Source organism: Faecalitalea cylindroides, assembly GCF_028321995.1.
Taxonomy (GTDB): domain Bacteria; phylum Bacillota_I; class Bacilli_A; order Erysipelotrichales; family Erysipelotrichaceae; genus Faecalitalea; species Faecalitalea cylindroides.
In genome coordinates, this window is the sequence record NZ_JAQLXG010000005.1 from 57672 (window position 1) to 115342 (window position 57671).

General features: G+C 34.5%; 59 protein-coding genes and 1 other annotated feature (2 of these 60 cut by a window edge). Of the genes, 49 read left to right on the forward strand and 10 right to left on the reverse strand.

The features are described 5' to 3' along the window. The 3 genes from PND65_RS04285 to PND65_RS04295 form a co-directional block, all read left to right on the forward strand. Nucleotides 1-360, forward strand: partial view of a PTS sugar transporter subunit IIC gene (locus PND65_RS04285; protein WP_271990720.1) — the 3' end only. The gene continues 450 nt to the left of window position 1, outside the view; 360 of the gene's 810 nt are visible here — the last part of the coding sequence; its start codon lies beyond the left edge, outside the window; the stop codon is at nt 358-360. Then, nucleotides 350-1297: a PTS system mannose/fructose/sorbose family transporter subunit IID gene (locus tag PND65_RS04290; RefSeq protein WP_035402287.1), complete on the forward strand. Its 948-nt coding sequence runs from the start codon at nt 350-352 to the stop codon at nt 1295-1297. The genes PND65_RS04285 and PND65_RS04290 overlap by 11 nt, the downstream gene beginning before the upstream one ends. 137 nt (nt 1298-1434) lie before the next feature. Then, nucleotides 1435-1965, forward strand: coding sequence for a hypothetical protein (locus tag PND65_RS04295; protein WP_022355238.1), 531 nt, complete (start codon nt 1435-1437; stop codon nt 1963-1965). Nucleotides 1966-2404: 439 nt separating this feature from the next. Here PND65_RS04295 and PND65_RS04300 read toward each other — a convergent pair whose 3' ends face one another. Further along, complete coding sequence (locus PND65_RS04300) at nt 2405-2983, reverse strand: hypothetical protein (protein ID WP_271990717.1); 579 nt, start codon at nt 2981-2983, stop codon at nt 2405-2407. Further along, a complete protein-coding gene (locus PND65_RS04305; RefSeq protein ID WP_035402292.1) occupies nt 2980-3504 on the reverse strand; it encodes a DUF1836 domain-containing protein in 525 nt (174 codons plus the stop codon). Before PND65_RS04305 ends, PND65_RS04300 begins: the two co-directional genes overlap by 4 nt. A gap of 113 nt (nt 3505-3617) precedes the next feature. Between PND65_RS04305 and PND65_RS04310 the strand changes: the two genes are divergently transcribed. Beyond that, nucleotides 3618-4463: a DegV family protein gene (locus PND65_RS04310; RefSeq protein ID WP_022355235.1), complete on the forward strand. Its 846-nt coding sequence runs from the start codon at nt 3618-3620 to the stop codon at nt 4461-4463. Nucleotides 4464-4477: 14 nt separating this feature from the next. Here the strand turns inward: PND65_RS04310 and PND65_RS04315 are convergent, their stop codons facing one another. Both PND65_RS04315 and PND65_RS04320 read right to left on the reverse strand, forming a co-directional pair. Then, nucleotides 4478-6412 (reverse strand): NAD(+) synthase, encoded by a 1935-nt coding sequence (locus PND65_RS04315; protein ID WP_271990715.1) that lies wholly within the window; start codon nt 6410-6412, stop codon nt 4478-4480. 58 nt (nt 6413-6470) lie between these two features. Next, entirely contained in the window at nt 6471-7988 is a 1518-nt protein-coding gene (locus PND65_RS04320; protein WP_035402296.1) for a 4Fe-4S dicluster domain-containing protein, read from the reverse strand. 191 nt (nt 7989-8179) lie between these two features. Between PND65_RS04320 and PND65_RS04325 the strand changes: the two genes are divergently transcribed. The 4 genes from PND65_RS04325 (at nt 8180) to PND65_RS04340 (ending at nt 12767) form a co-directional block, all read left to right on the forward strand. Further along, a complete protein-coding gene (locus PND65_RS04325; RefSeq protein WP_022356373.1) occupies nt 8180-8821 on the forward strand; it encodes an HAD family hydrolase in 642 nt (213 codons plus the stop codon). Next, nucleotides 8808-9692, forward strand: coding sequence for an RluA family pseudouridine synthase (locus PND65_RS04330; RefSeq protein WP_035402298.1), 885 nt, complete (start codon nt 8808-8810; stop codon nt 9690-9692). Before PND65_RS04325 ends, PND65_RS04330 begins: the two co-directional genes overlap by 14 nt. Before the next feature lie 16 nt (nt 9693-9708). Further along, nucleotides 9709-10896 (forward strand): cation:proton antiporter, encoded by a 1188-nt coding sequence (locus tag PND65_RS04335; protein WP_204714588.1) that lies wholly within the window; start codon nt 9709-9711, stop codon nt 10894-10896. Nucleotides 10897-11465: 569 nt separating this feature from the next. Further along, nucleotides 11466-12767 (forward strand): patatin-like phospholipase family protein, encoded by a 1302-nt coding sequence (locus PND65_RS04340; protein WP_271990713.1) that lies wholly within the window; start codon nt 11466-11468, stop codon nt 12765-12767. Here the strand turns inward: PND65_RS04340 and PND65_RS04345 are convergent. Beyond that, nucleotides 12697-13611 carry an RluA family pseudouridine synthase gene (locus PND65_RS04345; RefSeq protein ID WP_195191731.1) on the reverse strand — a complete coding sequence of 305 codons (915 nt, stop codon included), beginning with the start codon at nt 13609-13611 and terminating at the stop codon, nt 12697-12699. The genes PND65_RS04340 and PND65_RS04345 overlap by 71 nt on opposite strands. 54 nt (nt 13612-13665) lie before the next feature. Between PND65_RS04345 and PND65_RS04350 the strand changes: the two genes are divergently transcribed. From PND65_RS04350 to PND65_RS04425, 16 genes are all read left to right on the forward strand, one after another. Beyond that, on the forward strand, nt 13666-14058 hold the full coding sequence (locus PND65_RS04350) for a desulfoferrodoxin family protein (protein ID WP_195376347.1): 393 nt from the start codon (nt 13666-13668) through the stop codon (nt 14056-14058). 69 nt (nt 14059-14127) lie between these two features. Next, nucleotides 14128-15279 carry a chloride channel protein gene (locus PND65_RS04355; protein ID WP_195376346.1) on the forward strand — a complete coding sequence of 384 codons (1152 nt, stop codon included), beginning with the start codon at nt 14128-14130 and terminating at the stop codon, nt 15277-15279. A 290-nt stretch (nt 15280-15569) separates the two neighbouring features. After that, nucleotides 15570-16550: a mannose/fructose/sorbose PTS transporter subunit IIA gene (locus PND65_RS04360; protein WP_271990711.1), complete on the forward strand. Its 981-nt coding sequence runs from the start codon at nt 15570-15572 to the stop codon at nt 16548-16550. Nucleotides 16551-16565: 15 nt separating this feature from the next. After that, nucleotides 16566-17372, forward strand: a complete 807-nt coding sequence (locus tag PND65_RS04365; RefSeq protein WP_271990709.1) for a PTS mannose/fructose/sorbose transporter subunit IIC — start codon at nt 16566-16568, stop codon at nt 17370-17372. Nucleotides 17373-17396: 24 nt separating this feature from the next. Further along, nucleotides 17397-18314 carry a PTS system mannose/fructose/sorbose family transporter subunit IID gene (locus PND65_RS04370; RefSeq protein ID WP_271990707.1) on the forward strand — a complete coding sequence of 306 codons (918 nt, stop codon included), beginning with the start codon at nt 17397-17399 and terminating at the stop codon, nt 18312-18314. Nucleotides 18315-18376: 62 nt separating this feature from the next. After that, the gene (locus tag PND65_RS04375) at nt 18377-18748 is read left to right on the forward strand and encodes a DUF956 family protein (protein ID WP_271990705.1); all 372 of its coding nucleotides are present in this window, start codon (nt 18377-18379) and stop codon (nt 18746-18748) included. Nucleotides 18749-18874: 126 nt separating this feature from the next. Then, on the forward strand, nt 18875-21802 hold the full coding sequence (locus PND65_RS04380; RefSeq protein ID WP_271990703.1) for an acyl-CoA dehydratase activase: 2928 nt from the start codon (nt 18875-18877) through the stop codon (nt 21800-21802). Next, nucleotides 21795-23045: a 2-hydroxyacyl-CoA dehydratase gene (locus PND65_RS04385; RefSeq protein WP_271990701.1), complete on the forward strand. Its 1251-nt coding sequence runs from the start codon at nt 21795-21797 to the stop codon at nt 23043-23045. The genes PND65_RS04380 and PND65_RS04385 overlap by 8 nt, the downstream gene beginning before the upstream one ends. Nucleotide 23046: 1 nt before the next feature. Next, entirely contained in the window at nt 23047-23811 is a 765-nt protein-coding gene (locus PND65_RS04390; RefSeq protein ID WP_015535713.1) for a putative ABC transporter permease, read from the forward strand. 104 nt (nt 23812-23915) lie between these two features. Continuing rightward, nucleotides 23916-26501, forward strand: coding sequence for an ABC transporter ATP-binding protein/permease (locus PND65_RS04395; protein ID WP_087159124.1), 2586 nt, complete (start codon nt 23916-23918; stop codon nt 26499-26501). 143 nt (nt 26502-26644) lie between these two features. Then, on the forward strand, nt 26645-27784 hold the full coding sequence (locus PND65_RS04400) for a glucose-1-phosphate adenylyltransferase (protein ID WP_271990699.1): 1140 nt from the start codon (nt 26645-26647) through the stop codon (nt 27782-27784). Between the two features lie 4 nt (nt 27785-27788). Continuing rightward, the gene (glgD, locus tag PND65_RS04405; protein WP_035402316.1) at nt 27789-28910 is read left to right on the forward strand and encodes a glucose-1-phosphate adenylyltransferase subunit GlgD; all 1122 of its coding nucleotides are present in this window, start codon (nt 27789-27791) and stop codon (nt 28908-28910) included. Continuing rightward, nucleotides 28910-30352, forward strand: a complete 1443-nt coding sequence (gene glgA / locus PND65_RS04410; protein ID WP_022356391.1) for a glycogen synthase GlgA — start codon at nt 28910-28912, stop codon at nt 30350-30352. Before glgD ends, glgA begins: the two co-directional genes overlap by 1 nt. Then, a complete protein-coding gene (locus tag PND65_RS04415; RefSeq protein ID WP_087159122.1) occupies nt 30353-30760 on the forward strand; it encodes a DUF523 domain-containing protein in 408 nt (135 codons plus the stop codon). A 78-nt stretch (nt 30761-30838) separates the two neighbouring features. Then, a complete protein-coding gene (locus tag PND65_RS04420) occupies nt 30839-31105 on the forward strand; it encodes a phosphocarrier protein HPr (RefSeq protein ID WP_015535716.1) in 267 nt (88 codons plus the stop codon). Nucleotides 31106-31289: 184 nt separating this feature from the next. Continuing rightward, nucleotides 31290-32990 carry a phospho-sugar mutase gene (locus tag PND65_RS04425; protein ID WP_195294070.1) on the forward strand — a complete coding sequence of 567 codons (1701 nt, stop codon included), beginning with the start codon at nt 31290-31292 and terminating at the stop codon, nt 32988-32990. 64 nt (nt 32991-33054) lie between these two features. Here the strand turns inward: PND65_RS04425 and PND65_RS04430 are convergent, their stop codons facing one another. Both PND65_RS04430 and PND65_RS04435 read right to left on the reverse strand, forming a co-directional pair. Then, nucleotides 33055-34215 carry a pyridoxal phosphate-dependent aminotransferase gene (locus PND65_RS04430; RefSeq protein ID WP_271990696.1) on the reverse strand — a complete coding sequence of 387 codons (1161 nt, stop codon included), beginning with the start codon at nt 34213-34215 and terminating at the stop codon, nt 33055-33057. Beyond that, a complete protein-coding gene (locus PND65_RS04435) occupies nt 34212-34706 on the reverse strand; it encodes an Lrp/AsnC family transcriptional regulator (RefSeq protein WP_022356395.1) in 495 nt (164 codons plus the stop codon). The genes PND65_RS04430 and PND65_RS04435 overlap by 4 nt, the downstream gene beginning before the upstream one ends. 184 nt (nt 34707-34890) lie before the next feature. Between PND65_RS04435 and gap the strand changes: the two genes are divergently transcribed. From gap to rnr, 12 genes are all read left to right on the forward strand, one after another. Then, complete coding sequence (gap, locus tag PND65_RS04440; RefSeq protein WP_022355960.1) at nt 34891-35904, forward strand: type I glyceraldehyde-3-phosphate dehydrogenase; 1014 nt, start codon at nt 34891-34893, stop codon at nt 35902-35904. 115 nt (nt 35905-36019) lie between these two features. Next, entirely contained in the window at nt 36020-36193 is a 174-nt protein-coding gene (locus tag PND65_RS04445) for a hypothetical protein (RefSeq protein ID WP_015535722.1), read from the forward strand. Nucleotides 36194-36270: 77 nt separating this feature from the next. Next, on the forward strand, nt 36271-37620 hold the full coding sequence (gene cysS, locus PND65_RS04450; protein WP_271990694.1) for a cysteine--tRNA ligase: 1350 nt from the start codon (nt 36271-36273) through the stop codon (nt 37618-37620). After that, entirely contained in the window at nt 37620-38006 is a 387-nt protein-coding gene (locus PND65_RS04455; RefSeq protein WP_271990691.1) for a Mini-ribonuclease 3, read from the forward strand. The genes cysS and PND65_RS04455 overlap by 1 nt, the downstream gene beginning before the upstream one ends. Continuing rightward, a complete protein-coding gene (gene rlmB, locus PND65_RS04460; RefSeq protein WP_271990688.1) occupies nt 38003-38707 on the forward strand; it encodes a 23S rRNA (guanosine(2251)-2'-O)-methyltransferase RlmB in 705 nt (234 codons plus the stop codon). The genes PND65_RS04455 and rlmB overlap by 4 nt, the downstream gene beginning before the upstream one ends. Before the next feature lie 31 nt (nt 38708-38738). Further along, nucleotides 38739-39335: a hypothetical protein gene (locus PND65_RS04465; RefSeq protein WP_035402332.1), complete on the forward strand. Its 597-nt coding sequence runs from the start codon at nt 38739-38741 to the stop codon at nt 39333-39335. Nucleotides 39336-39389: 54 nt separating this feature from the next. After that, nucleotides 39390-39539, forward strand: coding sequence for a 50S ribosomal protein L33 (gene rpmG, locus PND65_RS04470; protein ID WP_022355955.1), 150 nt, complete (start codon nt 39390-39392; stop codon nt 39537-39539). An 8-nt stretch (nt 39540-39547) separates the two neighbouring features. Further along, a complete protein-coding gene (gene secE, locus PND65_RS04475; protein WP_087158811.1) occupies nt 39548-39745 on the forward strand; it encodes a preprotein translocase subunit SecE in 198 nt (65 codons plus the stop codon). 14 nt (nt 39746-39759) lie between these two features. Next, nucleotides 39760-40305, forward strand: a complete 546-nt coding sequence (gene nusG / locus PND65_RS04480) for a transcription termination/antitermination protein NusG (RefSeq protein WP_015535723.1) — start codon at nt 39760-39762, stop codon at nt 40303-40305. Between the two features lie 23 nt (nt 40306-40328). Continuing rightward, the gene (locus PND65_RS04485) at nt 40329-41117 is read left to right on the forward strand and encodes an HAD-IIA family hydrolase (RefSeq protein ID WP_022355952.1); all 789 of its coding nucleotides are present in this window, start codon (nt 40329-40331) and stop codon (nt 41115-41117) included. 22 nt (nt 41118-41139) lie between these two features. Continuing rightward, on the forward strand, nt 41140-41370 hold the full coding sequence (gene secG, locus PND65_RS04490) for a preprotein translocase subunit SecG (RefSeq protein ID WP_022355951.1): 231 nt from the start codon (nt 41140-41142) through the stop codon (nt 41368-41370). A 42-nt stretch (nt 41371-41412) separates the two neighbouring features. Then, on the forward strand, nt 41413-43464 hold the full coding sequence (gene rnr, locus PND65_RS04495) for a ribonuclease R (RefSeq protein WP_271990685.1): 2052 nt from the start codon (nt 41413-41415) through the stop codon (nt 43462-43464). Here the strand turns inward: rnr and PND65_RS04500 are convergent. Then, on the reverse strand, nt 43461-44234 hold the full coding sequence (locus PND65_RS04500) for a Cof-type HAD-IIB family hydrolase (RefSeq protein ID WP_035402339.1): 774 nt from the start codon (nt 44232-44234) through the stop codon (nt 43461-43463). The genes rnr and PND65_RS04500 overlap by 4 nt on opposite strands. 186 nt (nt 44235-44420) lie before the next feature. On the opposite strand from PND65_RS04500, the gene PND65_RS04505 reads away from it, so the two are divergent. The 5 genes from PND65_RS04505 to PND65_RS04525 all read left to right on the forward strand — a co-directional run bounded on the left by PND65_RS04505 (nt 44421) and on the right by PND65_RS04525 (nt 49898). Next, nucleotides 44421-44858, forward strand: coding sequence for a cell division protein SepF (locus tag PND65_RS04505; RefSeq protein ID WP_035402341.1), 438 nt, complete (start codon nt 44421-44423; stop codon nt 44856-44858). Between the two features lie 7 nt (nt 44859-44865). Beyond that, the gene (locus PND65_RS04510) at nt 44866-45606 is read left to right on the forward strand and encodes a YlmH family RNA-binding protein (protein WP_195190928.1); all 741 of its coding nucleotides are present in this window, start codon (nt 44866-44868) and stop codon (nt 45604-45606) included. Next, nucleotides 45601-45822, forward strand: a binding site (T-box leader). (Overlaps the previous gene by 6 nt.) Before the next feature lie 34 nt (nt 45823-45856). Further along, a complete protein-coding gene (gene ileS / locus PND65_RS04515) occupies nt 45857-48583 on the forward strand; it encodes an isoleucine--tRNA ligase (protein ID WP_195190929.1) in 2727 nt (908 codons plus the stop codon). Nucleotides 48584-48655: 72 nt separating this feature from the next. Continuing rightward, on the forward strand, nt 48656-49027 hold the full coding sequence (locus tag PND65_RS04520) for a hypothetical protein (protein ID WP_035402346.1): 372 nt from the start codon (nt 48656-48658) through the stop codon (nt 49025-49027). Between the two features lie 46 nt (nt 49028-49073). Beyond that, on the forward strand, nt 49074-49898 hold the full coding sequence (locus tag PND65_RS04525) for a Cof-type HAD-IIB family hydrolase (protein WP_035402347.1): 825 nt from the start codon (nt 49074-49076) through the stop codon (nt 49896-49898). Between the two features lie 7 nt (nt 49899-49905). Here PND65_RS04525 and PND65_RS04530 read toward each other — a convergent pair whose 3' ends face one another. Further along, complete coding sequence (locus PND65_RS04530) at nt 49906-51018, reverse strand: FAD:protein FMN transferase (protein ID WP_271990683.1); 1113 nt, start codon at nt 51016-51018, stop codon at nt 49906-49908. A 109-nt stretch (nt 51019-51127) separates the two neighbouring features. Between PND65_RS04530 and PND65_RS04535 the strand changes: the two genes are divergently transcribed. Genes PND65_RS04535 through PND65_RS04565 form a run of 7 tightly spaced genes read left to right on the forward strand, consistent with a single transcriptional unit; the run spans nt 51128 to nt 55846 of the window. Further along, nucleotides 51128-52423, forward strand: coding sequence for an RnfABCDGE type electron transport complex subunit C (locus tag PND65_RS04535; RefSeq protein ID WP_022355942.1), 1296 nt, complete (start codon nt 51128-51130; stop codon nt 52421-52423). Between the two features lie 12 nt (nt 52424-52435). Continuing rightward, nucleotides 52436-53605: an RnfABCDGE type electron transport complex subunit D gene (locus PND65_RS04540; protein WP_271990681.1), complete on the forward strand. Its 1170-nt coding sequence runs from the start codon at nt 52436-52438 to the stop codon at nt 53603-53605. Continuing rightward, on the forward strand, nt 53602-54111 hold the full coding sequence (locus tag PND65_RS04545; protein ID WP_087319197.1) for an FMN-binding protein: 510 nt from the start codon (nt 53602-53604) through the stop codon (nt 54109-54111). Before PND65_RS04540 ends, PND65_RS04545 begins: the two co-directional genes overlap by 4 nt. Before the next feature lie 14 nt (nt 54112-54125). Next, a complete protein-coding gene (rsxE, locus tag PND65_RS04550) occupies nt 54126-54779 on the forward strand; it encodes an electron transport complex subunit RsxE (protein ID WP_087158821.1) in 654 nt (217 codons plus the stop codon). Between the two features lies 1 nt (nt 54780). Then, entirely contained in the window at nt 54781-55356 is a 576-nt protein-coding gene (locus PND65_RS04555) for an electron transport complex protein RnfA (RefSeq protein ID WP_015535217.1), read from the forward strand. Next, a complete protein-coding gene (locus PND65_RS04560; RefSeq protein ID WP_022355938.1) occupies nt 55356-55535 on the forward strand; it encodes a hypothetical protein in 180 nt (59 codons plus the stop codon). The genes PND65_RS04555 and PND65_RS04560 overlap by 1 nt, the downstream gene beginning before the upstream one ends. 5 nt (nt 55536-55540) lie before the next feature. Further along, nucleotides 55541-55846 carry a (Fe-S)-binding protein gene (locus tag PND65_RS04565; protein WP_015535216.1) on the forward strand — a complete coding sequence of 102 codons (306 nt, stop codon included), beginning with the start codon at nt 55541-55543 and terminating at the stop codon, nt 55844-55846. 5 nt (nt 55847-55851) lie between these two features. Here the strand turns inward: PND65_RS04565 and PND65_RS04570 are convergent, their stop codons facing one another. Beyond that, nucleotides 55852-57492 carry an Rqc2 family fibronectin-binding protein gene (locus tag PND65_RS04570; protein ID WP_022355937.1) on the reverse strand — a complete coding sequence of 547 codons (1641 nt, stop codon included), beginning with the start codon at nt 57490-57492 and terminating at the stop codon, nt 55852-55854. 86 nt (nt 57493-57578) lie between these two features. Here PND65_RS04570 and gmk point away from each other — a divergent pair, with 86 nt between their 5' ends. Continuing rightward, a protein-coding gene (gmk, locus tag PND65_RS04575) for a guanylate kinase (RefSeq protein WP_022355936.1) crosses the window boundary here: on the forward strand, nt 57579-57671 show its start. 486 nt of this gene lie beyond the right edge of the window; only the first 93 of its 579 coding nucleotides appear in the window; its start codon is at nt 57579-57581; its stop codon lies beyond the right edge, outside the window.

The window sequence follows — 57671 nt, forward strand, 5'->3', positions numbered from 1 at the left end:
TTGTTTGCAGTAATCGCTATCGTTGCTTATGTTGGTGGTACTGCTGCAAGCGATGCTTTGAACTCTTTAAGCGAAAATGCAAGCTGGTTCATGGGTGGTCTAAGTGCTGCTGGTGGTATGATGCGTTTCGTTGGATTCGCAATCCTATTGAAGATAATGTTAGCTAACGATCTATGGGGTTACTTATTAGCTGGATTTGCAATGGCATTATTATTTGGTGGTTTGGAATCAACAGCATCTGCTGCATTGATCTTAGTTGCATTCTTAGGTATTGCATTAGCAATTAATGATTTCATGCAAACAAAAAATATTAAAGAAAACGCTGGAAATGGAATGGGAGGTATGAGCGATGGAATCTAATAACATGACTCAATATAAAGATCTAACGCCTGCTCCTAGATTAGACAACAAAACATTGAATAGAATGGCTTGGAGATCTATGCAGTTACAGGCATGCTTCAACTATGAACGTATGCAGTCTGCTGGTTGGTTATGGGCTATTCTTCCAGGTCTTCAAAAAATCCATACTAATAAAGATGACTTAGCTACATCTATGACTCACAATATGGATTTCTTAAATACACACCCATTTATCGTTACATTTGTTATGGGTATCGTTCTTTCAATGGAACAACAGAAAATGGATATTCAGACAATTCGTTCAGTACGTATCTCTACTGCTGCTCCATTAGGTGGAATTGGTGATGCATTGTTCTGGATGTCATTAGTTCCAATCGTTGCAGGTATGACTGCTCAGATGGCTATTGATGGAAGTATCGTCGGTCCAATCTTGTATTTTGTATTCATCTTTGGTGTTGAAATGGCTCTACGTTATGGATTATTGTATTGGTCTTATAACATGGGTACTAAAGCTATTACAGCTATGACTAAATATGCTAAAGAATTTACTCATGCTGCATCTGTACTTGGTGTATTCATCGTAGGTGCTTTGATTGCTAACTATGGTGGAGGTACTAAACTAGGTATTTCTGTTCCTAATGGTGAAACAGCTGCTGAAGTTGAAAAACTTGTTGTTGATGGAAAAGAAGTAGTTACTGAAACTGTAACCGAAATGCAACCAGTATTTATCAATATTCAAGATTATTTTGATAAAGTATTGCCTTGCTTGATTCCATTATTATTAACGTTATTGTGCTTCTTCTTAATCAAGAAAAAAGGATGGACTCCTGTTAAGTGCATCGGTTTGATGTTAGTAATTGGTATCGTAGGTGCTGTATTCGGTATCTGGGCTGGTGGATATCAACCATTAGTACCAGTTCCTTGGACTGTACTATAGTAAGAAAGGTAAAATTCTCTCTACCTTTAACGAATTAAACTTAAGCCAGGATTATTTTCCTGGCTTTCATTGTTTATTATCTTGATTTATATGCTTTTAAAATTATATAATCTTATTGTTTAGATAGGAGATCGCTTATGTCGCTTAATAATGATAATTCTATTTATGGTTTGAATATTTACGAAGATAAAAAGGGGAGGATCATTTACAAGGATTTTTTAATGAAAAATGCTGTATATATTCCTACTTTTGATTTTAAAATGTTTTCGTTTTATCGATATAGATACATTATAGGGGTGTCTTCTTTTATTGTTTTACAAACTCTATTTACTTTATTCCATGCTTCTGTGTTGTTGTCTAACATATTAACTATTTTTATTTTTGTTTTCTTGGAATACAAATTTAGAGTCTTTTTAAAAGAGAAACAAAAAGTTAAGAAGTTTAATAAATCTGAATATATTGGATATATTGATGTTTTAAATAAACAAGACCCAACTAAAATGCTTTTGAAGGCTGTTCTGTACATTGCTCTAGGAATATTGATTTTATATAACGGTTATGATAAATCGTATGTAGGAGTTTCTTTAGCATTTTGTTGGTTAATCATGATAGTTTGTGTTTTTTATGGATTAATACAGTTTTATGCATTCTCAAAAAGGAAATCATAAGTATTTTTGATTTTGGTAAAAAATTGGTATTTGAAAAGGATCTTAGAGTCTGAGCTCCCTGACTTTAAGATCCTTTTTAATTTATTAATACGATGTTTAACAAACAATTATTATTAATTTTATATGCTTAGATTTCATCAATTTATATAAAATATTAATACTCAAAAATTAAGTGTAATCAATATACTCTATATAAAAAATCATCATATCACAAGAAATGCTACATGTTTTTATTTACATAAGTTTTTAGACATATATAAGATCACCTAATAATTTACAGAAGATATAAAAAAATAAAAGGAAATATTTCTGTATAATTGTGAAATGTTTCCTAATTAATCTAATTAGTATTAAATATTTTGATTAATGTTTTTATGTATGCTCGAGAGGCTATATAGTGTATTCAGATTCTCAAAGTATGTATTTGAATTAGGTTTCGTTACCAAACTACGATTTCTTCATCGTTATCTTGTTCTTCATTCTTATTTTGATTTTTCATGTATAAATATGTCTCGAAGGAGGTTAGAATACCGTTGTCATTGTTATTACTGCTTCCTTCAAGAATTATCTTATTTACACTTACTAAATTTGTTTTAGTTAATTTTTCACCAATTTTGGAAGATTTAAAAATTGAAGGTGTTTTCCCGATTTCTAAAAGTATGGTTTCAGTCATGTAATAGTCTGCTTTATGATTTGTACCTGTAAAATAATTAATTTCATCTAACATGGCAATGCAAAATTGCTTAACAGTTTGGATGTCAACATTAGTTTTAAATAGTAGAAAAGCTTGTTTATCATTTGTTATTTTAGTTGGAATAGATAATAAAAATTTATTTACAATTGCATCATATGGTTCATGGCTTATAAAGTCCATATATTCACGATAATCTAAATCATTTTGATATCTTTGTTCATCAGGAAGAATTTTAAAGTATAAAGTTGGGTATATACCAGAATGATGAAAATTGGTACCTTTAACACTTGTTGTGTATAATGCAGGATATGTTTTTTTTGTCATAAAATACTACCTTTCTTATCTAATAAATCTACTTCTGCGTATAATTTATAAACGATTGAACGAACCACATTGTATAGTAATTGCTTTTGCCAATTTGATGCATTGTATTGAAGGTTTTTATCATCGCCATCTGCAAAAGTAGCATGTAAACATTCTTCAAAACAAATTGAAAATGCATCATATGCTTTTTCAAGATCACTGTGTTCCATCTCATTTTGGATTTCTATTAATTTGGATATTTCGGCCAAAGAATAACATCTTTTAAGAATACAAACTACTATTAAAAATGCGAGATGATAACGTTTATAATGCTTTTTAATTGGCGGTTTGACAATGCTATTTTTTACATAATTATTTACCATATTAGATGTTATAACTTTTTCCTCAAAAAAAAGAGGTGAGAGTTCTTGATTAATATAAAAAATGACTTGATCCATATAAATATCAAAATCAGGAAGATCTTTCCATCGAGGTAATTTAAAACTTATTAACGATTTATGTATTTCTTCTATATTTTTCATGTGCTTACAATATCACATTTTGTTTTGCTAATCAATATGGTTTTTAAAACCAGATATATTGACTTTCGAAACCAGAAAGTATAATATGGATGTATAGAAATGAGGATAAAACAATGGTTCAAATACTTTCAGATTCATCAACATTATATTCAAAATCTCAAGCGATGAATATAGGTCTAGAAATTACACCTTTAGTTGTAATAATAGGAAAAGATAATTATCGCGAATTTGAAACAATAGATTCTGACACTTTATTATGTAAGATTGAAAATGGAGCAATTCCTACATCATCACAACCTCCAATTGGAGAAAAAATGGATTTATATAATCAATATGGTAAAGATCAAGACGTTATTGATATCACCATGGCGGCTGGTTTAAGTGGAACATACGATTCAGCTTTAATGGCTAAAGAAAGCTGTAATTATCCAGATAATATTTCTGTATTTAATTCAAAAACTTTATGTGGACCACATAGAGTTTTGGTTAATGAAGCGTTAAAAATGGCCAAAGATGGAAAAACAAAAGAAGAAATTTTATATATGTTAGAGGAATCTGCAAAAACTGATGTATCCTTTTTGATACCTTTTGATTTTGATTTTCTTCAAAGAGGAGGAAGAGTTTCAAAGACAGCAGCTGGTTTGGGCGGCTTGTTAAAACTTGTTGTCTGTATGAAAAAATCAGATGATGGACGCTGTTTAGAAAAGCATTCGGTAAATCGAACATTAAAAAAAGTGGTTCTTTCAATTTTTGAAGAATTCGATAATCGCAATGTAGATGATTCATATCATATATCTATATCTCATGCATTTAATGAAGAAACAGCTTCTAAAGTGAAAAAAGCACTGGTTGAAAAATATCCAAATGCAACTATTGAAATATTTGATCTATCACCTGTATTTATTACTCAGGGAGGTCCTAAATGTTGTGCAATTCAAGCTATTAAAATCGTAAAATAATAATGAGCAGGATCTTAGTCCTGCTCATTTAATTCGTTAACTTGTTTAAGCCAAAGATTTCTAGATGCATCGCTAGGCATTCGCCAATCACCTCGAGGAGAAAAACAAATCGAACCTACTTTTACACCATCTGGCATACAGTTTCTTTTAAACTGCTGAGTAAAGAAGCGTGAATAGAAAGTTTGGACAGCTTTTAATATAACATTTGAATCAACAGACTGGAATGCTAATTTAGCTAAATCGAAGATTTTTTTAGGTTCTTCATGATGACGAAGCATATGATATAAGAAGAAATCGTGTAAATCATACGATCCTAAAACTTCTTCAGTTTTCTGTTGGATCTTACCATGAGAATCAGGTGGTAATAGTTCAGGAGATACAGGTGTATCACAAATGTCCATTAATACATTATATAATTTAAGATTGTTTGATTGTTTTGCATCTAAAGCTACACTTTCACAAATATAACGTACTAAAGTTTTAGGAACACTGGCATTGACTGCATACATGCTCATGTGATCTCCGTTATATGTACACCAGCCTAGAGCTAATTCACTTAAATCACCAGTTCCAACCACAAGACCATTTGTCTTATTGGCAAGGTCCATTAAGATCTGTGTTCTCTCACGAGCTTGTGAATTCTCATAAGTAATATCGTGTTTATTTGGGTCTTGGCTAATATCGATAAAATGCTGGTTAACACTTGGTACGATTGATATCTCTTTTGAATCGACCTGTAGAATGTCCATTAAAATTTGTGCATTGTTCTTAGTTCTATGCGTTGTACCAAATCCAGGCATTGTGATAGCATGAATTCCTTTTGTGTCAAATTTGTTAATTTCAAACGCTTTAGCGCAAACTAATAAAGCTAATGTTGAGTCCAACCCGCCACTGATTCCAATGACGACATCTTGACAATGTATCTTTTTTAAACGAGTTGCTAGACCATGAGCCTGAATGTTTAAGATTTCATGACATCTTTCAATTCGTTTTTGTTTATCTTGTGGAACAAATGGATAAGCATTGACTGGTCTTGTTAACTGGATCGAATCAATTGGATTGGATCTTATTTGAATACATGTGCATGAATAAGAATCTTCGAAGCTTGTTTTGAAATGAATTCGATCACTTATTAAATGTTGAAGGTCAATTTCACTGCTAATAAATTTTTTTCTGTCCTTGATCGTTGTCTCTTTAAGCAGATAACCATTTTCAGCGATTAAATTATGATTAGAGAAAACAAGATCACTTGTACTTTCACTAGTTCCAGCACTTGAATAGATATAAGCTGAGTATGTCGAAGCACTTTGGTGAATGACTAGATTTCTTCGATAGGATTCTTTTGAGATGATTTCATTAGAAGCGGAGCAATTGCACAGGATATTGGATCCAGCTAAAGCAAGTTTTGTGCTAACTGGAATTGGTACCCAAAGATCTTCACAGATTTCAACAGCAATTTTAGCTCCGGTCGTAAGATCTTCTACCAGAATATCATTAGAGACCATAACCGCTTTATCTAAAAGTGTTACAGTTGCATTTTTAGGAAGTTCTCTACCACTTGAAAACCATCTTGTTTCATAGAATTCATTATAAGAGGGGATATAAGTTTTTGCCTGTATCGCAAGAACCTCATTTTTACGAATAAAAGCTGCACAGTTATAGAGACGATTTTCAATGACTAATGGAAGCCCAACTATGGCCAAAAGATTTTGTGGCATCTTAGATACTAGATCTTCTAATTCAATACGTACATTTCTTAATAGGACATCCTCTAAAAATAAATCCTGGCATGTGTATCCACTTAATGCAAGTTCAGGAAATACAACAAGTTGCGTGTCAGGATCAAGTTCTGACATGATCTTAAGAATTTCAAGTTTATTTGCAGCAGGATCACCAATAAATACTTCAGGTGTTGCACTGGCAACTTTATAAAATTGATATCGTTTCATAATTACCTCACATTCTTTTATAGTATAAAAAAAAAAGATGGAATAATCCATCTCTTTTTTAGCTATTTGATAGTTCGTGCAGACGATCAGAATATGCTGATTCATCCGAAGTTTGTTTTTCGTTTTCGTTAGCATATTTTTTAACTAAAACACTTGATTTTGTGATTGGTTGTAATGTACCGGCTCCAGCAACACATCCGCCAGGGCAAGCCATACCTTCTAATAGGTATCCATCCAATCTTCCGGCTTTAGCCATCATTAGCATTGTACGGCAATTCTTTAAGCCTTCAGCATTCTGTATCTTAACATCAACTTCCGGATGTTTTTTGTTGATCAAATCTTTAACAGCTTTAGCAACACCACCGCTCACGGCAAATCCACGTCCAGAATTTGTACCTTCTTCAAGAGGCTCTCCACCTTCAACAGCACTTAAATCGATACCTTTGGCTTCAAACATACCCATAACTTCTTCAAACGTTAATACGAAGTCGATATCGCTTCGTATGGATTTACGACTTGCTTCCAATTTCTTAGCAGCACAAGGACCAATGAAGACAACTTTTGCATCTGGATTATCTTTTTTGATCATGCGGCCAGTTAATACCATTGGTGTTAAAGCCATTGAAATATAAGATGCAAACTGAGGGAATTGTTTTTTAGCCATTACAGACCAGGCAGGACAACAACTTGTTGCCATAAATGGTTGTTTTTCAGGAACTTTATCCAAGAAGTCTTCGGCCTCTTCAATCGTACACAAGTCAGCTCCAATAGCAACTTCAACAACATCGGCAAATCCAAGTTCTTTCAACGCGTTTTTAACTTTATCTGGTGTTACAGTAGGACCAAATTGACCTACAAAAGCTGGAGCAATAGCCGCAATGACTTTATATCCTTCTTTCATGGCATAAATTGTCTGGAAAATCTGACCTTTATCAATGATTGCACCAAATGGACAGTTTACTAAACACTGACCGCAGCTTACACATTTATCGTAATCGATAACAGCTTTTCCATCTTCATCGCTGCTGATGGCATCCATACCACAACTTGCAGCACATGGTCTTTCAATTTTTGTGATAGCTTTATAAGGACAAGCATCCATACAACGACCACATTTAATACATTTTTCCTGATCAATGAAGCTTTTTCCATCTACGATATGGATCGCATCTTTAGGACATACTTCTGTACATTGATGAGAAAGACATCCTTGACAGGCATTTGTTACAAATACTTTTTTTTCAGGGCAGGCATTGCAGGCAAATTTTACAATGTTGATCAGAGGATCATCATAGTATTTTTTAGCAATAGTACTTTCTTCGATACCATCTGATAAAGCCCCGTATTCTGACATTTCACGTACAGGAAGTCCCATTCCTAAACGTAATCTTTCTCCAATGATAGCTCGTTCCAGGAAAATACTATTACGATATTTTGCTTTCGTACCCGGCAAGATCTCATATGGGATCTCTTCAATTCGTTTTGCGTAATCGGTATTGTCATCATATGCCATTTTGGCAATGGCAGCAAATACTTTACGTCTTATATCGGTTACTGAGTTATAAATTCCTCGCATATTTCCTCCTTACTCTCTCCATAACATTATAACGAACATTTCTCGTTATGGAAACAATTAAAGTTATTTTTTTCACAATAAAAGAGCCAGGTATAAAATGGGAACACTATAAATGATATCGTTTTCATGTGCAACTTAAACTTTTTTTTCTTTTTTAAAGTGTTATAATCATTCAAGGAGGATTTTTATCAATGAAAAGGATTGTATGGGATTGGAATGGGACCTTATTAAATGATGTAAATCTTTGTTTTGAATGCATCAATCGTCTATTGGTTTCAAAAAATCTGGATCCTTTAATAGATTTAGCTGCTTATCGTGATATATTTGAATTTCCAATTCAAAATTATTATCAAAAAGCTGGATTTAATTTTGATAAGACTCCGTATGAAGTTTTGGCTGGTGAATACATGAAAGATTACCAGGAAAAAAGTTATGATTGTCAGCTTTTTGAAGATGTTTATGAAACACTGAGAAAAGCTCATTTTTTTGGTTTTCCCCAATGTATCCTTTCTGCCAGTAGAAAAGATTATCTTTTAAAACAAATAGAAAAATTCGACATTTTAGATTATGTAGATTCTGTTCATGGAATCGAAAACATCTATGCTTCCAGCAAGAAAGAGCTGGCAAGAAAATATGTTGAGAGTTGTTCTTTAGAAGATGAGATTTGGTTTGTTGGCGACAGCATTCATGACTATGAAGTTGCTAATACGCTTAAAGCAAATTGTATCCTGGTTACAACAGGCCATCAGTCAAGACAAAAATTAGAAAGAGTTGATGCCATTATCGCAGACAGTTTATTAGAAAGTTTAGAAATCATTTATGAAACAAATTGAAATCTTACAAGATGATGCAAATCAAAGACTGGATAAGTTTTTATTGAAAATGTTTCCTGATCTTTCACGATCTTTGATGTATAAAGCAATACGTAACAAAAAGATAAAAGTAAATCGAAAACGTTGTACATATGATCAGATCTTGAATAAAGGAGATATTGTGCTTTTGTTTTTGCCTCCTCAGTTTTTGAATGAGAAACAAAGGGAATCTAATTTCATTTCAAATCAACTTGATGTTATTTATGAAGATGAGAATATATTGATTGTTAATAAGCCAGTGGGATTGCTATCGCAAAGCGATACTTCTCAAACACAAGATACACTTGTATCTAGAATTCAGGGTTATCTATATGAGAAGAATGAATACGATCCAAATAATGCACACAGCTTTGCACCAGGCATTTGCAATCGATTAGATCGTAATACACGAGGACTTGTCATAGCAGCTAAAAATGCTAATGCATCAAGGATTATAAATGAAGCAATAGCACAAAGAAGAATACACAAGTACTATAAAGCATATGTATCTGGTCATCTAGAAGATAAAAATTTTGTCATAAAAAAATATATGTATAAAAATAAGACTAAAGCTCTTGTTTCCGATTATCCTAAAGATGGATATAAGATTGCTTATATGGAAGGAAACGTCTTGATGCAGGATAAAATGAATACCTGGGTAGAAATTGAGCTTCACACAGGAAGGTTTCATCAAATTAGAGCGTTGATGTCGAGTATTTCACACCCTCTGGTCGGGGATAAGAAATACGGTTATAAAGGAAAAAATATGAATATTCAGCTGATTGCGTATAAGTTGCGTTTTGATCAGCTAGATCTTTCATTACCAATCCATGAATTTGTAATAAAAGATTAAATTAGGAGGAGCCATCATGGAAAGTTACCGCTATTTATTGGATATAGCTTTGATTCTATTATCAACTAAACTTTTTGGATTATTTTCTAAAAAACTTCGAATGCCTAGTGTGGTGGGGGCATTGATTGCCGGAATTGTTCTAGGTCCTGCTTTTTTAAATATCGTTGGGCCAAGCGATTTGATCAATTCTCTTTCAGAAATAGGTGTTATCGTATTGATGTTTGCCGCAGGTTTGGAGACAAGCGTGAGCGATCTAAAAAAAGCTGGATTAAAAGCTTTTATTATTGCGGTATTAGGAGTATTGGTTCCATTAGGAATGGGATATGTTGTAGCATCATTCTATAATGTTGGACCAGAGGCATGGTTGCATAATTTGTTCTTAGGTGTCATTTTAACGGCTACAAGTGTAGGTATTACTGTAGAAACATTAAAAGAAATGGGTTGTATGAGTACAGAAAGTGGGAATACGATTCTTGCAGCAGCTGTTATTGATGATGTATTAGGTATCGTTGCCTTAACTTTGGTAACAGGAATGGCTGATAGTTCAGTAGATATTACAATGGTATTATTAAAGATACTTGCATTCTTTGTGTTCTCGGTTGTCGCTGGTGTTATTCTTCATAAAGCTTTTGCATGGTGGTTTAATCACGATTCACGTGGTGGTCTGCAACGTTATTCAATCGTTTCATTCTCATTTGCTTTGTTAATGGCTTATGCTTCTGAAGCATTCTTTGGTGTTGCTGATATCACAGGTAGTTTTGTTGCCGGATTGATTATTTCTGGAACAAGCCAATGTGCTTATGTAGAGAAACGTATTGGAACTTTATCATATATGTTGATCACACCAATTTTCTTTGCGAACATCGGATTAAAACTTTCACCAGTTCATTTAACTTCCAGTTTATTGATTCTAGTTGTGGTTTTATGTATTGTTGCAGTAGTATCAAAGATCATAGGTTGTGGCTTAGGTGCTCTAATATGTAAGTATTCACCAAAACAATGTATTCGAATTGGCTGTGGAATGGTTTCTCGTGGTGAAGTAGCCTTGATTGTCGCCGATAAAGGTATGGCCTTAGGATTATTACCTGAATTATTTGTGACGCCAGTTTTATTATGTGTTGTATTTACGACAGTTGTAACACCAATATTATTAAAACTTGTTTATAAAAAAGAAGAAAATGATCCTGATTTCGTAAATGCATAATTTGTCATGTATTTGTCACTTTTGATCTTCATACTATATAGTATGAAGATCTTTTTTATTATTTTATGTATCGTTCTTCTTTGGATATACTTAGTTTACTTTCTTGAGAAACGATATATGGGATTTGGAACAATTCTATTTATATTTTTAAGTATGGTAACATTATATTTTGGATCCAATAAGGACTTTTATCGACTTATATTGTTTCAACTATATCTGTGTTGTTTAGGATTGCAAGACTATAAAACTTACTATATTTCTAAGATATGGGGTGTATTCAGTTTGATCTTGACTGTATGTTTTTTCGATTCAATACATTTATCTGGCATATTATTTAGCTTTATTGCTTCTTTAATGTATTTTTGTAAGCAGGATTGGATAGGAAGTGCTGATATAGGGATCCTATTTGTGCTTGGCTTGATTCTTGGTTTTGAAAGAATGTTTATATGTGTATTCATTGCAATTTTTATAGGTTTGTTATTTTATGCTTGCTCAAATAAAAAATTAATTCCATTTATTACTTGTTTATGCTTTGGCGCTTATATATCTATATTAAAAGGTTTTACTATATGGTATATGTTTTATGGTATACTAGCGTTATGAAAAATGGTTTAGTATTAGGTGGTGGAGGAGCAAAGGGTTGTTATGAGGTTGGTTCTTTACAGGCATTTGAAGAATGCAATATAAAGTTTGATTGTGTAGCAGGAACCAGTATAGGGGCTATTATTGGTGCTATTTATACTCAGCAAACAATAGATGAAGTTGTAGATTTTGTGTATGCCATATCTCCCGGACAAATTGTGAAAGATTTTTTTGAATTTCCTGATAATTTTAATGATGTTTTAGAAAACAAAGAACAGATTAAAACATTTCTCGAACATTTTATTAAAGAAAAATCAAATGATATTTCACCATTGGTCCATTCTTTTGAAAAGATGTTTGATTATGACCGATTTATCCATTCCAATATCGAATATGCGTGTATGACGTATAATGTATCAAAAATGCAAGCACAACCTTTTTATAAAAAAGACATATCATGTGAACAGGCAGTCTCTATCATTATGGCGAGTGCATCTTGTTTTCCAGCATTTCCAATGATGGATATAGGTGGACAAAAATATATTGATGGTGGCTATGCTGATAATGTGCCGATTTCTTTGATTAAAGAAATGAATGCAGATAAGATCATTGTCATAGATGTTCATGGACCGGGACGAAATAATACGATAAATCAAAATGAAATTTCACTTTATATTGAACCCATACTACCGTTAACTAATTTTTTAGATTTTAGAACGGAACAGGGGATTCGTTCACTTCGATTAGGTTATTTAGAAACAATGAAATACCTCAATGAATTTAGCGGATATGTTTATACATTTAATCGTGGTTCCTGGCCGGATATTTATCGCTTTGAACAATACGCAAAAATGGTATTCAAAAATCATGGTATTCTCTTCGAAGATGATTTTTTCTATAAAGCTATTAGTTCTGTATTAGGATATAGACCAAAAAAATTAATAAATTCATACTTTGAAATGTACCAATTTGGAATGTTGTTGGAAGCTTTAGCTTTGTGTTCAGGAACGGATGCAGTCAATCTTTATGATTGGAAAGACTTTATAAAAGAAGTATTACAGAGACTTCGCACGATACAGCCTATACAGCGACCAATAAGTTTTATGGATGCGATAAAAATATTAAAAAATGCCCATAAAGAAGATATTGTTGTCTACTTCTATGGGCTGTTAAAAGGAAATGGATATAGACTTCCAATTACCTATGAACCATTAAAATCTATTTTTGATGTGTCTTATGCAATGGCATCTTTATGGTGCTTGTTAGATCAATATGTGAGAATGGTTTAAAACGCGGATCTATTGGGGCTTGTATGTGAATAAATCTATTCTCTAAAGGGTGATAAAAATCGATTGCATAGCTTTCTAATAAGAGTTTTCGATTATCTAAGATATGTCCGTATAATGGATCATTAACAATAGGGTACCCTATGTATTTTAGGTGTGTGCGTATCTGATGTTTTCGTCCTGTCTTAATACCAATGCTTAATAGTGAATAGTGATCTTTCGTTGTTACTTTATATACATCTGTGATGGCTGTTTTTCCTTTGTTGGAGACAATCATCTTTTTTGCATCGTGTCGATCTCTTGAGATTGGCTTTTCTATATGTTTATGTCGATATGGAAAAGTTCCTTGTACAACACCTAAATATTGTTTTTTTATGATATGTTCCTGGATTTGATGATCAAAAAAACTGTGAAAGAAAGGATGTTTGACAAAGAAAACAAGACCACTTGTCTCTTTATCAATTCGATGAATAGGGTAAGCGAAAAACTTGTAATTATTACAAAGAGTATAAAAATTTACTCGTGAACAAAGTGTATCAGGACTTGCACCATCATCGTGAATTAATAAATTTGTTGGCTTGTTGACAATAAGGCAAATATCGTCTTCATATACAATTTCTATGTCATGAGGACTTGTCTGAATGTGTTCGTTTTTTCGTCTTGTCGTGATTGTATATGTTTTATTGGCGTACAGTATAGCATCGGCATTGATGTTAAATAGTTTTTGGCGATTTTTAGAAATGTAGAACACCTCATAAAATTGCTGTATTTCCATATCCTGTTTTAAGACCACATATACTAAATTGTTGTTGCAGCGAATTGTTTTTATTTTGTTGAGCATATTCATAGACTAATTATCTCGAACATTGATATAATGTCAATATAAAGAGGAGGTTCTATTATGAATATTTATAAGTGTGATGTATGCAAGACTGTATATGAAGTGATTGATCCAGTTGATGCACAAAGAGAAATTGTTTGCTGTGGAAAACCAGCTCGTTTATTAAAAGCAGGAGACACAGATGCAGCTACTGAAAAACATGTTCCAGTAGTAAGCGTTGAAGGAGATAAGCTAATTATTAATGTTGGTAGTGTAGATCATCCGATGACACCAGAGCATTGGATCACATCAATTTGGGCAGAATTTGCCGATGGAAGTATCGAAAGATCTGGATTAACGCCAAATAATAAACCACATACTGAATTTGATATAAAGGGTCGCACTGGTGAAGTTACTATTTACGAATATTGCAACTTACATGGTTTGTGGAAGACTACTATTACAATTGAATAATCAATGATCTTTACAGCTTTGCTGTAAAGATTTTTTTATGGTATATAATATATAACAAGGGAAATTAGGATGAAGAAATATATTATATTGATTTTAGCGGCTGTCGGTGTTGGAACAATAGTTGGAACTATCGAGTCTTTCTTTAAAATTTTGGTAAATCAGGCAAACTGGTATAGAGCTCAATTTATGCCCTATATCTTTTTATTGATTCCATTTGCAGGTATCTTGATTTTATTGGCTCAATCACAATTAAAAGAGAAGAACGGAATGGATGTTGTTTTCAAAGCCGAGAAGAATGAAAACAGTTCTTTATCATTGAAGAATGCTTGTTTCGCACTTGTATCTTGTTTAATATCTCATTTTTGTGGTGTTAGTACTGGTAGAGCTGGAGTATCTATGCAAATGGGGGCTGCGATTTCAAAACATTTTTGTAATCGGATGAATGTTATTGAATATGTCATACCGATGGGAGTGGCTGCCGCTTTTTCAGGTCTCTTTTGTTGTCCAATCACTTCTACTGTTTTTGCCTGCGAAGTATTTAACACAAAAAAATTCCAATATAAAGCAATCATACCTTGTTTGATATCTTCGTCTATGGCAACCCTTTGTGCAGCACTATTTGGTTTTCATCGAGTTTCCTATGTCTTTCAATACAGTTTTGCTGTAGAAATAAAGAATATTATAAAGCTGCTAATTTTAATTTTGTGTTTGACTTTAATTGGCAAAGCGTTTGCATTTAGTTTAAACAGTTTAAAAAAATTTATAAATGAAAAGTTACCCAATAACAAGTATCGTATTATTATATTGAGTCTAATGATAATGATGTTTATGATCTTTACACAAGGTCGATATTCAGGATCAGGTGAAAATTTAATAGAGGAAGTATTTATAAACGGAAATGTTCTTAAAAGTGACATTTTATTTAAATTTATATTAACACTTTTAAGTGCTGCTGCAGGTTTTTATGGTGGAGAAGTAACTCCTTTATTTTCAATTGGAGCTTTAAGTGGATATATGCTTGGACATATATTAGGTTTTCCAGTTTTCTTTTGTTCTGCATTAGGGTATGGAACTGTGTTTATGAGCGCAACTAATGCATATTTAACTGGAATGGTATTGATCTTAGAAGTATTCGGGCTTGATTTTCTATTACCTTGTTTGATTATTGGGATTATAGGTTATTTATCAAATTGCACTGTTTCAATATATCCATCGCGATAAAAAAAGAAGATGTCTAGATATTATTAGTACTTATTTTAGAGAATGTTTTTATTTAACAAATTATGTCAAATTAACATAAATAATAGATTAAATATGTGAAAAAATGTGTAAATTCGTTGATTGAATCAACTAATAATGCTATACTTTAATCAGTTATCAGGAATTTAAGCGTTTACAATAATCTCATATAATAATATTAATAATCTCATATAATAATATTTATGTAGTTTTTGTTGGCTTTTTTTCTTGATTCTTCTACGCTATAAGCGAAAAAGAAAGGACGTAAAAAGATGGTAGGAATTATCATTGCCAGTCATGGTGAATTTGCCAATGGTATCTTACAGTCTGGTGAAATGATCTTTGGTAAACAACAAGATTGTGTAGCCTGTACTTTAATGCCAAGCGAAGGACCAGAAGACATTAAGGAAAAAATGGAAGCTGCAATTGCTTCTTTCGAAAGCCAGGATGAAGTGTTGTTCCTAGTTGACCTTTGGGGTGGAACACCATTTAATCAGGCAAATGGCTTGATCGCTGGACATGAAGATAAATGGGCAATCGTTACAGGTTTGAATTTACCTATGTTGATTGAAACATATGCTTCAAGAATGTCTATGGAAAAAGCACATGAAATCGCTGCTCATATCTTAGAGACAGCTAGAGAAGGTGTAAAAGTTCGTCCAGAAGAACTTGAACCAGAAAAACCAGAACCAGTACAAGCTCAGGTTGAACCACGTGGGGCTATTCCTGAAGGTACAGTATTAGGTGATGGAAAGATCAAATATGTATTAGCTCGTATTGATACTCGTTTATTGCATGGACAGGTTGCGACTGCATGGACAAAGGCAGTTTCTCCAACACGTATTATCGTTGTATCTGATGCAGTAAGTAAAGATGAATTAAGAAAGAGCATGATTGAACAGGCGGCTCCTCCAGGAGTAAAAGCCAACGTTGTTCCTGTTGATAAGATGATCAAGGTTGCTAAAGACGTACGTTTTGGAGCAACTAAAGCAATGCTTCTATTCGAAACTCCTCAAGATGCATTACGCGCAATCGAGGGTGGAGTTGATATCAAAGAATTGAACTTAGGTTCTATGGCTCATTCAGCAGGTAAAGTTGTATGCTCTAAAACTGTTGCGATGGACATGGATGATGTTCATACAATTGAAAAGATCCAGTCTCTAGGAGTTAAATTTGATGTACGTAAAGTTCCATCTGATTCTCCAGAAAAGATTGAAGATCTGTTAAACAAAGCAAAAAGCGAACTAGCATAATTAGGAGGAAAATATATGTCTTTTATTACAATTTTGCTGATCGCTGTCGTTGCCCTTCTTGCTGGTATGGAAGGTATATTGGATGAATTCCAGTTCCATCAGCCAATCGTGGCATGTACATTGATCGGTTTAGTAAGTGGATACTTAGAAGAAGGTATCATTCTTGGTGGTTCACTTCAGATGATTGCTCTTGGATGGGCAAACATTGGTGCGGCTGTTGCACCAGATGCTGCATTAGCTTCTGTAGCTTCTGCAATCATCATGGTTAAAGGTTTAGGTGGAGCAACAGATGCTCAGACTGTTATTGATTCAGCGATTGCTGTTGCTATTCCATTGTCAGTAGCTGGTTTATTCTTAACAATGGTTTGTCGTACATTGGCAATTCCAATCGTTCATTTCATGGATGCTGCTGCAGAAAAAGGTAACTTCCGTGGAATCGAAACTTGGCAGATTATCGTAATCTTGATGCAAGGTGTTCGTATTGCTATTCCTGCTGTTGCACTATGCTATATTCCTGCTGAAGCTGTTCAGGCTGCATTGGAAGCAATGCCTGCTTGGTTAGCTGATGGTATGAGTATTGGTGGTGGAATGGTAGCTGCTGTTGGTTACGCGATGGTTATCAACATGATGGCTACAAAAGAAACTTGGCCATTCTTTGCTTTAGGTTTCGTTGTTGCATGTATCAGCGAAATCACATTGATCGGTCTTGGTGTAATCGGTGTTGTTATCGCACTTGTTTACTTAGGACTTAAAGAAAGTGGTGGCTCTAATGGAAACACTGGTTCTGGTGATCCATTAGGAGATATCTTAAATGATTACTAGGAAACTTGAAGGAGGTAAAATAAAATGGCTGAAAGAATTCAATTAACTAAAAAAGACCGTTTTTCTGTAGCGTTCCGTCATCAGTTCCTTCAAGGTTCTTGGAACTATGAACGTATGCAGAATGGTGGTTGGTGCTATTCAATGATTCCAGCAATCAAACGTCTATATCCTAACAAAGAAGATCAGATTGCTGCATTGAAACGTCATATGGCATTCTACAACACACATCCTTATGTATCAGCTCCAGTTGTTGGTGTTACATTAGCTTTAGAAGAAGATAAGGCAAATGGTGCATCAATCGATGATGAAGCTATCCAGGGTGTAAAAGTTGGTATGATGGGTCCATTGGCTGGTGTTGGTGACCCTGCATTCTGGTTCACATTGAGACCTATCTTAGGTGCAATGGGTGCTTCTCTTGCATTGTCAGGAAGTATCATGGGACCTATCTTATTCTTCGTAGCATGGAACGTTATTCGTTTTGCATTTATTTGGTATACTCAGGAATTTGGGTATAAAGTTGGTACAGAAATTACTAAAGACTTGTCTGGTGGATTGCTAGGAAAAATCACTTCTGGCGCAAGTATTCTTGGTATGTTCATCATCGGCGGCTTGGTTCAGCGTTGGGTAAGTATTTCATTTACGCCAGTTGTATCTAGTGTTGAACAATCTGCAGGTGCTTACATTGACTGGTCAAAAATCACTGGGGATGCAGAAGGCATCAAATCTGCCTTAGAACAATATAATTCATTGGGCGGTGCAGGTCTTAACCAAATCAAAGAAACTACATTACAGGCTAACTTAGATCAGTTGATTCCTGGTCTTGCTGCTCTATTATTAACATTGCTATGTTGCTGGTTGTTGAAGAAAAAAGTTTCTCCAATCGTTATCATCATCGCATTGTTCATCGTTGGTATCTTGGCTCACTTAGCAGGTATCATGTAATAATCTTTGGACTAAAGTCTTTTAGGCCGGGTATCCCGGCCTTTTTTTAAAAGGAGGAAACCATGGCTCAGTCGCAAAATACGAAAGTTGATTTTACGATCCATGCAACTTCTATGCTTGGATTAACAACCTATGGAAATATCATGATTGGTGATAAAGCTTTTGAATTCTATAATGAAAAGAATGTTCAGGATTTTATTCAGATTCCTTGGACAGAAGTTGATCGTGTTGAAGCAAGTGTTCTTTTTAAAAAGAAAATTTCACGTTTTGTGATATTCACCAAAGAGGGCATGCATTTTACATTCTCTACGCGAGATAATATTAAGACGTTAAAAGAAGTAAAAAAATACTTTCCAGAAGACAGAATGTTTCGCTCCTTAAGCTTTTTTGATGTCATCAAAAGAGGTTTAAAAAGACTGTTTCATATTAAATAACTTGCAGATTTCTGCAAGTTTTTTTATTATGTTAATGTAGATATTTAAGCATCTTAACAAATTTGATTAAAATAAGTGATTTTTTTGAAAAAATGAGTATAATAACATATTTAGTGGGGTGTATGTATGACTTATAAGATTGGTTTTGATATAGGCAGCACAACGATAAAAGCTGTAGTGCTCGATGAAAATCAACAAATTTGTTATAAAAGCTACGAAAGACATAAGGCGCAGGTGCGTCAAAAAGCTTTAGAGAAAATTAAGGAACTAGAAAGATATACGAAGGAACCATTTCAGTTTGCGATAAGTGGTTCAGGAGCCTTAGGTTTATGTGATGATTTAAAGCTTCCTTTTGTTCAAGAAGTATTTGCCAGTGCGACAGCTATTCGTAAATATTATCCAGATACTGATTGTGCTATAGAACTAGGTGGAGAAGATGCAAAGATATTATTCTTTAAAGGTTCTATTGAACAACGTATGAACTCAACATGTGCAGGTGGTACTGGTGCATTTATCGATCAAATGGCTAGTTTATTGGACGTTGATCTTGAAACGATGAATGAAGTTAGTTTGAAACATGATAAGATTTATCCAATCGCATCTAGATGTGGAGTTTTTGCGAAAACGGATGTACAACCTTTGATCAATCAAGGCGTCAGCAAATCGAATTTGAGTGCTAGTATTTTTCAAGCAGTCGTAGATCAGACGATCACATCTTTAGCGCAAGGAAGAAATATTGAGGGAAATGTTTTGTTTTTAGGAGGCCCTTTGTATTTCTTGTCTGGTCTAAGAGATCGTTTCCAGGAAACTTTGAAACTTGCAGACGATCAAATTACTTGTCCAGATACCGCGATCAATTTTGTCGCCTTAGGAGCTGCTTTATGTGCAGACAAGATGTTTACAAGAGATGAACTTGTTTCTATACTTGAAGATCTTTTGAACGCACCATCCAGCACGGAAAGTACAAGGCCTTTGTTTGAAGATAAAGCGGATTATGAGACCTTCAAAGCTCGTCATCATCAAAGTGATGCTAAATATGCAGATTTAAGTTTATATACTGGTAAGGCTTATCTTGGTGTCGATTCTGGATCAACGACGACAAAACTCGTTTTATTAAATGAAGATCATGAAATATTGTATGAATCTTATACATCTAATAAAGGAGATCCTTTAGCGGTCGTTAGAGCAGATTTGATGAAGATATATGAAACAAATCCAAATATTCGTATCTATGGATCGTATGCAACCGGATACGGGGAAGAATTAATGCGTCACGCCTTCCATTTAGATGGTGGGATCGTTGAGACAATTGCGCATTATACGGCTGCCTGCTTATTTAATCCGGAGGTGGATTATATTCTTGATATAGGTGGTCAGGATATCAAATGTTTTAAGATTCGAGATGGAAGAATTGATGATATCGTATTGAATGAAGCATGCAGCAGCGGTTGTGGCTCATTCATCGAAACATTTGCTAAATCTTTAGGGTATGATGTTGAAACTTTTGCTCAATTGGGACTAAAATCAAAAAATCCTGTTGAACTGGGAACTAGATGTACTGTATTTATGAATTCAGGTGTAAAACAAGCTCAAAAGAATGGTGCGACGATCGAAGATATTTCAGCCGGATTGTGTAAATCCGTTGTCAAAAATGCTTTATATAAAGTAATTCGTGCGAAGAATAAAAAAGATATCGGAGAACATATCGTTGTTCAAGGCGGAACTTTCCAAAACGATGCAGTTCTAAGATCTTTTGAACAAGAGCTTGGCTTAGAAGTAATACGTCCCAGCATTGCACATTTAATGGGAGCTTTTGGTGCTGCATTATACGCTCAAAAACTTCATCGTACACGAAGTTCAATCTTAAATTATGAACAATTAAAAAATTTCACTCATAAGTCGGTTTCTACAACTTGTCAAGGTTGTACAAATCATTGTGCTTTAACAATTAATACTTTTTCAGATGGTAGTCGTCTAGTTGCAGGAAATAAGTGCGAAAAGATGATCATTCATGATCAAAAAGAAAAATTGGAAATTCCCGATCTTTTCAAAGAAAAGGCATCTATGATGCAAAAGGTTCAAAAAAATATTTCTCATGATAAGAAGATTGGTATGCCTTTAGTATTGAATAATTATGATTTATTACCATTTTGGACAAATTTCTTTGATGTCTTAGGGTATGAAGTTGTATGGAGCACACCAAGTACATTGGATATGTATCATGATGGACAGCATACAATTCCAAGTGATACGGCTTGTTTTCCCGCAAAACTTGTACATGGTCACATTAAACAACTTGTAGATCAAGAACTTCCTTTGATCTTTTATCCTTGTATGACTTATAACTTGGATGAAAATCAATCAGATAACCATTATAACTGTCCTTTAGTTGCTTATTATCCAGAAGTAATTGCAGCTAATATGGATTTAAATAATACAAAATTCTTGTACCCATTTATCAGTTTTGACAACGAGAAGAACTTTGTTGAAAAGATGATCAAAGCTTTTGAAACTGTCGATATTCATTTCAATAAAAATGATGTCAAAATTGCCTTTAGAACGGCTATGAACAAATATCGCGATTTTCATGAAGAATTGGTTCAAAAACATATTGATGCCGTTAAATTTGCGCGTGAGCATAATTTACAGATAGCTGTATTATGTGGTCGTCCATATCACTTAGACCCATTGGTAAATCATCAGATCAATCAACTTTTGACAACACTAGGTTTTGTAGTGGTCAGCGAAGAAAGTGTTCCTAGACAGCCAGCACATAAGGTTAATGTTTTAAATCAGTGGACATATCACGCTAGATTATATCAAGCTGCACATTATGTATGTGAAAATCCAGATATGAACTTGATCCAGCTGGTAAGTTTTGGATGTGGAATTGATGCGATCACGACCGATGAAGTGAAGGCAATCTTGAAAGAAGGTCATAAATTCTATACACAAATCAAAATTGATGAAATCGATAACCAGGGTGCAGTAAAGATTCGTCTACGTTCTTTACAGTCAGCACTTGCACAAAATAAAGGGGGTCAACATGGATAATTCATATGCTAAGTTTACACCGGAAATGAAAGAGACCAGCACAATCCTGGTACCTTCAATGTTACCGATTCATTTTCGTTTGTTCACACCTATCTTTGCGAAAAACGGATATAAAGTTGAAGTGTTGGAAAATATGAAAGATTCTGTAAAAGAAGAAGGATTAAGCCATGTTCATAACGATACATGTTATCCAGCTTTGTTGGTCATTGGACAGTTTATTGATGCCTTAAAAAGTGGAAAGTATGACCTTGATCATGTAGCTTTGGTTATCACACAGACGGCTGGAGGATGTCGTGCCAGCAATTATCTTCCTTTGTTAAGAAAAGCTCTTGCCATGGAAGGGTGGCAGCATATACCATGCCTTTCGGTAAATTTCTCAGGTCTTGAAAAGGACAGCGCTTTTAAATTAACCCCAGCTTTGATCATGGAGGTGCTTTATGCTGTATTATATGGAGATGCATTGATGCGGCTGGAAAATCAAGTAAAGCCATATGAAAAGATCAAAGGTCAAACGGATCAGGTAATAGATGATATCTTGAATGATTTAGTTGAGTATTTTAACAATAATCAATATCGTAAATCAAAACAGATTTATAAATATATGATACAACGCTTTAAAAATATTCCAAGAAACGATGAAAAAAAGATTCGTATAGGTATTGTTGGAGAAATTTATATGAAATATTCTCCTCTAGGAAATCAAAATCTAGTCGATTACTTGATTAATGAAGGGTTTGAACCAGTTTTATCGGGTGTTATGGATTTTGGTTTGTATTGCGTTGAAAATGGTTTGATCGATCATGAGTATTATAATCGTAATGCGATCAGCTATCCTTTATATTCGATGGCGAAGGGTATTATTATGCACATGCAGAAACAATTTATTGATGCAATTAATAAAGATGGAACATTTACAGCTCCTGATGATTTTAGTGAAGTCATAGAAAACGGAAAAGGTTTTATTGATAAAGGAGTTAAGATGGGAGAAGGCTGGCTGTTAACAAGTGAAGTTGTTTCTTTAATAAAATCTGGAGTTACCAATGTCATTTCCGCTCAGCCATTTGGCTGCCTTCCAAATCATATCGTTGCCAAGGGAATGGTTCGTCGTATCAAAGAAAAATATCCTGAAGCCAATATTGTCGCAATTGATTATGATCCAAGCGCTTCTAAAGTAAATCAGGAAAATCGAATTCGTTTGATGTTAGCAAACGCAAAATTGTCAGAAACGATGAAAGAGGGTTAATATGGAATTATTATATGCTTATACTTATTTCATTGTTTATGCTTTTTTAGGATGGGTTTGTGAAGATATTTATTGTGGGATTGGAAAAAGAAAATTTATTAACCGTGGTTTCTTATATGGTCCTTATTGTCCAATCTATGGTTTTGGAGCTTTGCTTGTAATTTATCCTTTGCTAATGGTTTCTAAACATCCAATTGTCGTTTTTATATTTGGAATGGTCTTAACAAGCATTCTCGAATATATTACAAGCTTTGTTATGGAAAAGTTATTCGCAACTAGATGGTGGGATTATAGTACATATCCATTTAACATCAATGGTAGAATTTGTCTTCAAAACTCACTGTTGTTTGGATTAATGGCATTAGTGGTTGTTTATGGCCTTCATCCTATCGTGAGTCGTTTTGTTGAGAGAATTCCTTTAGGTTTTTTGGTTATCTTCCTAATCATGTTTACAATTTTCTTTGTGATCGATATTGTCAATACAGTCATTGTATTATTGCGTCGTAAGAAAGTGTTCTTGAAATTGAAAGAAGATATTGACGAATTACGAGCACAATTTGAATCGGATCGTGATATTCTAAATGAAGAATTTGAAAGATGGATCAATGATCATAAAGAATTGGATGTTGTTAGGAAAAGAATTCAAAAACGTGTTGAGATGATCGATGAATTACGTAAAAAACATATTGTACGTGCGTTCCCGGATCGAAAACTTTCTGATCAATTAAATCAATTACAAGATATTGTTAAAAAACTTACTAAGTGAATGGTTACTCTATCACATTGTAGAGTAACTTTTTCTTCACAAATATTGTTAAGTGACTTAAATAAATGTATAATAACAACATATTTAAATTAGAGGTGAATATTTTGTTAGAGTGTAAAAATCTAGTCAAAGATTATCAAACATCCAATGAAGTTGTTCATGCATTAAAAGGAGTTTCTGTTACATTTAGAGACAATGAATTTGTATCAATTCTAGGACAGAGTGGATGTGGTAAAACAACTTTTTTAAACATCATAGGAGGTTTAGATCATTATACAAGTGGAGACTTGATCATTAATGGAAAATCTACAAAAGATTATTCTGATAAAGATTGGGATACATATCGTAATCATCGTGTAGGCTTTGTTTTTCAAAGTTATAACTTGATCATGCATCAAAGCGTATTATCCAATGTTGAGCTTGCTTTGACATTGACAGGTGTTGGAAAAGAAGAGCGTCGCCAAAGAGCGATTGAGGTTTTAGAGAAAGTTGGTCTAAAAGATCAATTGGATAAAAAGCCAACTCAAATGTCAGGAGGGCAAATGCAGCGAGTTGCGATTGCACGCGCCTTGGTGAACAATCCGGATATCTTACTGGCAGATGAGCCAACGGGTGCTTTGGATTCGGTGACAAGTGTACAGATCATGGATCTCTTACAAGAAATTGCAAAAGATCGATTGGTCATTATGGTTACACATAATCCAGATCTTGCTAAGCAATATTCAACACGCATCATTCGATTACTGGACGGAGAGATACAAAGTGATTCGGATCCAGTATCTGAACAGGAAAAAATTGATGTATCACAAGAGAATCTGGCAAAACCATCTATGTCATTTAAGACTGCTTTATCTTTGAGTTTAAACAACTTGATGACAAAGAAAGGAAGAACATTCTTAACCAGCTTTGCGGGAAGTATTGGTATCATCGGTATCGCATTGATCTTATCTTTATCAAACGGTGTGCAAACATATATTAATACTGTAGAAAATGATACGATGGCATCTTATCCAATAGAGATACAAGATAATTCTATGGATATGTCAGCTATGATGTCAGCTATGATGGAAATGCACAGTGATGAAAGCGTCAATGATACTGATAATATAACTTCTAGACCGTATGTAAATGATATTTTAAATTCTTTATCTAGTGAAGAATCTAATAACCTGACAGCTTTTAAAGAATATTTGGATTCAAAAGAGGGGAAAGAATTTGTAAAGAATACCAAGGCAATTGAGTATGATTACAGTATTACACCGCTTATCTATAATGACAATGGGGACAAAGGACTAATTCAGGTAAGTCCAAATGGCTTACTGGAAAGGCTAGGTTTCTCAGACATGATGAGCTTGCAGAACCAGTTTATGTCTTCAAGCACAACGATGGCTAATAATGAAGTCTGGACAAAACTACCGACAAGTTCTGTTTTAAGAGATGAAGAATATGAATTGGTAAATGGCGAATGGGCTAATGACTATAATGAAGTTGTTTTGGCTGTAGATGAGAATAATCAGATTACAGATTACGCTTTATATTCATTAGGTTTGATGGACCAGGATGAATTGGTTAATAATTACAATCAATTGCTAAATGGTAATATTGAAAAAATCGAAACTTCTGATACAGTATCGTATACTCCAGAGGAGATTTTGAATATGAGCTTTAAGCTTGTTTTACCTTCTGATTTATATAGAGAATCCAATGGTGTTTGGATTGATCAAAGCGATGACGAAGAATTTGTTCAAAATGTAGTAGACAATGCCTTGGAAGTAAAAGTTGTAGGTATAATAAAACCAAAAGATTCATCAGTAAAACGTATGACCATGGGTGGTGTGATGTACACAGATGATATGCAGGATTATATTATCGAACAGTCATCCCAAAGCGAGATAGCTAAACAACAAATAGATAATCCAAACACCAATGTATTTACTGGACAGTCTTTTGATGAACAAGATGAATTATCCTTATCGAATTTAACAGACGAACAAAGAATGATGATGGCTTCTATGTCTGAATCTGAATTGATGCAATATATGGCTAGTTACAATGAAAATGTCAATGCGACATATGAAAGCAATCTTTCTAAAATTGGAGTTGTAGATACGGATTCTCCAACGGCAATCTCAATTTATGCATCCAGTTTCGAACAGAAAGAATTGATCAGTGATATGATCAATGATTACAATGAAGAACAAAAATCAAATGGTGAAATGGCGGATGTGATCACATATAATGACTTTATAGGAATGATGTTAGAAAGTGTTTCTACAGTCATTAATATGATAAGTTATGTATTAATCGGTTTTGTCAGCGTATCTTTGATCGTTTCGAGCATTATGATTGGTATCATTACGTATATCTCTGTACTAGAAAGAACAAAAGAAATTGGAATCCTTCGTGCTATTGGAGCCTCTAAGAAAGATATTTCCCGAGTATTCAATGCCGAAACTTTCATTGAAGGATTGATCTCTGGTGTACTGGGTATTGTGATTACATTGATCTTAAATTTCCCAATCAGCACAATCGTTGAGCATTATACTGGTGTGGCTAATATTGCAATCTTGCCATGGCAGGGTGGAATAATTTTAGTATTAATAAGCTTATTATTGACTATTATTGCTGGTTTGATTCCATCAAAGTATGCAAGTAAAAAAGATCCAGTAGAAGCTTTAAGAAGTGAATAGTTATAAAAATAGTTGAGAAGTAAAATTTTCAACTATTTTTCATTAAAATTATGTAAACGCATACAAAAAGCCCGGAAAAGCATTTTATTTTTAGAAAAAAGTGATATACTTTAATAGTAAATATACTAAATAGGAGGATGAGTATGAAACAAAATAATATGCTCGCAATGATATTAGCGGGTGGTCGAGGAACTCGTTTGTTTGATCTTACAAAAAACAATGCGAAACCGGCCGTATACTTTGGTGGAAAATATCGTATTATCGATTTTCCTTTGAGCAACTGTGCAAACTCTAATATTGATATAGTAGGTGTTTTGACACAGTATGAGTCAGTTCAGTTGAATGCTTATGCTGGTGCTGGACAAAGATGGGGCTTAGATACTCGAGGAAGTGGTGTCTATGTTTTACCTCCACGTGAAAAAGATGGAACTAAATTTGATGTTTATCAAGGTACTGCCGATGCGATCAATCAGAATATCGACTTTATCGATCGCTTTGATCCAGAATACGTTTTGATCCTTTCTGGAGACCACATTTATAAAATGGATTATGCAGATATGTTATCTTGTCATAAAGCCAATAATGCTGACTGTACAATTGCAGTCTTACCAGTTCCTATGAAAGAAGCTAGTCGTTTTGGTATCATGAACTGTGATGAAAATGGACGTATCATAGAATTTGAAGAAAAACCAGCACAGCCAAAATCAAACTTGGCAAGTATGGGTATTTATATCTTTAACTGGAAAGCTTTACGAAAAGAGTTGATCGGAGATGCTCAAGTTGAAGGCAGTGCTCATGATTTTGGTAAAAATATCATTCCTTCATTCCTTGAACAAGGTAAGAATTTAATGTCTTATAAATTCGAAGGATATTGGAAAGATGTTGGTACTATCGATTCCTTGTGGGAAGCAAACATGGACTTGTTAGAAAAGAATAATGAATTAAATCTAGATGATCCAAATTGGAAGATTTATACAGAAGACGTTCCAGCTTTACCTCACTATGTAAGTTCTACTGGTTCAGTTGAACATTGTTACATTAACCAGGGTGCTATTATCCGTGGAAACGCAAAAGATTCTGTTTTGTTCAATCATGTGACAATTGAAGAAGGTGCAGATGTACAGCAGGCTGTATTGATGCCAGGTGTTCATGTTGGAGAAGGAGCTAAAGTGTATCGTGCTATCGTTGCCGAAGGTGTTAAGATCGATGCTGGTGCAGTTGTAGGTTCTTTAGATAATAAAGAAATTGCTCTGATCTCAAAACGAGTAAAGAAAGGTGAGTAAGCATATGTGTAACGCATTAGGAATTATTACATACAACGGACTTAACGTATATGTTCAAGGGTTGCAGGAATATCGTCCTATCGCAGGTTTTAACTTTTTAGGAAGATATCGTCTTGTCGATTTTCCGATTTCAAATATGACAAATTCAGGAATTGATGAGATCCAGGTTTTCATCAAGGGAAATCCTCGCCCTATGATCGAGCATATTGGAGATGGCCGTCAATACAATATCAATTCAAAACATGGTAGCCTTGATTTGATTCCATACTACAATGAAGAGGGTCGCGGTAATCCAGAGTTTGCTCCAGATGTAGAAAGTTATTACAACAATATTAATCAGATTGAAGATAACACCAATGATTATGTAATCATTGCACCAGTTAATATGATCTATACAGCAAATTATAAAGATTTGTTAAATCAGCACATTGAAAGTGGAGCAGAGATTTCTATTCTTTATCAAAACGTAGATGATGCAAAAGATAAATATATCAACTGTGATGTATTACAGATGAATCGCCAAAAAGGTGTATTAAAGATTGAACAGAATCTTGGTAATTACAAGACCCGTGCTCTTTCTTTGCAAACTTATATCTTATCAAAAGAATTATTTATTCAACTTGTTAAGGAAGCACGTAAAGTCAGCAGTATGTACTGGTTCAAAGATATCGTAAATGATCACTGTGTTGATATGGATATTCGTGCAATCAACTATCGTGGAAATGTTTACTGTATCAATGATTTACGTTCTTATTTTGAAAGTAATTTAGCTTTACTGGAAGAATCTCAAATGAAACAGTTCTCTAAAGACTCTTGGCCAATCTACACTCGTACAAGTGATACAGCACCAGCAATTTATTTAAAAGGTGGAAGTGCAAGCGGTTCATTTATTGCCAATGGATGTCAGATCAGCGGATCTGTAAAGAATTCGATCATTGGTCGTGGAAGTGTAATTGGCAAAGGTGCTAAGATTGAAAACTGTGTTATTATGTCCGATGTTGTCATTGGGGAAGATGCTGTATTGAAGAATGTGATCATTGATAAACATTCTAAGGTTCTTAAGAAAAAAGAATTGATCGGTAATGCGGAAGATCCTTTGTATATCGGTAGAAGGGAGAATGTTTAATGGCTTCAATTTTAATGGTTGCCAGTGAAGGCCTTCCTTTCATTAAAACAGGTGGTCTTGCCGATGTTATTGGTTCATTGCCTTTAGCTTTGACAGAAAAGGGTCATGAAGTGAAAGTAGTAATGCCTTTATATCGCAAGATTGCTGAAAAATACATGGATGAATTGTATTTCGATTGTGAATATACAGTATCTATTAACTATCAGGAAGTTCCTGTACGTGTATACTCAAAAATGGTAGATGATGTTTGTTTCTTCTTTATCCAGCATCAAGGTTACTTTGAAAGAGATACATTATATGGATATCAGGATGATGGAGAACGTTTTGCGTATTTCCAGAAAGCTGTTATCGAAATGTTGAATCAGTTGAACTACTGGCCTAATATCATCCATTGTCATGATTGGCATACTGGTATGATTCCTTGTATGATCAAAGAAACGCATAACAATGACTCACGTTACAACGCGATTCGTTTTGTTTACACGATCCATAATTTAGCGTTCCAAGGAAACTTTGGCCCTGAAATGTTAGATTCATGTCTAGGTTTACCTTATTATCTATTAGATAACGGAAACGTGCGTTTCGACGGAGGTATTTCCTTCATGAAATCAGGTATCCTTTATTCTGATAAAATCACTACTGTTTCTCCAACATACTCACAGGAGATTCTTACAAGTCAATATGGTGAACATCTAGAAGCGGTATTGAATATGCGTAAGTATGATTTGTGGGGCATTGTAAATGGAATCGATATTGAATTGTGGAACCCTAAAACCGACCCAGAAATTCCATATCACTTTGATAAAGTAAATATTAAAAGTGAGAAACTTAAAAACAAATTGGCATTGCAAAAAGAATTGGGCTTAGATGAAAATAAAGATGTAATGTTGGTTGGATGTGTAAGTCGTTTGACTTGGCAAAAAGGTTTCTATCTTTTGATGGAACAACTTGATGCATTATGTGCAGCTCCAATTCAATTGGTTATCTTAGGTAGCGGCGAAAAACAAATCGAACAGAAGTTCAGAGAGCTTGAAAACGGCAATAAAGGAAAGATTTGTTTCTATCAAGGATATAATGAAAGCCTTGCTCATCGAATCTATGCAGCAAGCGATTTGTTCCTGATGCCAAGTTTGTTTGAACCATGCGGATTATCTCAGTTATGTTCATTGCGCTATGGTACTTTACCTCTTGTGCGTGAAACAGGTGGATTAAAAGACACTGTTAATGCATATAATGAATATGATAAAACAGGGAACGGATTCAGCTTTGAAAAATACGATTCAAATGATTTGATCCACACATTATATTATGCGATCGATGTATACTATAATCGTAAGCAGGATTGGGATATGTTAGTCACAAATGCTTTAAATTCCGATGTTTCTTGGCAGAACAGTGCTAAAACATATTGCCTGTTATATGATGAGTTGTTGAATCAGTAAATGAAAGTATTGGTCAGCGCCTGTTTATTAGGTCATAACTGTAAATATTCAGGTGGTAATAACTACGATCCTATTTTAAATGAATTATTAAAGGGACATGAAATCATTCCAGTCTGTCCTGAAGTGATGGGTGGATTATCCGTACCTAGAATTCCTTGTGAGATTATAGGAGATAAGGTAATCGGTAAAGATGGAAATGATTATACGTATCCTTATCAATTAGGAGCAAAAAAAGCTTTGGAAATTGCTAAAAAAGAAAAAATAACATTAGCAATCCTAAAGAAAAGAAGTCCTAGTTGTGGTGCTTCCTTGGTATATGATGGAACATTTACAAAACGTCTTGTGATAAAAGATGGTATCTTTGCAAGAGAGTTAAAGGAATTAAATGTTTTGATTTTGGAAGCGTAATCAAAAAATGCTATTTAGTATTGTTTTATTGATAAAAATGGACTAAAATATTTTTAGGTTTATTAGGAGGAATTAATAATGAAACAAGTAACTGTAACTGTAATCGATCCAGTTGGATTGCATGCACGTCCTGCAACAGTAGCTGTAAATGCTGCAAGTAAATTTAAAAGTGAAATCAATGTAGCTTTCAAAGGACGTGAAGTAAACATGAAATCAATCATGGGTGTTATGTCTTTAGGAATCCCAACTCAGTCTGAAATTACTATCAGCTGTACTGGTGAAGACGAAGAAGCTGCTGTAGCTGCAATCGAAGAAGTATTGCGCGCACAGAAAATCATCGCTTAATTATAATAGTTAAGGATAAGAAAGAGGTTGACTAAATTGTGTCGACCTCTTTATTTTCATATGGAAAACAATATGAGAATTTTTGAAAAGATCAATGGATTTTAATCATATTTGATTGAAAACGATTACATATTGCTCAAATTGTGCTATAATTCCATTAGAAATTTAACAGGAGGAATTTATTATGTCTTTAACTCAAGAAAGATATGAAAAATGGGTGAATCACCCAAATCTAGATGCTCGTTATAAAGATGTATTAGAAAATATGAACGAAGAAGAAAAAAACGATGCATTCTATACATTAATTGAATTTGGTACAGCTGGAATGAGAGGACTATTAGGTCCGGGTACAAATCGTATTAATATTCATACGATTCGTAAAGCAACACAAGGGTATGCAAATTATATTATTGCCGCTGGTAAAGAAGCTTGTGAAAAAGGTATTGCTATTGGATATGATAATCGTCATATGTCTAGAGAATTTGCTTTTGACTGTGCTGATCTTTTAGCTAAAAATAATATTCGATCTTATGTATTCGAATCACTACGACCTACACCAGAATTAAGTTTTGCGGTTCGTCATTTAGGATGTTTTGGGGGTATCATGATTACCGCAAGTCATAATCCAAAAGAATATAACGGATATAAATTGTATGATGATAAAGGATGTCAGTTGATTCCTTCTTTAGCTGCACAGGTTATCGATCAAGTTAATGCAATCGAAGATGAATTGGCTATTGATGCAAATTGTACAGAAGAACAGAAAAAATTAATTACTGTTATAGGTAAAGATGTTGATGAAGAATACTATAAAAATGTTTTAAGCATTCAGTTAAATCCGGATGTAAATAAAGATATTAAGATCGTATTTTCGCCAGAACATGGTACAGCCAATATTCCAGTTCAAGAAGTTTATAAACGTGCTGGTTATACTTGTATTCCTGTTGAAGAACAATGCACACCAGATCCAGATTTTTCAAATACACCAACTCCAAATCCAGAACAACCAGGAGCTTATGAATTGGCTTTGGAATATGCAAAGAAAAATGATGCAGATTTGATATTAGTATGTGATCCAGATGCTGATAGAATGGGTGTAGGTGTAAAACACAATGGTGAATATGTTGTATTAACGGGTAATCAGTCTGGTTCAGTAGAAATTGAATATATTTGTTCTCAATTGACAAAACAGAATAAAATGCCTGAAAACCCTGTTATGTTCAATACTGTTGTAACAAGCGATTTAGGTGAGAAAGTCGCAGCTGATTATGGTGTTACGACTGAAAAGACATTAACTGGATTTAAATTCATTGGAGAAAAAGTTGCCAAATATGAAGTAACACACGAAAAGAATTATGTATTTGGTTATGAAGAAAGTTATGGATCATTGATCAAACCTTTTGTTCGTGACAAAGATGCTCCTCAAGCTTGTTTGATGTTGGCAGAAGCTTGTGCTTACTATAAACAGGAAGGAAAAGATCTTGTTGATGTATTAGACAGTTTGTACGATCGTCATGGAACATATGAAGAAAGTCAAGTTGCATTAACATTGTCTGGTGAAGCAGGAGCGAACCGAATCAAAGAAATTCTCGCAAATCTAAGAAAGGATTCTCCAGCTGAAATTGGTGGAACGAAAGTTGTTAAGAGCGAAGATTATAAAGAATGTGTGATCAAAGAAGGTGACAAAGTTACTGAATTGACTGGCTTCACAAAGTCAGATGTATTGAAATACTATCTAGAAGATGGAAGCTGGATTGCAGTAAGACCTAGCGGAACAGAACCAAAATGTAAATTCTACTATTGTATCAAAGGAGCTTCTAAAGAAGATGCTCATAATAAAACAGTTCATTTCCAACAGGCAATGAAAGAATTAACACAATCATAAGATCAGGAATATTACAATTCCTGATCTTTTTAAGTAAGAAAAAAAGCAGCTGATTAGTCAGCTGCTATTTAATTCTAGACGAAATGAAATGTTCAATGCGATCGCAAGCTTCTTTGATGTGATCTAAGCTGTAAGCATAAGAGATGCGTATAAATCCTTTTCCGCTTTCACCAAAGGCTGTTCCTGGTACACAGGCAACCTTTTCTTCTTCAAGAAGCTTTTCACAGAATTCATCACTGGAGAGCCCGGTAATTTGAATGTTTGGGAAAACATAGAATGTTCCATGAGGCATGTTTGTTTTTAGTCCCATGCGATTTAAACGATTAACCAGCAAATTTCTTCGGTTTAAATAATCATTTTTCATTACAAGTACATCATCTATACCGTTTCTTAGTGCTTCTAAACCAGCATATTGTGCAGCAGTTGGAGCTGACATAATGATGTATTGATGGATTTTTGTCATTTGAGCACTTATTTCTTTGTTGGATAGAACATATCCTAAACGCCATCCCGTCATAGCAAAAGCTTTAGAGAATCCATTAATGACAATGACCTGATCACGAATTTCTTCAAATTGTGCTAAACTGGCAAATTCTTGATCAAAGCTGAGTTCAGCGTAGATTTCATCACTTATAACATAGATCCCTGATTCTTTTATGATTGGAACAAGTTTTTCATAGTCTTCATATGTCATGACACCACCGGTTGGGTTACTAGGGAAGTTGATCATCAAAGCTTTCGTTTTATCGGTAATAGCGTTCTTTAGATCTTCAGGTAAAAGTTTAAAATCGTTTTCTTCTTTTAACTGGATCATAACGCATTTGCCATCCGCTAACTCAACTGCTGGGGCATAGGCAACATAGTTAGGATCAAGCATGATTACTTCATCACCTGGATTAAGTAATGCTCTAAAAGCTATATCGATAGCTTCCGATCCACCAACTGTAACCAAAGTTTCCGTTTCTGGATCGTAGTTTTGATTGTAACGAGTTTTATGAAATTTACAGATTTCCTGTCTAAGTTCTAATAATCCTCGATTTGCGGTGTAATGCGTTTTTCCCTGACTCATGGAATAAATTGCATTTTCACAAATATGCCAAGGAGTGTTAAAATCCGGTTCACCTACACCAAGTGAAATAACGCCTTCCATCGTATTGGCAAGATCAAAGAATTTACGAATTCCACTTGGCTTGATGTCCTTTACTTTTCTTGATAATTCTTTCATGGTGTCACGACCAATCTATGCTGTTCTTCTTTTTCCTGATCAACGATCACGATACCGCTTTGTTTATACTGCTTTAAGACAAATAATGTTTTTGTGCTGCGGACATCTTCAACGCAGGCGATCTTATCAGATACGAAACGTGCAACTTCAAACATTGTTTTTCCTTGAACCAAACATAAAAAGTCGCAATCACCACTTAATAAATACATCGTATCTACTTCAGGATAATTTGCAATCAAAGATGCAGTCTTATCATATCCTTTATTTCTTTGTGGAATACAGTCCACTTCTATATAGGCAAGTACTTTTTCGTCTCGTAATGCCTTGTTATAATTTATAACGGTATGGTAACCACAAATTATTTTTTCATCTTCTAATTTTTTGATTTCTTTGGCAACCTCATCTTTATCCTCGTTAAGAATATCGGCAAGATCCTGGCTCGTTAGTCGTGCATCACTTTCCAACAAGTCTAATAATTTTGACTGATTCATAATGATCCTCCTTATATAAGCTATATTTTAACACTTTTTTTTAATGGAATAAATATAGAGTATTTAACGAATTACGGTTTAGATATTTTAACACATAATTTACACTTTTAGACTAGTTAATTCATTGACAAACGGGTATCTAAATTCTATAATATTGATGATTATTAAAGGAGGATTTACTGATATGACAGTAAAAGTTGCAATCAACGGATTTGGACGTATCGGACGTTTGGCTTTCCGTCAGATGTTTGGTGCTGAAGGGTATGAAGTAGTAGCTATCAACGATTTGACTAGCCCTAAAATGTTAGCTCATTTGTTGAAATACGATTCAACTCAGGGTACTTATGCTAAAGCTGACACAGTAACAGCTGGCGAAAATTCAATCACAGTTGATGGAAAAGAAATCACAATTTATGCAGAAGCTGATGCTTCTAAATTGCCATGGGGTGACCTTGGTGTAGATGTAGTTTTGGAATGTACAGGATTCTATACTTCTAAAGCTAAAGCTGAAGCACACATCAAAGCAGGTGCTCGTAAAGTTGTTATCTCTGCTCCAGCAGGAAACGACCTTCCAACTATTGTTTACAATGTAAACCATGAAACTTTAACTCCAGAAGATACTGTTATCTCTGCAGCTAGTTGTACAACAAACTGCTTGGCTCCAATGGCTAATGCATTGAACAAATTAGCTCCAATCCAGTCTGGTATCATGACTACAGTTCATGCTTACACTGGTGACCAGATGACTCTTGATGGACCTCAGCGTAAAGGTGACCTACGTCGTAGCCGTGCTGCTGCAGTTAACATCGTTCCTAACTCTACTGGTGCTGCTAAGGCTATCGGTCTAGTTATCCCTGAATTGAACGGAAAACTTATCGGTTCAGCTCAGCGTGTTCCAACTCCTACAGGATCTACAACTATCTTAGTTGCAGTTGTTGAAGGAAAAGTAACTGTAGATGAAATCAATGCTGCTATGAAAGCTGCTGCTACTGAATCTTTCGGTTATACTGAAGAACAGTTAGTATCTAGCGACATCATCGGTATGCGTTATGGTTCATTGTTTGATGCTACTCAGACAATGGCTCATGAAATGGCTGATGGAAACACTCATGTACAGGTTGTTTCTTGGTATGACAACGAAAATTCATACACTAGCCAGATGGTTCGTACAATCAAATACTTCTCTGAATTAAAGTAAGAACTTGATGTATGATCAAAAGGATCCTTATGGATCCTTTTTTTCTTGTATGTGCCTGCCTTGAAAAAAAGGTGATTATAGGGTATTCTAAATATATTGAAACGAGGTGTGTTCTATGGCAATTAAAACACGTTTGATTGATGAAGATAGAGATAATTTGACCAAAGATGTTAATGATTTAGACGCTGCATATTTAGAGCGTATGAAAGAAGATGGAATCGATCCAGAACTTTTAGCACAATTTCGTGATCTATCTCTAGAAATGGATGAACAAACACAAATAAAATAACTTGTTTCAAACTGTATTTATGATCGAAGCATAGGTATTTACTTATGCTTTTTTACACTATATGAAGGGAGCCCATTATGAAATTATATAATAGTTATTCGCTGCAACTTGAAGAATTAAAACCAATTGAACCGGGAAAGGTATCCATGTATGTATGTGGACCTACAGTTTACAATTATCCTCATATCGGAAATGCTCGACCTATTGCGGTCTTTGATACATTAAAGAAAGCTTTAAGTGCTCAAGGATTGGATGTTACATTTGTTTCTAATTACACGGATGTAGATGACAAGATCATCAATGCGGCTATTGAAAACAATGTCTCAGAAAAAGAGATTACTGATAAATATATTGAGGCGTATAATGAAGTTAGAAATAACTTGAATGCTGATCTTCCAGATGTAGCACCTAGAGTGACTGAAACGATGGATCAGATCATTGAATTTATTGATAAAATGGTTAAAAATGGATCTGCATATGTTGTAGATGGAGATGTTTATTTCCGTGTAAGCAGTGATCCGAAGTATGGTGAATTATCACATCAAAAAATGGAAGATTTAATGGTTGGAGCACGTATTGATGAAAATACAAAAAAGGAAAATCCATTAGATTTTACTTTATGGAAAGTTACTGAAAAAGGAATCAAATGGGATTCACCTTGGTCAAAAGGACGACCTGGTTGGCATACTGAATGTGTAGTCATGATACAAAATGTATTTAAGAAACCGTTGATCGATATTCATGGTGGAGGATTGGATCTAAAATTCCCACATCATGAAAATGAAGTTGCCCAATGTGAAGTATGTAATCATACACATCTTGCCAACATGTGGGTACACAATGGTATGATCAATATTGATGGCGCCAAAGTTTCTAAGTCTACTATGACGGAAGAACAAAAAAGCAAGCTATGGGCAAAAGATCTAATTGCGCATCATGGAGGTAATACGATTCGCTGGGTCTTGATTTCTGCTCATTACAGAGCTCCATTGAACTTATCTGATGAAATAATTGATACAGCTAAAAAGGAATTAACAAAAATTCAATCTGCTTATAAACAAGCTATTGTAAAATTACAGCTTGTCAATTTTAAGAATGTTGATTCTTATGATGAAGATCTATGGACAAAGTTCATTGATGAGATCAACGATGATCTAAATACACCAAATGCCATAGCGCAGGTATTTGAAACAGTCAAAATTCTCAATCAATCTTTGCGCGTAAGAGAAATTGATGAAAATAAAGTAGCTTCTTTGGTAAATGTTCTAGAAAAAATGATGTATGTTCTTGGTATTAAATTAGATCATATTACATTAAGTGATGCAGATAAAGCAACGTATCAGAAATGGCAGGATGCTAAAAAGGAAAAAGATTTCGCAAAAGCTGATGAATATAGAACTATCCTGCAGGACAAAGGAATTCTATAATGGAAATCGTTACTGAGAATGCGACAAGTCTTGCCTGGATTGGTGATGCGATTATGACACTTAAGGTGCGAGAACACATTTTAAAAAAAGGGTATCGAAAAGCTGATATTCTACAAAAGAAGAGTGCACGTATCTGTAGTGCAAAAGGACAGGCTTGTATCTTATCAACGCTTCGTGAAGAAAATTTTTTTAACGAAGTGGAATGTGAAATTCTTCAAAGAGGAAGAAATGCTACAATTCACTCTAAGGCAAAGAATGCGGATGGGAAAACTTATCTAGAAGCAACCGCATTGGAGGCTTTGATTGGATATTTATATTTATATGAACATCAAGATCGACTTGAACTACTTTTAGATAAAGTAATAGAATATGGAGACAAACTATGATCGTATATGGAAAAAATGTTTTTACCATGATTGAAAGAGATGCAGATTTAATTGAACAGATTTATCTTTTAAAAGATCTTAAGGACAAAAGGATCTTGCAGAGAGTTCAAGCTCTAAAACTTCCTTATACGTTTTTAAATCGCGCTCAGATGGATAAAAAAGCAGGGAATCCGCATCATCAGGGAATCATATGTGAGACACAAGATATAAAGACATATTCTTATGAAGAATTACTAAAGAAGGCCAAAACTCCAGGGTTGTTTGTAGCTTTGGACGGCATTCAAGATCCACATAATTTAGGAGCCATTTTAAGAACTTGTGACTGTACAGGTGTTCAAGGTGTCTTTATTACTAAGCATAATAGTTCTCCTTTAACTCCAACTGCTATTAAAGTCAGCACAGGTGCAGCATATACTGTTCCTGTCAGCATCGTTACTAATCTTTCGCAAACGTTACGGAATCTAAAAAAAGAAGGATACTGGGTCGTTGGCAGTGACATGGACAATGCCCGCGATTACCGTGAAGGTATCTATGATGTGCCTTTGGTCCTCGTCATTGGATCAGAGGGGAAGGGAATATCACCTTTGGTAAAAAAACAGTGTGACTATATGGTTTCATTGCCGATGGTAGGTACGATCACATCGTTAAATGCTAGTGTAGCGTGTGCTGTTTTACTGTACCAGATATTCTCTGATCGATGATTTACGTATTTGTAGAGAGTAAAGGCGAAACATGAAGAAAGAAAATGTTAATGAATTAATTTATAACTACTATCAAAAAGATGAATATGCACTAAAAGAAATCATTGAATTTTATCGACCCATGGTCATTAAAATATTACAGGAAAAATGTGATTTTCAAGATAATAGAACGGCCATCTATAAAGATGTTCTAAGTCGTGCAGACTATCTTCTTGTGAAATGCCTTGAACATTTTCGTTATGGATACAATGGTTCATTTACTTCGTTTTATCGTCGTTCCTTATACAATATGGTTGTTAATGTTGTTCGAAGCTATTCACGTGAAAGAACCATTTCGTATAAAATGCTTCCAATCTATCACTATGTCAAAGAAGATTCAAAATACTTAGATTTAAATAATGCGATTTCGCAAAGCAACGAATCAGTACATGAAGAAGTCATGTTACATCTTGAGGTAGAGGAAAAATTAACAGATGCGAAAAACGTGTTTACAGAGCTTGATCTAAAAATATTAGAATTAAAACAGGAGGGTTTTAGTACAGCATTTATTGCGGAAAAACTTCAAATGAATGTAAGAAGTATTCGTTATCGCATAAATAAAATGAAAAAGTATATTTTATCGGATTGACAGAATGCTTGATTTGATGTTACATTTTATTAGTTACAAAAGGGAGGTAAGATTATGGCTGACAAAGTAATCCTTACATGTACTGAATGTTTATCTAGGAACTATGTAACTGAAAAAAATAAAAAGACGCATTTGCAGCGTCTTGAAATAAAAAAATACTGCCCAAAGTGTAAAAAACACACTTTGCATAAGGAAACGAAGTGAGGGATATCATGGCAAAAGAAAAAAAAGATCGAGTTTATTCACCAGCTGGTGTAATCAGAGAACTGAAAACAGTTAAATGGCCAACTTTTAAAGAATTGATGTCTACAAGTGGAATGGTCATTCTTTTCACTTTATTATTTGGAGTTTATTTCTTTATTTGTGAATTGGTGGCTTCTGGTTTGATCAATTTTATTGTTAAAGCTTAATTTAGGAGGAAAACATGGCTGAATTGAAGAAAGAATGGTATGTAGTTAATACCTATGCTGGACAGGAAAATCGTGTTAAAGAAAACCTTGAACGTCGTGTAAAAACGATGGGTTTAGAAGATTCATTGTTTCAGATCGTTGTAGCGGAAGAAAAAGAAATTGAATATAAGAACGGTAAACCTGTTGAAAAAACTAAAAATCTATTCTCTGGTTATGTACTTGTACAAATGATCATGACAGATGAAGCATGGTATGTAGTTCGTAACACGCCAGGTGTTACAGGATTTATTGGCTCTAGTGGTAAAGGGGCTAAACCATTCCCTGTATCACAGGAAGAAATTGATTCTGTTTTACGTCGCTTAGGGCGTCAGGATATGTCTGTTCAGGTTGATTTTGAGGTTGGAGATACTGTAGAAATCTTGAATGGTGCATTTAAAAATAGTGAAGGAACAGTTGAAAAAATGGATGATGACAAGAAAGAGGCAACTGTTTTATTGATTTTATTCGGACGTGAAACACCTACAGATATTCCTTATATGGATCTAAAGAAAGTCGACTAGACTTTCTTTTTTTGGAGGTTGAAATGAAAACGGTTGTTTTAGATCTGGATGGCACGATGTATCGTGGTTCTCAAATCATACAAAGTGCTAAAGAATTTATTGATTATTGTCTTGAAAATAAGATTCCTTTTATCTTCTTAACGAATAATGCAATGCGTACACGCGCACAAAACGTGAAGCATATGTTAGACATGGGATACTCAGGAATTTCGAGTGAACAGTTTTTTAATAGTGCCATGGCTGCCTGTGCATACGCAAAAAAACAGTATTCAATCAAAAGAGCAGTGTATTTAGGCAAAGATGGATTAAAGGAAGCGATGGAACTGTCTTCCATAGAATATGATCCAAAGCATCCGCAGGCTGTCTTTGTTGGATTGAATAAAGAAGCGACTTATCAGGAATATTCTCAATATTTGGCGTATCTGTTGAAAGGTGCCAAGTTAATAGGTACAAATAAAGATCGTATCCTGGCAAGCCCAAAAGGATTTGAAATAGGAAATGGAAGTATTGTCAAGATGTTTGAATACGCTTCAAATCAAATAAGTCCTGATATTGGAAAACCGGCAACCCCTATTTTAGATTTATGTCTGGATCATTTTGAATTGGATCGTAATGATATTCTTCTTGTTGGAGATAACTTAGAAACAGATATAAAACTCGGACAAAATGCGAATATTGAAACTGTATTTGTACAGACTGGCGTTCATACAAAAGAGGATATCAAACGACTCAATATTCACCCGACATATGTAATTGATCATTTGATGGAATTACCAGCATTGATTTTTGATCATAATAATGATACAATCTAGAAACGTAGAAAGAGTGAACAAAATGGAAGATATTTTGAATGTTATATTAATGTGCCTAAGTGCTGTAATTATTATTTTAGTTCTTTTGCAGAGTGGTAAATCAGATGGTTTATCTGCTGCATTTACCGGAAGTGGTGATTTGAACTTGTTTGCGGTAACAAAAGAACGTGGACCAGAAAAGTTTATTAGCCGTATGACTTTGGTTTGCGGTATCGTATTCTTTGCGTTGGTCATTGCTTTGCAGATCGTTTAAAAAAGGGCATTAAGCTCTTTTTTTTTGGAAAGGAGGTTTTTTATGAAAAATCAAATTCTAGAATATTTAAAAATTCATCAACAAGCAACCCTAAAAGAAATCGAAAAAGCTTGTAAACCAAGAACAAGTAAAGACTTTACAAATATGATACGTTCTTTAAACGAGATGGAGGAAGAAAAGTTGATTTTTAATGATCACCATATATATCAATATATCGATCCATCCTGTATGTTTATAGGGAGCGTAAAAGATATTTCTCGTTTTGAGTTTTTAGTCAATTGTGCAGATCGCAAGATTCGCGTTGATAAAAGAAACAGCCGAAATGTTTTCGAAAAAGATGAAGTGCTTGTACTGGAAAAGGAAAAACAGAACAAGATCATTCATGTCTTTTCACACGGCATCAAAAAAATTACCGGTACATTTTATCGTCGAAGAAATGAATTGATCTTTTATAGTGATGTTGATTTTCATCGACCAATCATCATCCGTAATAAAAAAGATTTTAAGATTGAGCATCGTACAAAAGCTGTGCTGGATATTATAAAGTACAAAGATCCTTTAGAAACAAAAATTTCAGCCGTATTAGGAAAAGAACATGAAAAAGGTGTCGATATCGATGCGATGTTATATGAAAATAATGTACGAATAAATTTCAATGAGCATATTAAAAAGGAAGTTAAAAAACTGGATCAAGTTGTTACAGAAAAGGATAGAATGAATCGTGTTGATTATCGAATGTTAAAAACTGTAACGATCGATGGGGATGATGCAAGAGATTTTGATGATGCGATTTCTATTGAAGAGGATGAACAGGGCTATATCTTATATGTTCATATTGCTGATGTAAGTCATTATGTAAAGAAAAATAGTGCGATAGATAAAGAAGCTTATTTACGCTCAACAAGCATTTATTTAGCTGATCGAGTTGTACCAATGCTTCCATTTGAATTGTCGAATGGAATCTGTTCATTAAATCCAAATGTAGATCGATGTACGCTAACTTGTAAAATGCATATTGATACAGCAGGAAAATGCACATCGTATACCATTGTTCCAAGTCTGATACATTCGGATCAACGCTGCACGTATGCGAAAGTGAATGCGTTGCTCGAAAATGATCCAAGTGTTTTAGCTGAATACGACAATGTAAAAGATCTTTTATTACGATTAGAAAAATGCGCAAGAAGTTTACAAGAAAAATCCATGGAAAGAGGATGTATTGATTTTAATTCAAAAGAAGCCAAAATTATATTAAATAAAAACGGCAAACCTGTTGATGTACAATTGAAAAGCAGAGGATTTGCGGAGCAGATGATTGAAGAATGCATGATTTTAGCTAATGTATGTGTGGCTAATTATTTACATTCACATAGCTTGCCTTGCATGTATCGTGTGCATGAAGATCCAGATCCAAAAAAGGTTTATTCTTTATGCTCTATTGCGGATATCTTACACGAAGAAATTAATTTTGATCCAGAGCATATTCAAGCCAAGGATATTCAGTTGTTATTAGAACAAGTGAAAGATCCAGCAAATAAAGAAATTCTTTCAATTGTAGCTTTAAGAACAATGCAAAAAGCCCGTTATGATGAAAAATGTATTGGTCATTATGGATTGGCTTTATCGGAATATTGCCATTTCACATCACCAATTCGCCGATATTCAGATCTTATCGTTCACCGTATGTTAAGAAAATACTGTTTTGAGGAGTGTAAAAAAGATCCACGATATGATATGGAAATCATTCAGGAACAAAGTTTGCATGTATCTTCAAAAGAAAGAGATGCGATTGCGATAGAACGTAAAGTCGATGATTACGAAAAAGCTCTTTATATGTCTTCTAGAATTGGAAAGCGATTTAAAGGAACAATTGTTGGTGTGCAGAGCTTTGGATTCTTCGTTGAATTGGAGAATACGATCGAAGGCTTGGTTCCTATCCGATCACTATATGATGATTTCTATGAATTTGATGAAGATACAATGTCATTACAAGCGCAAATGACAGGGAATCGATATCAGATTGGTCAAAGTGTTAACGTAGTATGCATGGAAACAGATATAAACAAAGGGCAAATCACCTTTGCCCTTTGTTAGATAAGATTAAAATGTTTTAAAGCCCAGTATACACCATCTTCGCTCACTGGTTTTGTGACATAGTTGGCAACTTGTTTTACGCTTTCTACAGCATTTCCCATGGCAATACCGCATCCAACAGTTTCCAACATATCTTTATCGTTACCGCCATCGCCAAATGCCATAGATTCATCTGCAGAAAAACCAAAATACTCCAAGATTTTTTTGGTTCCAATACCTTTACCACCAGTGGCTGGTATGATGTCCATTGCATCAGGATGCCATCGTGTACAAGTTGTGTGATTTAGATCTTTTAAGATCATTGGCTCTTGATCTTTTGTAGCTGCAACCATCATTTGGTAGATATTCTCTTTGATCAGTTCATCAAAGTTTTGTAAGACTTTGGCTCCATTAGGATCGGCAATCAACATATAATCATCAAGTTTTTTATCATAGAAGTTGGCACCCATTAATGTATCGGAAGCTGCCATGCAAGCTTTATCTATTTCGGATGCGTTTTGTATGACTTTTTTGACATCTTGAGGATCTAAGTGATTTTCATAAATGATCTCATCGTTGTAAAGACACAATTGTCCATTAAAAGTCAAAAAGCCATCAAATTCGATACCATCAAATTTAGGTACGATATAATATGGCCTTCCAGTAGCCGCAAAAATTAAAATTTTGTTTTCTTTGAGTTTTTGTAGAGCATATTTTGTTTTGTCGCTCATATCATCGGCATCAATATCAATCAATGTTCCATCAATATCAAAAAATATAATTTTGACCATATTCGAATTCCTTTCTATACAAATTCGATTATAAGGAATTCAATTTAATTGTCCAATTCTTTTTTGTTAAATACAAAAAGTATTTATACGTACAAATTCCAATTAGAAAAAAAGGTTTTTTTTGTGTTTTGCCTTTTCATATGAATGGATTGTGATATAATTAATGGCAGTAAGGAGGTTTTTCCCATGGGATTTATGGATAAAGTTAAAGACTTTGTTGCTCCAATTGAAGACGAAGATGAAGGTTATGAAGCAACTGAAAAAGTGCAGCCAGTTGTAGAAGAACCTGTGGAAACTCAAAGTCGCTATGAAAGGCCAAAAAGTCGTACTAATGCATCAACTTTGAGTGCAAATACTAAAATGGTATTATTTGAACCAAGAAGTTTTACTGAGGCAGAAGAAGTAGGACAGCGATTAAAAGAAGGTCGTGCTGTTGTTGTTAATTTGCATAAACTTGACAGAGATTATGCACAGCGTACAATTGACTTTTTAACAGGTGTTGTTTTTGCTTTAGACGGAAAAATTCAAAAAATTGGTCAGAATGTGATCTTATGTTCTCCAGCTCAGATTGGTGTTCAAGGACAGATCAATTTAGGAAATCCTGACGATTTTGATGAAGAATAGTCAATAAATGAATTTTAACGAAAAAGGTCATGAATTATTTATATCGCAAATACAGGATCAAATACGATCATGCCAGAAACGATATCAAATGGTTCAGACCTCTTTTTTAACGCCTGTTCAACAAGAAATCGTACAAAAATTAGCTGGTAAAAAAATAATGTATTCACTATATGGTGGATATGAAAATGCACAAAGAAAAGTCGCTTGTTTTTCTTCTTATGAAACAGATTTTGAATATGGAATAACGATCCTTGTTTCTAAGGTCGATCTAAGATTTCGCAAGGTTTCTCATAAAGATGTTCTTGGAGCTTTAATGAATTTAGGTATCGAAAGAGAAATGCTGGGAGATTTGATCGTTGAAGAGGATCGCATCATTATTTTTGTCAAAGAGAAGATGGCTGAATATATCATGCAAAATACGAATCGAATCGCAAATTGTCCTGTTTCTTTTGAAATACTAGATAATATTACGATTACTTCTAAATTGACCGAGGAAATTCTTGTGAATGCATCTTCATTGCGTCTGGATGCGATTATATCCAGCTTAGCACATGTATCAAGAAGTGAAGCGACAATGATGCTGCGTCGTGGTTTTGTAAAACTTAATGATGTCGTACTTGAAGAAAATCGACAATTATGCAATAATGATTTTGTTTCAATCCGAAGATGTGGACGTTTTCAGTTTAAAGAAGTAAAAACTGTAACGAAAAAGGGACGTCTATTACTTCGATTTGATAAGTTTATCTAAGCAATTATAGAAGACGCGTCAGAATTTCGATTCTTTTTAGAGAGTATCTTGTATTGGTGAAAAAGATATATAGATAGATTTTCTGGTATCACTTCTTAGCTGATTTTTTGAACTAATAGTAAAAAAATCCGGTTAAGCACCGTTATAAACTTGTTTAAGGGCACAAATCGTTTGATTTGTGAACTAAGGTGGTACCGCGTTATTAACGTCCTTAGAGAGGACGTTTTTTTTATGGAAAAGGAGAGTAAAAATGGATTACAAAGAAACACTACACATGCCTAAAACAGGTTTTGAAATGCGTGGTAATTTGCCAAAGAAAGAACCTGGAATCCAAAAATCATGGCAAGAAAATCATTTATTTGAAAAAATGTTGGAACAAAGAGAAGACGCTAAACCTTTTATCCTTCATGATGGTCCTCCATATGCCAATGGGGATATTCATTTAGGACATGCTTTAAACAAAATCTTAAAAGATGTTATCAACCGTTCTCATTATATGGAAGGATATAAGATTCCGTATATTCCTGGTTGGGATACTCATGGTCTTCCTATTGAAACAGCTGTTACAAAATTAGGTTATGATCGCAAAAAGATGCCTTTAGCTGAATTTAGAAAAATTTGTTATGACTATGCTATGGAGCAGGTTGAAAAACAAAAACAAGGATTCTTATCTTTGGGTTCTATTGGCGATTATGATCATCCTTATATTACACTGACAAAAGATTTTGAAGCTGAACAAATCAAGATTTTTGGAAAAATGGCAATGAAAGGATTGATCTATAAAGGATTAAAACCAGTTTATTGGTCACCAAGCAGCGAATCAGCATTAGCGGAAGCTGAAGTTGAATATAAAGATATCAAATCGCCAACAATTTATGTAAAATTCCAGGTTAAAGATGGAAAAGGCGTGCTTGATACAGATACCTATTTTGTCATCTGGACGACAACTCCATGGACAATTCCGGCTAACCTAGGAATTGCGGTTCATCCTCAATTTACTTATGCATTGGTAAATACCGATAAGGGTAAATTGGTCATGTTGGAAGAATTAGTTGAAACATTATGTCCAAAATTTGAATGTAAAGAATATGAAGTAATCAAAACATTCAAGGGTAAGGAATTTGAATATATTACTTGTACTCATCCTTTGTATCCTGAACGTGAAAGCTTATTAATGTTGGCAGACTATGTTACAGCGGATGCTGGTACTGGTTGCGTTCATACAGCTCCTGCATTTGGTGCTGATGACTTCTATATTGGTGCAAAATATGGCTTACCAGTATACTGTAATGTCGATGAACAAGGAAAAATGATGGCTTCATGTGGGGAATGGCTTGAAGGACAATATGTACTTGATGCGAATAAAACCGTAACGATGAAATTAGATGAATTAGGCGCTTTATTGAACCTAACATTTATTACTCACGCATATCCACATGACTGGCGTACTAAAAAACCAATCATCTTTAGAGCAACGACTCAGTGGTTTGCTTCTATTGATAAGATTCGCGATGAATTATTAAATGAAATTCATTCCATTAAATGGGTGCCATCTTGGGGTGAACAGCGTATGCATAACATGATTGCAGATCGTACAGACTGGTGTATCTCAAGACAGCGTGCATGGGGTGTTCCAATTCCTATTATTTATGGTGAAGATGATACTCCATTGATGGATGAAGCAATTTTTGATCATGTTTCTGACTTGTTTAGAGAATATGGATCAAATGTATGGTTTGAAAGAGAAGCCAAAGATCTTCTTCCTGAGGGGTATACAAGTGAACATTCTCCAAACGGTATCTTTAGAAAAGAAGTAGATACGATGGATGTATGGTTTGATTCAGGTTCCAGCCATACACCTGCTATGTTAAAGCGTGGTTTAGGATATCCTGCAGATTTATATTTTGAAGGTTCTGACCAATATCGTGGTTGGTTCAATTCTAGTTTGATCGTAGGAACTGCAGTTTATGGTAAAGCTCCTTATAAACAAGTTTTATCACATGGATTTGTCATGGATGAAAAGGGAGTTAAGATGTCAAAATCACAGTGGAATGCGGTTGCTCCAAGTGAAATTACGAAGAAATATGGAGCTGACATCTTACGTCTATGGGCATGTAGTGTCGATTATCAGGCAGACTGCTCCATGGGTCAAAACATCTTGAAACAAGTATCAGAGAACTATCGTAAAGTTCGTAATACATTCCGTTTCTTGATGGCAAATTTAGATGACAATACATTCACGAAAGAAGATTGTTTACCATTCAATGAACTTTCTGATTTAAACAAATATATGCTGGTTCGTTTAAACGATATGGTTGATGAATGTATTCCAGCTTACAATGAATATCGTTTTGGTGATATTGTTACTACATTATCCACTATGATGACCAATGAGTTATCTGCATATTATCTAGATTATACAAAAGATATTCTTTACATTGAAAAAACGGATGATCGTGCACGTCGTGAAGTACAGACTGTACTTTATACAGCTGTAGAAGTCTTGGCCAAATTATGGGCTCCAATTCTTTGTCATACGACTGAAGAAATCAATAGTTTCATGAAGTTTAATGAAACATCTATTCATTTAGAAAGCTTTAAAAAGTTAGATTTAGATTTTGATACAGAAAAACTTCGCGAAGAAATGAATGTTTTATTCGCTGTTCGTAAGGATGTATTTAAAGCACTTGAAGAAGCTCGTGCAAATCAGTTAATTGGTAAATCTTTGGAAGCGCATGTATTGATCCATGTAGATGCAGATACAAAAGCTGTGATCGATAAGATTCTAGATAAACCAGCTCAGTGGCTGATCGTTTCTAAAGTAACATTCACAGACAATGAACTAACTCAATATGAAAGCTGTCAAGTTCAAGTAGAAAAAGCAAATGGACATGTTTGCCCACGTTGCTGGAACTATACAGAAGCTGAACATGAAGATGGTCTTTGTGATCGTTGTCATGATGTTTTAACAAAATAAATCTCTTTACTGCAGCCTATAGTGGTTGCAGTTTTTTTTGTGTTTAGTGTATACTCTTTGTAAGGAGATCATATGCGCTTTAAATATCTTTGGAATCCAGGTTTACCTAAAAACGAAATTCATAATATCGAGAATGGCTTATATAGTGATGAACAAATTCTTTTTTTGTGTGAAACAATCATGAATTCATACCGAATCAGAAAAAAGAAGTTTATACCTGTTGCGATTTTAGTTTTTGTAATCGTAATCATTTTGACATTAACTACTTTATTTATGATCGAAGATAAGACAGCAGGTATTTTTGCCTTTTTGGTTACAGTAGGTTTATGTAGCGGGTTGTTGTTATTTGTCTATGAAAATCATATTGAAAAAGATCGTAGACAATTTATTGTTGCGCTCTCCAAAAAGTATCCTGAATATGTTGAATTATGCAAAGATAACTAGTTTATCTTGCATATTTTTTTTGTTAATATAATGACAGGTGATGCATATGAAGACATGTAAACTTGTGATATGTGATATAGATGGAACGATTGTTGTAAAACATAAAAAATTAACATCAAGAGCCAAAAAAGTCATTAATCTGCTTCAACAAAATGGTATATATTTTGGTATAGCATCCGGTAGACCAATATTTCAAATCAAAGAAACGATCAAAGGGTGGGGGTATGATGATTTTGATGTTTTAATTGGATTGAATGGCTCTTCATTAAAAGATTCTTTGACACAAAAACAATATGAATACTTTAGGATGAAAAAAGAGTGGATCAAAGAAACGATCGAATTGATGAAACCATTTGATGCGCATCCATCCATCTATACAAACAATGCGCAAATCTTTGTTTTTGAAGATGACTTTTCGCGCCAGGCATCTACTTTTTCAGGATTGAAAACGATTGTGACTCATGATATGGCTTCTATGTATCTGAAAGACAACGCAAAGATCATGTTTCGTATAGAGGAATCTAAAATGCCTCAAGTAGAAGAATGGATAAAAAATCATCCATCTGAACATTATATTGGTTTTAAGACTCAACCTAATTTAATTGAATTTTGTGACAAACGTGTTTCAAAAGGATATGCGTTAAGATCATTCTGTTCAATGCATGATATTGATTTAGAAGAAGTTGCTGCCTTTGGAGATACGAGCAATGATAATGATATGTTAAAAATCAGTGGTCTTGGTGTCTGCTTGTTAAATGGAAGCGAAGATACCAAAGCAGCTGCAGATATCATAACAGATAAGACATGTGATGAAGATGGCTGGGCAGATTATATGGAAAAGCACTTCATTTCAAAATATATAAAAAACTAGCACAAGGCTAGTTTGAAAGAGTGACATCCTTACGGATATTATCTGTTGTTTTAATAATAAAGTCATTACATTCGATATCCGATGTGATGGCTTTTTCTTTATCTAGGATCCAAATGACACCGATATCATAGGTATCTTGTAAAGAAGAAATAAAATTAGCTCCATCCTCATAACTCATATTAAATAAGGCTGTGCTTAAACCATCTGCAAGGGTAGAATCATTACATATGATCGTGACGCTTCGTACATAGTTTGATGGATAACCGGTTTGTGGATCAATGATATGGGTGTATCTTTGATCGCTTATTTCATAATATCTTTGATAATCTCCACTTGTTACGATAGCTTTATCTTTAGTTGTGGTATATCGTACCAGGCTGGATTGTTGATCAGGGTTTCGAATACCAATTCGCCATCCATCGCTTTTTTCTGAGAGCAGGACAACATTTCCTCCAGCATTGATAAATCCGTTTACTAATCCATTTTCATTCAAAATCTCTTTGCATTTTTGAGCTGTATACCCTTTGGCAATTCCACCTAAATCTAATTTTAATTCTGGATCTAGATAATGGATCGTATTGTCTTTTATTTCCAATTTATCAAAACCGGTATGCTGCATCGCTTCTTGGATCGCAGAAGCATCTGGTAAAATACCATCTTTTCCTTCATCGTTTAATACAATACTTTCTTCTCGAGCATCATGCCATAAAGAAAGTACAGCTCCTTGTGTAATATCAAATTGTGAACTTAAACTATAGACCTTTTGTGCTTGTTGTATACATTCGATTAAATCGTCATCAACTTGAACATAGGAGTCGGCTGCTTCATTGTTTAGAGTATAGACGTTGTTGATTCCTTCATAGCTGTTGTATTGATCAAATAACTGATTATATTTTGTGAAAGTATCGCGAACGATCGTTACATATTGATCAAATTCAGAAGGAGAACATATCGCCTGAAAATCAATGGAAGTGTCAAAACCTACATCTGTTAATGTGATGTTTTGAGTTTTGGAAGAACTATTTTCTCGATTTGATATGTATGAAGTAATACATACTATAAGAAACAAAAAACAGCAGGACAACAAGAGCCATTGTTTGATTTTTGATACCTTTTTCATGAGTAATATTATATGTGAAAATTGTGTGTTTGTGAATACGAAAAGGGTTGTAAAGAACGAAAAATAAGACTAGAATTATAGATGAGTTTACTTAGGAGGAAGGTAGCATATGTCACTATTTTTAGGACCTATGAGACATCATATCCCAGGGAAAAAAGAACTTACAGAAAGTGTACCTTTAATGGAACTTCAGCCTAAAAAGGAAGTTTATATTCCTTTGGTAGCTGGAGCAAACACAGACTTTGAGATCTTTGTTCAGGAAGGTGATGCCGTCAAAGTTGGGACAAAACTAGCATGTACAAAAGCTGGGTTCTGTGTTCCAATTTATTCCAGTGTATCTGGAACGTATAAAGGGATCGTCAAACGAATGCATAATTCATTACGTCCACAAAATCACATGGTAATTGAATGTGATGGAAAACAAGAAAAGATCCAAGCTTTTAAACCTCTCGATTATAAAAGTGCTTCTAGAGAAGAATGTGTCGAGTTTGTGAAAAATGCTGGGATCGTTGGACTTGGTGGAGCAGGGTTTCCTGCTTATGTAAAGTATTCAAAACCAGAAGGCATTGACTGTGTTTTGATCAATGCGGTTGAATGCGAACCTTACATCACAGCTGATTATCGAGCTGTTATGGAAGATTGTTCTTCTTTGATCACGGGTTGTAAGATCATGAAGAAAATGGCAAATACTGACAAAGTCTATATTTGTATCAAAAAGAGTCATCCGGACCTAATAGAAAAAGTTCAATCCGAATTGCATGATGCACAAGGAATCGAAGTAAAACCAGTTCCAGATGTATATCCAATGGGATGGGAGCGTGTTTTGGTTCGTGAAGTTTTACATAAAGAATACAACGCATTACCAGCAGAAGCAGGTGCAATTGTAGGAAATGCCAGTACGGCAATTGCAATTGCCCATGCTTTTGAAGATGGAGATGCGATTTATGAAAAATGCTTGACCGTAAGTGGGGAAGGCGTTAAGAAACCAACAAATGTTAAAGTTTGTGTTGGTATGCCCGTAAGTGAAATCATTGAAGCTTGTGGCGGTTATACAAGTGAGAACGTTCGTTTGATTGCCGGTGGGCCAATGATGGGTAAAACGATCGTAAATGATATGTTTGTCGTTGATCGAGCAATGAATGCGATTACTGTGCTTCCAGATAAGCCGGTTGATGCGATTGCGTGTTTACGATGTGGTCGATGCAGTGACCATTGTCCAAGCGGTTTGCAGCCAGTTCGTATTTCACAGGCATTAAAGGCAAACGATGTAGACGAGATGGCAAAACGTGGAGCCAGCAGCTGTATCGAATGTGGTCTATGTACCTATATCTGTCCATCAAAAATTGATGTAACAGAAAATGTTCGTAAAGCTAAGCGAATCGTAGCCATGAAGAAAAAGAAGTAGGAGGCTTAGATTATGAAGTTTACTTTTCATGTAAGTCCCAATATAAAAGATCGTTTTTCAACACAGCGTATCATGTGGGAATTGACCGGTGGCTTAATGGTCATCTTCGTTATATCTTGTATATATTACGGAACTTCATACGGAATGAATTATGCGATGCAGGCAATCATTCTTCTTGCAAGTTCATTGATCACAACTTTAGTTTGTGAAGCTATTTTTGCGATATGTACAAAGAAAAAACCATTGGACTATATCAAGACATCTTTTGGCTGGGTAACATCTATTATCTTGACGATGATGGTTCCAATTTCAATGACACCATATGCATTGATCATCGCAACAGCTTGTTGTATCGTACTTGGTAAATTGTTGTTTGGCGGGTTTGGTAATAACATTTTTAATCCGGCAGCAGTAGGTAGAGCTATCATCTTTGCTTCATTTATGGGAGCAACGACAGATTTAGTTACAAGCGCTACACCAACGACTGTAATAGCTTCTACATATAACTGGTTACCAGCTACAAGTTCTGTTTTAGATACTTTCTTGGAGCAGTTTGGAGGGTTCATGGGCTTAGCTCTTGGAACGTATCCTGGTGCTATTGGTGAAACATTCTCTATTGCGATTATCTTGGTTGGTATTTATCTTGCATTCCGTCAAGTGATTGACTGGCGAGTTCCTGTTACATATCTTGGAGGTATCTTTGTCTTAACGGCAATTGTTGCTCTATTAACTGGAATCGAATCTTATCATGGTATACCTGGATTTATCTGGTATCCAGTGTTACATCTGTTAACAGGTGGTGTGATCTTTGGTGGAGTATTCATGTTAACCGATCCAGTAACAAGTCCAACGAGTGCTGGAGGAAGAGTGATCTTTGCTTTAGGAGCAGCTGTTCTAACTGTATTGATTCGTTTAAAAGCCAATCTTCCAGAAGGTTGTCTATATTCAATTTTATTGATGAACTTATTTACACCAATGATTGAAAATGCTTTAGATGGAAAACAGCTAGAAATCAAAAAGAAAGTATGGACTGGTTTTATCTGTATAGCGATCGTTGGATTAGGTGTTTCATTCTATGCAGCAAGTTCAATTGAACCAGTAACAAAAATTGAAAGCGAAGCAACTTCAATGGTTGTAGATAACGTGCCGGTTGAACACGTTCAAGAGGAGGTTTCTCTATGAACAAGATCTTAAAACTAGGTGTTTTTCTAGCTGTTGTATCAGCTATTGCAGGCGGAGCTTTGGCTTTTGCCAATGAAATGACAGCTCCTGTCATCGCTGCAAACAATGAGAAAACTGAAAAAGCAGCTTTATTGCAGATGTATCCAGATGCATCAGAATCTGATTTTGAAGAAGTAGAATTTAAATCAGAGTCTACAACAGTTCAAAAAGTTTATAAATATAATGATTTATTTATCTTTAATATGAAAGTAAGTGGCTATAAAGATGGTACAACATTCCTGGTTTCTATCAACAGCAACGATAAAACCATTGATAACTTTTTAGCTATGAGCAACGGGGATACAAAAGGATTAGGTTCTAAAGTCTTGGAAGATGATTTTAAAAACAGTCTTTTGCACAAGAGTTCAGAAGAAGAATTAGATACGATTTCTGGAGCGACCGTTTCTTCGCAACCAGTTGTCGATGCAATCAACGAGGCATCAACATATGTTGATGAGCTTAAGTAAGGAGGAACTTGATTATGAATAGGTTTCAGAATTTTAAAAACGGCTTATTAAAAGATAATCCAGTATTTTCTCTTTATCTTGGTATTTGTTCGACCTTAGCTATTACTACAAGCGTAAACAACGGTTTGGGTATGGGTGTTGCCGTAATCTGTGTATTGATCATGTCCAATGTGATCATTTCATTAGTAAGAAATATTACACCTGAAGAGATTCGTATCCCTGTTTATATCGTTATTATCGCAACTCTTGTTAAGATCATTCAAATGTTGATCGAGGCTTATGCACCTGCACTTAATACAAGCTTAGGTGTGTTCATTCCTTTGATCGTTGTAAACTGTATCATCTTAGGACGTGCTGAAGCATTTGCCAGCAAACACGGTGTTTTGGATTCAGCATTAGATGGTTTAGGAATGGGTCTAGGATATACTCTAGCTGTTACATCTATGTCTTTGATTCGTGAAGTTTTATCAACTGGTATGATTAATTTAGTGAATCCATTTGATGAAACGCAGGTACTGTTTAATATTCGTATCCTTCCAGATGATTATGTAATCAGTATGTTTAGTTCACCTGTAGGAGCTTTCGTTACATTTGCGATATTAGCAGCCCTTGTAAGTGTTTATAAAAATCATGCTGGTCAAAAAGTGGCAGCTAAGGAGGTAAAGTAGTATGGGTGAGTTAGTTACTTTATTGGTTACGAGTGTTTTGATCAATAATGTTATCTTAAATCAGTTTTTAGGAATGTGCCCATTCATGGGTGTTTCTAAGAAACGCAGTTCAGCAATCGGTATGGGCGTTGCGGTCATGTTCGTTATTGTCGTGGCTGCAATTGTAACATATGGTTTGTATTATCTTGTATTGGTACCACTAGGATTAGAATTCATGGATTTGATTACGTTCATTCTTGTTATCGCATCTTTGGTACAGTTAACGGAAATGTTTATCAAGAAAACAAGTCCATCTTTGTATAAATCACTTGGTGTTTATCTACCTTTGATCACTACAAACTGTGTTGTATTGAATGTATGTTTGGTTAATATTTCTAATCATTATGATTTTGCTCAAATGCTTGTATATTCATTTGGCACGCCATTGGGTTTTGCTTTGGTATTGTATATTTTCTCTACGATTCGTGAACGTTTAGATCTTTGTGATGTACCTAAACCATTTATTGGAAATCCAATCGCATTGATCGTTGCAGCTATTATGTCTATGGCGTTTAGTGGATTGGCAGGAATCGTTTAATGAAAATCGTTTTAGCAATCTTATTTTTTGCCCTTTTAGTGACAATTTATATCGTGCTTTATTTAATGAACAAAAAAACCCCACTTCCAGAGGGGTGTGAAAATTTAAAAGCCGACTGTGAAGGCTGTAAGGATTATGCTTGTACGAATAATCCAGCGCATAATTCTAGAAAGGATTAAGCTTTATGTTATATGCAATTTTAATGATGTTAGTTTTAGGGGCAGTCTTGGGCTTAGGCCTTGGAGTTGCTGATAAGTATTTAAAAGTAGAAACAGATGAGCGTGTTGACACTGTAACGGGAATGCTGCCTGGTTATAACTGTGGTGGTTGTGGATATCCAGGCTGTTCAGGTATGGCAGAAGCTTTGGTATCTGGTGAAATGGATCATATTGCCTGCAAACCTTGTAAAGATGACAAGAAAAAAGAAATTGTCGATTATCTTGCAAGTACACCTGGTCCAGATGGAAATACGATAAAAATCAAGGGATAGCTTGGCTATCCCTTTTTTGCATATGTATGGATCCATTCTTCAATCTGTCTAGCATCTGGATCAATATAAATTGTTTTATATGATTTCATTGTCACAAAGCCGATTTTAGAGCCGGGTACTTTTTTGATTTGAGAAATAGGGCAGTAATCAACAGGAACACTGCTTGATTCTTTTCCTTTTGAATAATAAGCAGCTAAATTTGCACACATACGTATCAATTCTTCATTTAATTCATCGGTTTTTATCAATACATGACTTCCGTGGTAATCTTTGACATGAAACCACATATCTTGTTTACGGGAAAGATGATGCGTAATGTAATTGTTTTGAATGTTATTTTTACCAACATAGATTTCTGCATTTGGTAATACGAGCTTTAAAATATTTGGTTCTTTTTTCTTCTTCTGTCTTTGATTGATCTTTTTTGGCATCAATACCCGTTGTTTGATGAGTTCTTCTCGAATCTCCAGAGCATCTTCTACAGAGCAGAATTTCAATTGCTGCTGCAACTGTTCAAAGTATTCAATTTCTTTTCTACACTGTACGATTTGTTCTTGTAGAATGATTTCTCCACGTTTTAGTTTATGATATTTTTGATAAAATTTATTGGCGTTATCCTTGATATCAAAACGCATATCAAGTGGAATTTCTATCATTTTACCTGTTTCAAAGCTTTCAAGACGAATGATTTTTTCTTTTTTGATCTGCGATTGATACGCAAAGAGCAGATCTCCATACTCTTTGTATTTCATATAATCTTGAGATTCATGAAGGCTTTCTTCCAATTTCGGCAATTTTTTCTTTAATTTTGCGAGTTCTTTATCTACTGTTTTAAAAACATCACCACATTGCTCCTTGATCCGTTGTTTCTGTTCTTTTTCGATAAATAAATGATCAAGTCCATCCATAAAATCATAGACTTTAGGTGTTTTTTCTAGATGTTTTAATTCAATACAATGAAAATCTTTATCATAAACATAGAGTTGATTGGATTGAAATATTTCTTCTAAAATGTCTTCGAACTTTTCGTTTTTGTGTAAACGGTAGATAAACTCTTTTGATAACAAAGGAGAAAAGCCATAAACCTGATCCACAAGACTTTGATCAAGATCCAATGATTGAATGTGTCTAGGATCTTGTTTAAGAGGTTGTGGTGGTAGGGTGTATTTTGCTCCAGGATGAACTAAGCGTTTTGAATTTTCAAACACGGGAATGCGCTTTAAAGCATCAATAATGATATCTTTTTCATCAACCAAAACTAGATTGGCGTATTTGCCCATTAATTCAGCATATAGCTTTAGATGAGATATATCTTGAAATTCATTTCTTGCTTCAATATCAAAACGAACGATGCGATCAAATCCAATTTGTTCAATTTTTGTAATAATAGCTTGTGAACATTGTTTTCGAAGCACCATAACAAAGTTAGAAGGGCTTGGTTGTGTATTCCTTAAACTCTTAGAGATGTAAACACGACTGGTGTTGGAATGAACGTTGATAACTAGGCGTTGAGCCTTTGCTTTGCGTGGATGGATATGAAAGAGTATTTCTTCATCCGATACGTTTTGCATTTTTCCAATCTTACAAGGTGTTAATTGATTGAGTTTATTTGTTAAAGTATGTAAAAGTAATCCATCGATTGCCATAAAATCTCTCCTTTATAGTCCAATTGTATCATAAAGTCTTTGACAGTCGAAGTGATGACTTGTACAATGTATAAAAAGGAGAGTTTATGAAAAAAGGGTTATTGATTATTCTCAGTGGTCCAAGTGGAGTAGGAAAGGGTACAGTTCGTCGTTATTTTGAAAATGATGAGCGATTAAAT

Bases quoted from the DNA above. Each gene is read 5' to 3' on its own strand.
- PND65_RS04420 (WP_015535716.1), top strand. From the start codon at position 30,839: ATGAAACAAGTAACTGTAACTGTAATCGATCCAGTTGGATTGCATGCA.
- rsxE (WP_087158821.1), top strand. From the start codon at position 54,126: ATGAATAGGTTTCAGAATTTTAAAAACGGCTTATTAAAAGATAATCCA.
- PND65_RS04290 (WP_035402287.1), top strand. From the start codon at position 350: ATGGAATCTAATAACATGACTCAATATAAAGATCTAACGCCTGCTCCT.
- PND65_RS04505 (WP_035402341.1), top strand. From the start codon at position 44,421: ATGGGATTTATGGATAAAGTTAAAGACTTTGTTGCTCCAATTGAAGAC.
- PND65_RS04560 (WP_022355938.1), top strand. From the start codon at position 55,356: ATGAAAATCGTTTTAGCAATCTTATTTTTTGCCCTTTTAGTGACAATT.
- cysS (WP_271990694.1), top strand. From the start codon at position 36,271: ATGAAATTATATAATAGTTATTCGCTGCAACTTGAAGAATTAAAACCA.
- nusG (WP_015535723.1), top strand. From the start codon at position 39,760: ATGGCTGAATTGAAGAAAGAATGGTATGTAGTTAATACCTATGCTGGA.
- PND65_RS04445 (WP_015535722.1), top strand. From the start codon at position 36,020: ATGGCAATTAAAACACGTTTGATTGATGAAGATAGAGATAATTTGACC.
- PND65_RS04415 (WP_087159122.1), top strand. From the start codon at position 30,353: ATGAAAGTATTGGTCAGCGCCTGTTTATTAGGTCATAACTGTAAATAT.
- PND65_RS04345 (WP_195191731.1), bottom strand. From the start codon at position 13,611: ATGAATATGCTCAACAAAATAAAAACAATTCGCTGCAACAACAATTTA.
- PND65_RS04520 (WP_035402346.1), top strand. From the start codon at position 48,656: ATGCGCTTTAAATATCTTTGGAATCCAGGTTTACCTAAAAACGAAATT.
- PND65_RS04400 (WP_271990699.1), top strand. From the start codon at position 26,645: ATGAAACAAAATAATATGCTCGCAATGATATTAGCGGGTGGTCGAGGA.
- PND65_RS04465 (WP_035402332.1), top strand. From the start codon at position 38,739: ATGAAGAAAGAAAATGTTAATGAATTAATTTATAACTACTATCAAAAA.
- PND65_RS04295 (WP_022355238.1), top strand. From the start codon at position 1,435: ATGTCGCTTAATAATGATAATTCTATTTATGGTTTGAATATTTACGAA.
- PND65_RS04350 (WP_195376347.1), top strand. From the start codon at position 13,666: ATGAATATTTATAAGTGTGATGTATGCAAGACTGTATATGAAGTGATT.
- PND65_RS04375 (WP_271990705.1), top strand. From the start codon at position 18,377: ATGGCTCAGTCGCAAAATACGAAAGTTGATTTTACGATCCATGCAACT.
- PND65_RS04300 (WP_271990717.1), bottom strand. From the start codon at position 2,983: ATGACAAAAAAAACATATCCTGCATTATACACAACAAGTGTTAAAGGT.
- PND65_RS04370 (WP_271990707.1), top strand. From the start codon at position 17,397: ATGGCTGAAAGAATTCAATTAACTAAAAAAGACCGTTTTTCTGTAGCG.
- PND65_RS04485 (WP_022355952.1), top strand. From the start codon at position 40,329: ATGAAAACGGTTGTTTTAGATCTGGATGGCACGATGTATCGTGGTTCT.
- glgA (WP_022356391.1), top strand. From the start codon at position 28,910: ATGGCTTCAATTTTAATGGTTGCCAGTGAAGGCCTTCCTTTCATTAAA.
- PND65_RS04455 (WP_271990691.1), top strand. From the start codon at position 37,620: ATGGAAATCGTTACTGAGAATGCGACAAGTCTTGCCTGGATTGGTGAT.
- PND65_RS04385 (WP_271990701.1), top strand. From the start codon at position 21,795: ATGGATAATTCATATGCTAAGTTTACACCGGAAATGAAAGAGACCAGC.
- PND65_RS04335 (WP_204714588.1), top strand. From the start codon at position 9,709: ATGGAAAGTTACCGCTATTTATTGGATATAGCTTTGATTCTATTATCA.
- PND65_RS04565 (WP_015535216.1), top strand. From the start codon at position 55,541: ATGTTATATGCAATTTTAATGATGTTAGTTTTAGGGGCAGTCTTGGGC.
- rlmB (WP_271990688.1), top strand. From the start codon at position 38,003: ATGATCGTATATGGAAAAAATGTTTTTACCATGATTGAAAGAGATGCA.
- PND65_RS04390 (WP_015535713.1), top strand. From the start codon at position 23,047: ATGGAATTATTATATGCTTATACTTATTTCATTGTTTATGCTTTTTTA.
- PND65_RS04365 (WP_271990709.1), top strand. From the start codon at position 16,566: ATGTCTTTTATTACAATTTTGCTGATCGCTGTCGTTGCCCTTCTTGCT.
- PND65_RS04500 (WP_035402339.1), bottom strand. From the start codon at position 44,234: ATGGTCAAAATTATATTTTTTGATATTGATGGAACATTGATTGATATT.
- PND65_RS04540 (WP_271990681.1), top strand. From the start codon at position 52,436: ATGAAGTTTACTTTTCATGTAAGTCCCAATATAAAAGATCGTTTTTCA.
- PND65_RS04380 (WP_271990703.1), top strand. From the start codon at position 18,875: ATGACTTATAAGATTGGTTTTGATATAGGCAGCACAACGATAAAAGCT.
- glgD (WP_035402316.1), top strand. From the start codon at position 27,789: ATGTGTAACGCATTAGGAATTATTACATACAACGGACTTAACGTATAT.
- rpmG (WP_022355955.1), top strand. From the start codon at position 39,390: ATGGCTGACAAAGTAATCCTTACATGTACTGAATGTTTATCTAGGAAC.
- PND65_RS04525 (WP_035402347.1), top strand. From the start codon at position 49,074: ATGAAGACATGTAAACTTGTGATATGTGATATAGATGGAACGATTGTT.
- PND65_RS04305 (WP_035402292.1), bottom strand. From the start codon at position 3,504: ATGAAAAATATAGAAGAAATACATAAATCGTTAATAAGTTTTAAATTA.
- rnr (WP_271990685.1), top strand. From the start codon at position 41,413: ATGAAAAATCAAATTCTAGAATATTTAAAAATTCATCAACAAGCAACC.
- PND65_RS04545 (WP_087319197.1), top strand. From the start codon at position 53,602: ATGAACAAGATCTTAAAACTAGGTGTTTTTCTAGCTGTTGTATCAGCT.
- PND65_RS04340 (WP_271990713.1), top strand. From the start codon at position 11,466: ATGGTATATGTTTTATGGTATACTAGCGTTATGAAAAATGGTTTAGTA.
- PND65_RS04430 (WP_271990696.1), bottom strand. From the start codon at position 34,215: ATGAAAGAATTATCAAGAAAAGTAAAGGACATCAAGCCAAGTGGAATT.
- PND65_RS04510 (WP_195190928.1), top strand. From the start codon at position 44,866: ATGAATTTTAACGAAAAAGGTCATGAATTATTTATATCGCAAATACAG.
- PND65_RS04320 (WP_035402296.1), bottom strand. From the start codon at position 7,988: ATGCGAGGAATTTATAACTCAGTAACCGATATAAGACGTAAAGTATTT.
- gap (WP_022355960.1), top strand. From the start codon at position 34,891: ATGACAGTAAAAGTTGCAATCAACGGATTTGGACGTATCGGACGTTTG.
- PND65_RS04435 (WP_022356395.1), bottom strand. From the start codon at position 34,706: ATGAATCAGTCAAAATTATTAGACTTGTTGGAAAGTGATGCACGACTA.
- ileS (WP_195190929.1), top strand. From the start codon at position 45,857: ATGGATTACAAAGAAACACTACACATGCCTAAAACAGGTTTTGAAATG.
- PND65_RS04360 (WP_271990711.1), top strand. From the start codon at position 15,570: ATGGTAGGAATTATCATTGCCAGTCATGGTGAATTTGCCAATGGTATC.
- PND65_RS04315 (WP_271990715.1), bottom strand. From the start codon at position 6,412: ATGAAACGATATCAATTTTATAAAGTTGCCAGTGCAACACCTGAAGTA.
- PND65_RS04555 (WP_015535217.1), top strand. From the start codon at position 54,781: ATGGGTGAGTTAGTTACTTTATTGGTTACGAGTGTTTTGATCAATAAT.
- secG (WP_022355951.1), top strand. From the start codon at position 41,140: ATGGAAGATATTTTGAATGTTATATTAATGTGCCTAAGTGCTGTAATT.
- PND65_RS04530 (WP_271990683.1), bottom strand. From the start codon at position 51,018: ATGAAAAAGGTATCAAAAATCAAACAATGGCTCTTGTTGTCCTGCTGT.
- PND65_RS04310 (WP_022355235.1), top strand. From the start codon at position 3,618: ATGGTTCAAATACTTTCAGATTCATCAACATTATATTCAAAATCTCAA.
- PND65_RS04535 (WP_022355942.1), top strand. From the start codon at position 51,128: ATGTCACTATTTTTAGGACCTATGAGACATCATATCCCAGGGAAAAAA.
- PND65_RS04570 (WP_022355937.1), bottom strand. From the start codon at position 57,492: ATGGCAATCGATGGATTACTTTTACATACTTTAACAAATAAACTCAAT.
- secE (WP_087158811.1), top strand. From the start codon at position 39,548: ATGGCAAAAGAAAAAAAAGATCGAGTTTATTCACCAGCTGGTGTAATC.
- PND65_RS04325 (WP_022356373.1), top strand. From the start codon at position 8,180: ATGAAAAGGATTGTATGGGATTGGAATGGGACCTTATTAAATGATGTA.
- PND65_RS04330 (WP_035402298.1), top strand. From the start codon at position 8,808: ATGAAACAAATTGAAATCTTACAAGATGATGCAAATCAAAGACTGGAT.
- PND65_RS04425 (WP_195294070.1), top strand. From the start codon at position 31,290: ATGTCTTTAACTCAAGAAAGATATGAAAAATGGGTGAATCACCCAAAT.
- PND65_RS04355 (WP_195376346.1), top strand. From the start codon at position 14,128: ATGAAGAAATATATTATATTGATTTTAGCGGCTGTCGGTGTTGGAACA.